We start from the raw sequence: 41422 nt of genomic DNA on the forward strand, positions 1-41422 counted from the left end.
CGCCCCGGATGCCGCTATGAACACGCAAGCTTTCAGGATTTCATCATGACAGACACATTCACCCTTGCCGGCAAGACCTACTCCTCCCGCCTGTTGGTGGGCACCGGCAAGTACAAGGACTTCGACGAGACCAAGGCCGCCATCGACGCCAGCGGCGCCAACATCGTCACCGTGGCCATCCGCCGCACCAACATCGGCCAGAACGCCGGCGAACCCAGCCTGCTGGACTACCTGCCGCCCAGCCAATACACCATCCTGCCCAATACCGCCGGCTGCTATACCGCCGACGACGCCGTGCGCACGCTGCGACTGGCGCGCGAACTGCTGGATGGACACGATCTGGTGAAGCTGGAAGTGCTGGGCGACTCGCACACCCTGTTCCCGAACATGCCCGAAACCCTGAAGGCCGCGGAAACACTGGTCAAGGACGGCTTCAAGGTCATGGTGTATTGCACCGACGACCCCATCCAGGCCCGCATGCTGGAAGAAATCGGCTGCGTCGCGGTGATGCCGCTGGCCTCGCTGATCGGCTCGGGCATGGGCATCCTGAACCCGTGGAACCTGCGGCTGATCATCGACCAGGCCAACGTGCCCATCATCGTGGACGCGGGCGTGGGCACGGCCTCGGATGCGGCGATCGCCATGGAGCTGGGCTGCGACGGCGTGCTGATGAACACCGCCATCGCCGCGGCCAAGGATCCGGTGCTGATGGCCAGCGCAATGAAGAAAGGCGTGGAAGCCGGACGCGAAGCCTTCCTGGCGGGCCGCATGCCGAAGAAGCTGTACAGCGGCTCGCCCAGCTCGCCGATGACCGGGCTGATCCAGTCTTAAGCGTAGTTACCCGGCCGATCCGGCTGCGGGCGCAGGAACAGGTCCCCGGGGCGGACGCGCCGGCCGCTCCCGTGCCGGGAGCGTAGCCGCTACCACCACCCGTGAAAGTGATGCACCGGCCCGTTGCCCGACCCGACGCCCAGCCGGTCGGCGTGGCGGATGGCCTCGGTCAGGTAGTGCTTGGCCCGGCGCGCCGCCTCGGGCACGTCCTGCGCCTGCGGCAGCAGCGCCGCCAGCGCGGCCGACAGGGTGCAGCCCGTGCCGTGGGTATTGCGGGTGTCGATGCGCGGCGCCGCCAGCTCGATCATGCGGTCGCCGTCGTGCAGCAGGTCGATCGCCATGTCGCCCGGCAGGTGCCCTCCCTTCAGGAACACCCAGCGCTGGCCGGTGTGGGCCAATTGTTCGCGCAGCCGCTCGGCCACGCGCCGCATTTCCTTGACCGTCTCCACCGGCCGCTGCTCCAGCAGCACGCCGGCCTCCGGCAGGTTGGGCGTGATCATCGTCACCTGCGGCATCAACGCTTCGCGCAGCGCGCCGATGGCGTCGCGCGCCAGCAGGGCGTCGCCGCTCTTGGCGATCATGACGGGATCGAGCACCACGTGCGGCGGCTTCCAGTGGGCAAGCCGCTCGCCCACGACCTCGATGACGGGCCGGCTGCCCAGCATGCCGATCTTGACCGCGTCGGCGGGCACGTCGGCGAACAGCGTGTCGATCTGCTGCGCGACGAAGGCGGGATCGACGGGCTGCACGCCCGTCACGCCCTGGGTGTTCTGCGCGGTCAGCGCCGCGATGACGCCGCAGGCGTACGCGCCCAGGGCGCTCATGGCCTTGACGTCGGCCAGCACCCCGGCGCCGCCCGAGGGGTCCACGCCCGCGATGGTCAGGGCCTTGGGAATGGGACGAACGGCAGACATGGCGATCCTCTGGAAACGAAACGCGCCGCCCCCCGGGCGACGCACGCCGCCAGTATAGTCCGCCTGCCGGCCCGCCCCGCGCCGGCATGTCCGGCCCGCGCGAACGCGGGTAACATGGCAGACCATTCTGTGGAAGGCCAACCATGATCTACGAACTCGCGCACATCGAAATCCAGCCCGGCACCCAGGAAAAATTCGAGGCCGGCGTCCAGGAAGCCGCTCCGCTGTTCCAGCGGGCGAAGGGCTGCCACGGCATGGAACTGCACCAGACGCTGGAAGACCCCAACGCCTACCTGCTCGTGGTCCAGTGGGAAACGCTGGAAGACCACACCGTGCACTTCCGGGGCTCGGAAGACTTCAAGGCCTGGCGCGCGCTGGTGGGCAACTACTTCGCCAAGCCACCCGAGGTCCGCCACGCAACGACGGTCGCCAAGCCGTTCTGAGCCGGTTAGAATGGTTTGTTTTGTTACGTTTTCCTGCCAAGTCCTGCCATGAATGCTGCTTCCCTTCCCGACGTCGAACACGCCCGCTTCAATATGGTGGAACAGCAGATCCGCCCCTGGGACGTCCTCGACCCCAAGGTGCTGGAACTGCTGTTCAAGGTGAAGCGGGAGGACTTCGTGCCGCCCGCGCTGCGTACCCTTGCCTTCGCCGACACCGAGATCCCGCTGCGGATCGACGACTACGACAGCGGCGAGTGCATGCTCGCCCCCAAGGTCGAAGCGCGCCTGCTGCAGGAACTCGCGCTCAAGCCCACCGACAGCGTGCTGGAAATCGGTACCGGCTCGGGCTACCAGACGGCGCTGCTGGCCAGCCAGGCCCAGACGGTCACCTCGGTCGAGATCCTACCCAAGCTGGCCGCCTTCGCCCAGGCCAACCTGAAGCGCGCCGGCATCGCCAACGCCACCGTGCAGGTGGGCGACGGCAGCAAGGGCTGGGGTTCGACCGAATACGACGCCATCCTCGTCACCGGCTCGGTGCCCGAAGTGCCCGACAGCCTGAAGTACCAGTTGCGCGTGGGCGGCCGGCTGGCCATCATCGTCGGCCAGGCGCCGGTCATGACCACCCTGCTCATCACCCGCACCACGGCCGCCAGCTTCGAGACCACCTCGCTGTTCGAAACCCTGGTCAAGCCCCTGCGCGGCGTCACCGTTTCCAAGTTCAAGTTCTAAGCGGAGCTTCGTGCCCATGCGCGCCAGGCCGTACTACGTCCAGACGCTGTGCGCGCTGTTGGGCGCCTGCGCTTTCGTTCCCGCGGTCGCGGCGCTGGACCTGGAGCAGGCCTACCAGGCGGCGCTGGCCAACGACGCGACCTTCGCGTCGGTGCGCTCGGCCTATACCGCCACGCTTGAAAAACTGCCCCAGGCGCGCGCCTCGCTGCTGCCCGCCATCTCGCTGGCCGGCAGCCGGGCCGAGGCCTCCACGACGCGCCTGCCGGGCGTGACCTACACGAACGAGAGCTATACGCTGCAACTGATCCAGCCGCTGTTCCGCTGGTCGGGCTGGCAGACCTACGAGCAGTCCAAGCTGCAACTGGCCGTCGGCGAAGCCCAGCTCGCCCAGGGGCGCCAGGACCTGATCCTGCGCGTGGCGCAGGCCTATTTCGACGTGCTGGCGGCGCAGGACAACCTGGCCTTCATCGGCGCCCAGAAAATCGCCATCTCGGAACAGCTGGAATCGGCCAAGCGCAACTTCGAGATCGGCACGGCCACCATCACCGACACCTACGAGGCCCAGGCGCGCTACGACCTGGCCCAGGCCCAGGAAATCCAGGCCGAGTCCGACCTGGCGGTCCGCATCGGTGCGCTGCAGCAGATCATCGGCACGCCCGCGGGCGACCTCGCCAAGCTGCCGCCCGCGGTCAACGTGCCGGCGCCGCAGCCGCCCCGGATCGATGCCTGGACCGAACAGGCCGCCGCCAACAACCTGGCCGTCGCCCAGGCCACGCTGAACAGCGAGATCGCCCAGCGCGGCATAGAAATCGCCAAGAGCGGCCACTACCCCTCGGTCGACCTGGCCGCCAACGTGGCGCGCACGCGCGGGCTGGTCGGGCAGACGGTGGTCAACGACTTCTACACCACGCGCTCGGTAGGCGTGCAGGTCTCGGTGCCCATCTTCGCCGGCTTCGGCACCACCTCCAGGGTGGACGAGGCCGTCGCGCTGTCCGAGAAGGCCCGCAACGACCTGGAGGTCGCCCGCCGGGCCGCCATCCAGAACACCCGCGTCGCCTTCCAGGGCGTGAACGCGGGGCTGGCCCAGGTCCGCGCGCTGGAGGCCGCGCAGGTCTCCAGCCGCAGCGCGCTGGATGCCAACAAGACCGGCTACGAAGTGGGCGTGCGCATCAACATCGACGTGCTGAACGCCCAGCAGCAGCTCTATTCCACCGAGCGCGACCTGGCCAAGGCACGCTACGACGCCCTGCTGTCGGGCCTGCGCCTGAAGGCCGCCTCCGGCATCCTGTCGGAAGACGACGTGCGGCAGGTCAACGCGCTGCTGCGCTAGGGCCGCGCCGCAGCCAGGGCACTACCCGCGTGTCTTCAGCCTTCCGTACACCCGGTAGGCATTGCCCGAATAAATCCTGGCCTTGTCGGCCTCGCCCAGGCCGGCGGCATCGATGTAGCGGCGCGTGTCGTCGAAATGATGGCCGGTCTCGGGGTCCACGCCGCGCACCGCGCCCACGGTCTCGGACGCGAACAGGATGTTCTCGGGCGGGATCACCTTCAGCAACAGGTCTATGCCCGGCTGATGGTAGACGCAAGTATCGAAGAACACGTTCTGCAGCAGCAGTTCCTTGAGCGGCGGCAGGCCCATGTCCTGCGCCAGCCCGCGATAGCGCCCCCAGTGATACGGCACCGCGCCGCCGCCATGCGGGATGATGAACTTGAGCGTCGGGAAATCCTTGAACAGCGAGGACGTCAGGAACTGCATGAAGGCCGTCGTATCGCCATTGATGTAGTGCGCGCCCGTCGCGTGGAAATGCGGGTTGCAGGAACCGCTGACGTGGATCATGGCCGGCACGTCCAGCTCGACCATCTTCTCGTACAGCGGATACCACCACTTGTCGTGCAGCGGCGGATCCTTCCAGTACCCGCCCGTCGGATCGGGGTTCAGGTTGCAGCCGATGAAGCCCAGTTCCTTCACGCAGCGCTCCAGCTCCGGTATGCACCTGGCCGGCTCCACGCCCGGGCTCTGCGGCAACTGGCAGACACCGGCGAAATTGTCCGGGTACAGCTGGCAGATGCGATGAATGAGGTCGTTGCAGACGATGGCCCACTCGCTGCTGGTCTGCTGGTCGCCGATGTGGTGACCCATGCCGACCGCGCGCGGCGAGAAGATCGTCAGGTCGGTGCCGCGCTCGCGCTGGATGCGCAATTGCTTGGTCTCCAGGCTTTCGCGCAGTTGGTCGTCCGAGATGACGGGGCGCGGGAAGATCTCGCACTTGCCGCATTCGCAGGCCGACACCTGCAGGCGCCGGTACTCGTTCAAGGCTTCGGGCGCAGTCGTGTAGTGCCCATGGCAATCGATGATCATGCGGACTCCTTGCTCCTGTCGTCGTGAGTCGTGGCCGGGCCGGCATCGGCCCGCGCAGGCATTCCCGCATTCTGCCGACAGCAAGGCGCGCGCATCCATTGAGTAATGCTTCCGGTGACTTGAGGAAACGCTCAACCCAGGCCGTTTCGCCAGACCGTCTTAACCATCCGCTCAACCCCGCGGAAGTTTTACTCAATAGACCCGGCGGGGCCTCGCATGCAACCATCCTCGCCAGTACGACATCCACATCGGCGCCCCCTGAACGCCGGGACAAGGAGACAAGCCGTGACACTCCCCGCATTGCGAATTCCGAAGTACGCCGCAGTCCTCTTCGCCGCCGCGTTGTCGGCCGGCGCCATCCCTCCCGCCGCCGCGGCCGACTATCCGGATCGGCCGATCCGGATGTACCTGCCCTACGGCCCCGGCGGCATCGGCGACCTGACGGCGCGCGTGGTCACGCAAAAGGTCAGCGAGATCCTGGGCCAGCAGATCGTGATCGACAACAAGCCCAGCGCGGGCGGCGTGCAGTCGTTCCAGGCCGGCCTGCAGGCCCCTGCCGACGGCTACACGCTCGTGCAGGGCGGCAACGGCACGGCCATCACCCAGACGCTGGTCAAGGACCTGCCCTACAGCATCGTGGACGACTTCACCCAGGTCGCCACCCTGTCCAGGTTCAACCTGATCCTGACGGTCAAGCCCGATTCACGTTTTCGCAATCTTACGGAGCTCATCGCCTACGCCAAGGCCAATCCCGGCAAGCTGAGCCTGGGCACCACCAACGTCGGCTCCAGCCAGCACCTGGGCGCCGAGCTGTTCAAGTCGGTGGCGGGCATCCAGGCCGAGACCATTCCCTACAAGACCAGTGCCGCGCTGCTGACCGGCGTGCGCTCCGGCGACATCGACGTGGGCTTCGACTTCGTGCCACCCATGCTGTCTTCGATCAAGAGCGGCGCGGTGCGCGCGCTGGCCATCGCGGCCGACGGCCGCAACCCCAACCTGCCCGACGTGCCCACCACCGCCGAAAGCGGCCTGGACGGCTACGTGGTGGCGTCGTGGAACGGCGTGTCGATCCGCCAGGGCACGCCGCGCGCCATCATCGACAAGCTGAACCGGGCCTTCGTGGCCGCCGTCAACTCGCCCGAGGTCGCGCAGAAGCTGCGCGAGATGAACTCCGAACCCTACGCCCTGGGCGTGGACGAGTCGCGCGCCCTGATGAAGGCCGACATCGCCAAATGGAAGGCGGTGATCGAGAAGGCGAACATCCCCATCAACTGACCGAGGGCAACATGAAGAACGTCGTCGTACGCAACATCCCGCGCGGCCCGCAGGACCTCATCGCCGAACTGGCCACGCACGGCGTGGCCACCGTGCACGAGGCCATGGGGCGCGCCGGCCTGATGGCGCCGTACCTGCGTCCCATCTACGCCGGCGCCAGCATCGCCGGAACCGCCGTGACCGCGCTGACCGCGCCGGGCGACAACTGGATGCTGCACGTGGCCATCGAACAATGCCGGCCCGGCGACATCCTGGTGGTCGGCGTCATGTGCGAGAACACCGACGGCATGATCGGCGACCTGATCTGCACCTCGCTCAAGACGCGCGGCGTCCAGGGCGTGGTCATCGACGCCGGCTGCCGCGACGTGCGCACGCTGACCGAGATGCGCTTTCCCGTCTGGTCGCGCGCCATCTCGGCGCGCGGCACGGTCAAGGCCACGCTGGGCCACGTCAACCTGCCGGTGGTGTGCGCCGGCATGAACGTGAACCCGGGCGACGCCATCGTGGCGGACGACGACGGCGTGGTGGTCGTGCCGCGCCTGGAGATCGCCCGCACGCTGGAGCTGGCGCGCCAGCGTACCGCCAAGGAAGAAAAGTCACGCAAGCGCTACCTGGCGGGCGAGCTGTCGCTGGACGTGGCCAACATGCGCCAGGGCCTGGAAGCCGCCGGTCTCCTTTACGTCTACAGCGCAGAGGACCTGGACAAGCTTGACGCCTGACCCTCTACACCATTCCCGCCTTCCCTCCGACCAAGCAGCCATGACATCCAAGCAACCCCTGCCCCTGAAGATCGCCATCGCCACCTACGGCCACACCGCGGCGCTCAAGCGCGGCGACGTGCCCATCGAAGGCGTCCAGCCGGACTTCGTCGAGATCAAGCCCATCATCGCGGCCTTCCGGCGCATGGTGCGCGACGTCGAGTTCGACGTCTGCGAAATGGCTCCCGCCACTTACATGATCGCCCGCGAGGCCGGCGCCCCATTCAAGGCGCTGCCCGTCTTCATCTTCCGTCGCTTCCACCATGCCGGCCTGGTCTACCGCGACGACGCCGGTATCCGCGAACCGCGCGACCTCGAAGGCAAGCGCGCGGGCGTGCGCGCCTACTCGGTCACCACCGGCATCTGGACGCGCGGCATCCTGACCAACGACTACGGCGTCGACAACGATCGCATCACCTGGGTGGTGGACGACGAGGAACACGTCTCCTCGCTGCAGTTGCCGCCCAACGTCGAACAGGCCAAGGACGGCAAGTCGCTGGTGGACCTGATGGCCAGCGGCTACCTGTCCGCGGCCTTCACCGACAACGCAGGCATCGGCCGCGCCGGCGCGCCGGCCGACGGCTGGCAAGCGGGCGGCCGCATCAAGCCGCCCGAATACCTCGAAATGTTCCCCGACGCCGAGCGGCTCGAAGCCGAGTGGTACCGCAAGACCGGCATCTACCCCGTGCACGGCCTGATCACCGTCAAGGACGAGGTGCTGGCCCGGCACCCGTGGGTGGGCAAGGCCCTGTACGACGCCTTCCTGGCCTCGAAGAACATCTACCTGCGCCAGCTCGCCGCCGGCGAATCGGTGTCGGACAAGGACGAGCACTACCGCGCCATGGGCCGCATCGTGGGCGACCCCCTGCCCTACGGCATCGAGGCCAACCGGCCGTCCATCGAAGCCATGATGCATTACTGCCACCAGCAAGGCCTGCTCAAGAAGCGCTACGCCGTCGACGACATGTTCATCGACGTCGGCGCCTGACCCGCCCCCTCCGATACCCATCATTTCCGCGACACCGCCATGACCACACGCCTGATCGACATCCACCCGCACATCATCTCGCCCGACACCGCCCGCTACCCGCTCAACCCGCTGGGCGGCGAACGCTCGGGCTGGTCCGCCACCCGGCCGGTCACCTTCGAACAATACGTCGCCGCCATGGATGCCGTCGGCATCGACAAGGCCGCCATCGTCCATTCCTCGACCACCTACGGCTTCGACAACTCTTACGTGGCCGACTCCATCGCCACGCAGCCCAAGCGATTCGCCGGCGTCTACTCGGTCGACATGCTGGCCCCCGACGCCACCCGGAAGATCCGCTACTGGACCGAACGCGGCCTGGCCGGCCTGCGCATCTTCACCACGGGCAGCACCATGCCGGGCCAGGCGCCGACTCTGGAAGACCCCGCCCTGCACCCCGCCTGGGGCCTGGCGGGCGACCTGGGCATTCCCGTGTGCGTGCAGATCACCAAGGCCGCCATCCCCGCCCTGGAGAAACTGCTGACCGCCTTCCCCCAGACCCTGGCCATCGTCGACCACATGATGAAGCCGGACATCAGCAGCGGCCCGCCCTATGCCGGCGCCCAGCACCTGTTCGACCTGGCCCGCTTCAAGAACCTCTACCTCAAGCTCAGCAGCCGCAACACCGAGTCCGCGTATTCCGGCCAGGCCACGCCCGAGACCTTCTTCGGCCGCGTGGTCCGGGAATTCGGCGCCGACCGCATCGCCTGGGGCTCCAACTTCCCCGCCGCCGAGGACAGCCTGGCCGACATCGTCAAGGCATTCAAGGACTACATCGCCTTCCTGCCCGCCGCCGACCAGCGCTGGATCATGGCCGGCACCGCGCAGAAGCTCTACCCCGTGCTGAAGGACTGACCCCATGACCACCGCTCACGCCGCGCCCGTCACGCTCAAGACCAACCTGGCCGACTCTCCCGTGGCCGCGGCCATGAAGGACGGCCGCGTCGCTTCGGACATCGTCCGGCTCGACTTCTGCGGCCCCAAGACCGCGCACGACGGCTTCAAGCCGATGATCCGCAACAACGCCTTCGACGCCGGCGAACTGGCCATCGTCACCTACCTGCAGGCCAGGGCCTACGGCAAGCCGTTCGTGATCCTGCCCGCCCCCATGGTCGGCCGCTTCCAGCACCACTGCATAGGCTTCAACAAAGAGTTCGGCCACCTCGCCCCCAAAGACATCGAGGGCAAGAAAGTGGGCGTGCGCACCTATGCGCAGACCACCGGCCTGTGGGTGCGCGGCATCCTGCAGCACGAATACGGCGTCGACCCCGACAAGGTCCAGTGGTACACCGTGGACGAATCCCACCTGGCCGAGTACCGCGACCCGCCCAACTGCCACATGCTGCCCAAGGGCGCCTCGATACCCGGGATGATGCTGAGCGGCGAGCTAGCCGCCGCCATCCTGGGCAACGACATGCCCAAGGATCCGCGCGTGCAGACGCTGGTCCCGGAACCCATCGCGGCCGCCAAGGCCTGGTACCAGCGCGAAGGCGTCGTGCCCATCAACCACATCTTCGCCGTCCACCAGGACGTCACGCGCCAGCACCCCGAAGCCGTGCGCGAGATCTACCGCATGATCGAGGAAAGCCGCGCGCTGGCCCCCGCCGCCGCGCTCGAGACCCTGCCGCCGCTGGGCCTGGAGGCCAACCGCAAGGGCCTGGAGATGGCCATCGAGTGGTCGTACGAACAGAAGATCATCCCCCGCCGGTTCGCGGTGGACGAATTGTTCGACGACGTCACCGGCGCGCTGGGTTGATGCGGCACACCGGAGCCGGTTGAGTAAAATCCCCCCGCTTGAACAACCGGCAACGGACCTTACCCGGGGGGCGGCATGACGCAGATCGACTGGTATCTCCAGATCAACTTGAAGGCACGCCACCTCCGACTCATCACCGCGCTGTACGACCACGGCAATCTCAAGCAGGTGGCCGAAAGCTCGCACGTCACCGTGCCCGCGGTCTCCAAGGCCCTGGCCGAACTGGAAAAAGGCCTGGGCCTGGAGCTGTTCACCCGCACCGCCCAGGGCCTGCGCCCCACCGCCTACGGCGAATGCCTGGTGCGGCATGCCCGCACCCTGCTGACCGAACTGCACCAGGCGCGCGACGAACTCAACTCGCTCAGCTCGGGCGCGGTGGGCAAGATCCACATCGGCGCCTTCCCCGCCGCCACCTCCATGCTGCTTCCGCAGGCCATCGCCATCCTCAAGCAGCGCTCGCCCCACACCAACGTGCTGGTCACCGAAGGCACCGCCCAGACGCTGCTGCCCGAACTCTGGCAGGGCCGTGTCGACCTCGTGGTGGGCAGACTTCCCCTGCGCAGCGCCGCCGACGGCTTCGAGGAAAAGGAGTTGCTGGACGACCCCGTGCAGCTCATGACGCGGCACCAGCACCCGCTGGCCCGCCGCAAGCGCCTGAAATGGTCCGACCTGCAACCCTACCCGTGGATCCTGCCGCCGGCGGGCAGCATCCTGCGCGCGCCGCTGGAGCGCACGCTGGAGGAACACGGCATGACACTGCCCAACAACTACGTCGAGACCCTGTCCACGCACCTGGCGCGCGCCTACCTGCACGTCACCGACGCGATCGCCGTCATGGCCGGCGCCGTCGCGGCCGACGCGTCGGAACCGCTGGCGGTGCTGCCGCTCAGCTTCCCGCACCTGATGCGGCCGCGCGGTGTGCTGTGGAATCGGAACCGGGGGCTGACGCCCGGAGCGGAGTTGATGATCGCTTGCCTGGAAGAGGCGGCGGCGGGGATGCAGCATAGAGGCGAGCCCTAAGCTCCGCTCATAGGCACTTCCACTATCGGACAAGAAGACGTTTTCCAGCCCCTGCCCTGATGGCCTGTCTATAACCTTTGCGCCCTGAAGACCGTGTTTGTACGACGGCACCTCTTCAGGATTTTCCTGTTTATATCCGAACAGATATAATTCATGACAGAGAAACGCAAAGTCTTGTATTGGGAAGGATCGTCCAGAAAGGACTTCAAGCAGTTTCCGCTGCCCATACAGAAAGACATGGGTATCGCGCTGTTTGTTGTCCAATCAGGGTTGACGCCCGCGTCATGCCGGCCGTGGAAAGGGCTGGGCCCGGGGATATACGAACTGAAGGAAAATCATCGTGCCGACACCTTCCGCGTCGTCTACTCCATCCGCCTTCGACACGCCGTTCATGTGCTGCATGCGTTTCAGAAAAAATCGGTGTCTGGCATTGCAACGCCTAGACCCGATGTGGCCGTGATCGTCCAGCGCTGGAAAATCGTGCTGGCACGCGAACAGGCGAGCCATTGACATGCGAGGAAATGATCATGGATGCAGGAACCCCATCAGGCGGCACCGACAATGTCTTGTTCGATCTTGGCTTCGCTGACGCCGGGGAACTTTCGGCCAAGGCGTCTTTGGCAATGAAGCTCAATCGACTGATCGATGACCTTCATATCACCCAGGCGCGAACGGCCGAGCTCACCGGCATGACGCAGCCCAAGATCTCGCAGGTCCGCAACTACAAGCTACGGAACATCTCTCTGGAGCGCCTGATGCAGGCGTTGGTAGCCCTGGACCAACACGTCGAAATCGTCGTTCGTCCGGCTCGACGTGCCCAACAGGCTGGAATCACCGTAGCGGCCTGACACAAGCCACGACGCGAAGCTCCATGGGCGTCACCCCAGCCAGGGCCCCACCGCCCGCATCACCCGCTGCGTCGCGCCGGTATGCGTGGCGCTGAACCGGCCCGCGGCGGCGCGCATGCCGGCGCGGCGGTCGCCGTCGTCGATCAGTTCCAGCGCGAGACGCCAGGCCGCCTGGGCGCTGTCCGCGCGCAGCGCGGCGCCGGCCTCGATCGCGTCTTCCGAGGCCTGCGCGAAATTGAAGGTATGCGGACCGACGATGACCGGCACGCCGCAGGCGGCGGCCTCGATCAGGTTCTGCCCGCCCAGCGGCGCGAAGCTGCCCGCCACGATGGCGACGTCGGCGGCGGTGTAATAGAAAGGCATCTCGCCCAGGCTATCGCCCAGCAGCACGGCAGTGTCCTGGTCGACCGAACCGAACGGCATGCCGGACATGGTCGAACGGCGCCGCATCGACAGGCCCGCAGCCAGCACCATGGCCGCCACCTCGTCGAACCGCTGGGGATGCCGGGGAATCAGCACGGCCAGCGGCGCCAGGCCACCCTGCGTACGGGGCATGTCGCGCATGGCCGCCAGGATGGCCTCTTCCTCGCCCTCGCGCGTGCTGGCCCAGGCGATGACCGGCCGCCCCAGGCGCTGGCGCCACGCGGCGCCGGCCTGCATCAGGTCGTAGGGCAGTTGCAGGTCGAACTTCAAGTTGCCCACCACCTGCGGATCGCGCGCGCCCACCTGCCGCAGCCGCTCGGCGTCGGCCCGGGTCTGGGCCAGCACGGCGTCCAGGCGTCCATAGGTGCGGCGCGCCAGGCTGGCCACCCGCATGGTCTTGCGCGCGGAGGAAGCCGACAACCGCGCGCTGACCAGGGCGATCGGCACCGCGTAGCGCCGCGCGCCCGCCACCAGGTTGGGCCAGACCTCGGTCTCGACCAGCAGGCCGCAGCGCGGCGCGAAATACCGGTAGAAGCGGTGCACGGCGCCCGGCATGTCGTAGGGCAGCCAGGCCTGGCGCAACCTGCCCTGCACGATGTCCTGCTCGAACAGGCGCGCGCCTTCGGTGCGGCCGGTGGCCGTCATGTGAGTCAGCAAGACCGGCAGGCCCCGGTCCAGCAGTGCCCGGACCAGCGGCTGCGCCGCGCGCGTCTCGCCCAGGCTGACCGCATGCACCCAGACCGGCGCGGCGCGGAAACCGCCGCGCGCCGGCGCATGCCGGCCACTGCCGTAGAAGCCGAAGCGCTGGGCCGGATGGACGCCGTACACCGGCTCGCGCCGTGCGCGGCGCCAGATGCGCCACAGCAGGAAGGGCGTGGCCAGCCGCCACAACGACGAATACAGGGCCTGCAGCACGGCGCCCCGCATCAACGCGCCGCTCCCGGTACGGCCGCTTCGGCCGGCAGGGCCTGGCCGATGGCCGCCAGTACCTGCTCGCACGAAGGCGGCGTTCCCCGCCCACCCAGGCTGGCCGTGAAGGCCGAACCCGTCACCGGTGCCAGCGCCGGATCGTAGTCCGCGTAGATGCCGATGGTGGGCCGCCCCAGCGCCCCGGCCAGGTGTGTCAGCCCGCTGTCCAGCCCCACCACCACCGATGCGCCCGCCAGCACGCCGGCCACCTCGGCCAGCCCCATGCGCGGCAGCGCCCGGGCTCCGGGAATGCCGGCGATCAGGCGCTGCGCCCGCGCCGCCTCGTCTTCGGTGCCCGCAAACACCAGCGGCGCATGCCCCGCCACCGCCAGCCGCTCCAGCACCATGCGCCACGACGTCTCGGCCCACAGCTTGGTCGGCCGGCTGGCCGACGGCATGATCGCGGCATAACGCGCGGGCAAGCCCGCGGGCGGCTCGGCGCGGATGCCGAAATCCGGAGGACCCGCCAGCTCGTATCCCAGCGCAAAGGCGGCCAGTTCCCGCATGCGCACCACTGCCGACTGCTCGAACACCACCCGGTAGCGATGCTGATAAAAAAAGGACGCGAAGGGATCGCGCGCCGAACGCAGGTCACAGCCATGCAGCGGCCCGTTCGCCATGCGCGCCACCATCGCCGATTTCCAGAGCCCCTGCATGTCGATCACGGCGTCATACCGATGCTCGAGCAGCCGCTTGCGAAAGGCCGCCCGCTCGGCCCTTACCGATGCCGACCACCAGGTCTTGCGCCAACGGCGCAGCGCCACCGGAATGACGGCGTTCAGCCGCGGATGCAGGGCGGGGATGGCGGCGAATGCCTCTTCGGCCACCCAATCGACCTGCGCATCCGGCATGTGGCGGACGATATCGGAGACGGCGGGCAGCGCATGGACGATGTCGCCCATGGACGAGGTCTTGACGAGGAGAATACGGGGCACGGACGAAAGCCGGCGGGAACCGGCTGCGTGGAAAGGGCGGATTTTAACCGGAGGGAAGGACCCGATCCACCTGGGCGGTCATGGCCCCATCCCTTCAATGCCCCGGCCAGGGATACTGGTCAAGGCCTCCCGAACTTGAGCGTCGCGCATCTGGTAGGCGAACGACAGAGGCAATTCCGGATGCGTCGCCGCAAATCGTTCGATGGCTTCTACGATATGCGTGAGATAGTCGACCAGCGTTGCTGGTCACGAGTCATACCGGGCGAGCCTCCGCGAGCACCTTGCCTACATCCCCCCATTGCCCCACTGCGCCACCCAATACGCCGTCGACGCGTCATGCCCGTCCGCCGTTCCCTTGCCGGCCAGTTCCCGGGCAATACCCGTGGCCAGGACCTTGCCGTACTCGACGCCCCACTGGTCGTAGGGGTTGATGCCCCACACCAGCCCCTGCACGAACACCTTGTGCTCGTACAGCGCCAGCAGCGCGCCCAGCGCATGCCCGCTCAGGCGCGGCAGCACGATCAGGGTGGAGGGCCGGCCACCGGGATGCGCCTTGTGGCGCGCCAGCCAGGCCGCGCGCGCGGGATCGCTTTCCTTGGACGCCAGCTCGGCCTCGAGTACGGGTGCGGACTTGCCGCGCAGCAGCGCCTCGCGCTGGGCCAGGCAATTGGCCACCAGCAACCGGTGGTGTTCCGGATAGGGGTGATCCGCCTCGCGGCAGATGATGAAATCCACCGGCGCGCCTTCCGGCCCCTGGTGCAGCCATTGGAAGAACGTATGCTGGCCGTCGGTGCCCGGCATGCCCCAAACCACCGGCCCGGTCGGCACGGTAACGGGCCTGCCCTCGAGGTCGACCGACTTGCCCAGCGACTCCATTTCCAGTTGTTGCAGATAGGGCACGAGATGAACCAGCCGCGCATCGTAGGGCGCGATGTTCAGCGAGGCATAGCCGAACACGTTGCGATTGGCCACTCCCGCCAGCGCCAGCTGCACCGGCGCATTGGCGGCCAGCGGCGCGTTCAGGAAATGCGCGTCCATGGCCGCCGCGCCCTGCAACAGCCCATCGAGCGCCTCGGCGCCCAGGGCCAGCGCGATCGGCAGCCCGATGGCCGACCAGACCGAATAGCGGCCGCCCGCCCAGTCCCAGAAAGTGAAGATGCGCTCGGGCGCCACGCCCATGTCCCGGGCCGCGTCGGGATTGGCCGTCACGGCCACCACCTGCGACCACGGATCGGCGATGCCGGACTCGCGTAGCCAGCGCAGCGCGCAATCGGCGTTGCGCAGCGTCTCGGTCGTATTGAACGATTTGGACGACACCACCACCAGCGTGCGCCGGGGGTCGAGCCCGATCAGGCCGGCCTCGATGGCGTGGCCGTCGATATTGGACACGAAGCGCATCTGCCGGCGGGTACCCGCATAGCCCAGCGCGGCCACCACCAGCTTGGGCCCCCAGTCGCTGCCGCCGATGCCGATGTGCACCACGCTGTCAAAGCGCCCTTCCGCGTCCACGTGGCGCACGAAGGCGCGCACGCGGTCGCGCTCGGCCAGCACCCGGCCCGCCACGCGCCCGGGCGGCTCTTCCGCCCGCAGCGCGGTGTGCCAGGCCGCGCGATTTTCCGTGCAATTGGCGATGCCGCCTTCCAGCAGCCGCGCGCGCGCAGCCTCGAAGTCGCGGGCGGCCAGCAGCGCTGCGCCGGCCGCCGCCAGTTCGTCGGACTGCGCCTGGGTGCTCAGGTCCACCGACAGACCGGCCGCCTCCACCACCCGCAGCGTGCCCGCCCGGCGATCCGCCCGATGGGCGGCCTCGACGAAGGCGCGCCATTCGGCCGTCTCGGCCAACGGCGCAACGGACGCCAGATCGGCGGGAGCCCCTTCCTGCATGGCCTCCCTCCTTAGAACGGCAGCTTGGCGTCGGGGGCGACGCGCAGCAACTGCGTACGGAAATCCTGCTGGATGCGGGCCAGCGCGGTATCGTCATCCGCCTCGAAACGCAGCACCACCACGGGCGTCGTGTTCGAAGGACGGGCCAGCCCGAAGCCATCCGCGTATTCCACCCGCACGCCGTCGATGGTGATGACCTCGCGCGCGCCGGTGAACTGCCCCTGCTGCTGCAGGCGCTTGACCACCTCGAACTGCTCGCCCTCGGCGGTCTCCATCTTCAGTTCGGGCGTGGACTTGGCCTGCGGCAAGGCTTCCAGCACGGCCGACGGATTGTCCGAGCGGGACACGATCTCCAACAACCGCGCGCCGGTATACAGGCCGTCATCGAAACCGTACCAGCGCTCCTTGAAGAAGATATGCCCGCTCATCTCGCCCGCCAGCGGCGCGCCGGTTTCCTTGAGCTTGGCCTTGACCAGCGAATGCCCGGTCTTCCACATCAGCGGCTTGCCGCCCGCGGCCTTCACTTCCTGCGCCACGTAGCGGCTGCACTTCACGTCATAGATGATCTCGGCGCCGGGATTGCGCGACAGCACGTCGCGCGCGAACAGGATCAACTGCCGGTCGGGCCAGATGATCTGCCCCGACTTCGTCACCACGCCCAGGCGGTCGCCATCGCCGTCGAAGGCCAGGCCGATCTCGCAATCGGTCTCGGCCAGGCAGCGGACCAGGTCTTCCAGGTTGTGCGGATCGGCCGGGTCCGGGTGGTGATTGGGGAAGGTACCGTCCACGTCGCAGTACAGCTCCACCACCTCGCAACCTAGCGCCTTGAACAACTGCACCGCCACCGGACCGGCCACGCCGTTGCCCGCGTCCACCGCGATCTTCATCTTGCGGGCCAGCTTCACGTCGCCCACGATGCGCTGCAGGTATTCCGGCACCGCGTCCCATTCCTTGCGGGAACCCGGCGTAGCGGCGTCGCCGCCGGCATTCTGCACCATGGGCTCGCGCAGCGCGGTAATGGCATCGCCGTACAGCGTCGTGCCGCCCAGCATCATCTTGAACCCGTTGTACTGCGGCGGGTTGTGGCTGCCGGTAATCGCCACGCCCGACCCGGTGCCGCTGACGTTGGCCGCGTAATAGACCAGCGGCGTCGGCACCATGCCCACGTCCAGCACGTCGATGCCGCCGGCCATCAGCCCGGCCTGCAAGGCCCGCGACAGATCCGGTCCGCTCAGGCGCCCGTCGCGGCCGACCACCACCTGCCGCACGCCGGCCCGCTGCGCTTCCAGCGCCAGCGCCGCGCCCAGGCGACGCGCGAACTCCGGACTGAGCGGGGACGGGACCACGCCGCGGATGTCATAGGCCTTGAAGGCGGAAGCGGCGATGTCGGCGGGTGAAGATGAGACGTTGGTCCCCACGGGATGCTCCTGGTTCAGATTCGTTCGATGAGTCGCAGCGGTGCGATGCGCCCGCCAACCATGGGCAAAACGCGCAATCAGCACTCACTAACCAATTTAGGTGTCCATGCACCGCCTTTCCAGGCGATATAGTCCGGTGCAAACCCCGGAAAGTTCACCGGGACTATAGATGAAGTTAAGGTACGAAAACCCTGTTTTCTTGTATGACGTAACCCTGCGTAACGGCGCGACAATTATGCGATACCGCATGACACCTGGAATTGCGTGACACGACCCGGTCGCCGGATATACAAATAACAGGCTAAACAATCCTTTGCGCCGGCAACGGACCGGCGCCTACCTGCGGCAAGCGTGCATGCTCAATCTGACGATCAGTTTCATTGTTTCCCTACTCGTGACCATGTTCATCGTGCGCTTCGCCAACCGCGACAGCGCCGCGGCGGACCATGACCTGGACGGCGTCCAGAAATTCCACGTCCGGCCGGTACCGCGTATAGGCGGCCTGGGCATCGTGACCGGCTGTACGGTGGCGGTCGCCGCCCTGACCTCGCGTGACTTCCCCCTGGCCATCGACCTCGCCCTGCTGTTGCTGTGCTCGGCCGTGGTCTTCGGGATCGGGCTGGCGGAAGACTTCACCAAGCGCATCAGCCCGACGCTCCGCCTGCTGTGCGCGTTCGCCGGGGCCGCGCTGGCGGCCGTCTTGCTGCAGGCCACCATCACCCGCATCGACATCCCCCTGGCCGACGCCTGGCTGGCCATCCCGGCGGTGGGCGGCCTGGCCGCCATCGTCTGCGTGGGCGCGATGGTGAATGCCGTCAACATCATCGACGGCTTCAACGGACTGGCCGCCGCCGCGGCGCTCGCCATGTTCGCCTCGCTGGGATACGTGGCCTTCAAGGTCAACGATCCCCTCATCCTGGCCGGCTCGCTGCTCATGATCGGCGCCATCCTGGGGTTCCTGGTCTGGAATTATCCCTACGGCCTGATTTTCCTGGGCGACGGAGGCGCCTATTTCCTGGGTTTCATGCTGGCCGAACTGGGCATCCTGCTGGTGGTCCGCAATCCCGCGGTCTCGGCCTGGTATCCCGCGCTGCTGTTCATCTACCCCATCTTCGAGACGCTATTTTCCATATATCGAAAGAAATATCTGCGCGGCATGTCGCCCAGCCTGCCGGACGGGGTGCACCTGCACATGCTGATCTACAAACGGGTCATCCGCTGGGCCATCGGCACCCGCAACGCGCAGTTGCTGACCCAGCGCAACGCCGTCACGTCCCCTTATTTGTGGGCGCTCAGCCTGGTCGCCATCGTCCCGGCCACCGTGTTCTGGGACCGGGGACTCGCGTTAATGCTATTTCTCGTTGTGTTCATCGCTGTCTATACTTGGCTGTATACAGCCATCGTGCGCTTTCGCACGCCCAGGTGGCTCGTCCTGCACCGGTCCAGGGAATGACGCCAGCGCGGGGACTTTCCCAGATGGGCAAAGACCGCAAATCTCCGAACATTAGTTAAACAGCGTAACAAATTGTAAGCGCTGTCATCCCAGGGGGCCCGGTGCGCGGCCCCCCGGGCATTACCCCATTCTAGGGACCATCTCCCGTATTTTGTTACATAGCGGAAGTAGAGTGTCATACTTCCCCGCCTATGCTGTCGTCCGTGTGGCTTGCGTTGGCTAAACGGCAGATTTCCATAAAAGCCGTAGTGGGGAATCATGGCGGCCTGTCTCTACCGGTGCTCCGATAAAAAGGAACGCCAGGCGTCGCTTTCCTCGTCAGACAAGCAAAGAAGCATGAGGCAATAAGAACGCACGGAAGAAATCATGGCTGCAACACAGGTTAAATATTTCGGCACCGACGGCATCCGGGGCAAAGTGGGCGGAGCGGTCATCAACCCCGCCCTCGCCCTGCGCCTGGGCCATGCCGCCGGCCAGGTCCTCCTGGCCCAAGCCCCGCGCGGGCACCGCCCGTCCGTCCTGATCGGCAAGGACACCCGCATTTCCGGATACATGCTCGAATCCGCGCTGGAAGCCGGGCTTTCCGCCGCCGGCGTGGACGTCGTCCTGGCCGGCCCCATCCCCACCCCGGCGGTCGCCTACCTGACCCGCGCCCTGCGCCTGTCCGCCGGCATCGTCATCAGCGCCTCGCACAACCCCTTCGACGACAACGGCATCAAGTTCTTCTCGGCCCAGGGCAGCAAATTCCCCGACCGGACCGAAGAAGCCATCGAAGCGGCGCTGAACCAGCCCATGGGCTGCACGCCCTCCGAAGGACTGGGCCGGGTCAAGCGCCTGGACGACGCCGCCGGCCGCTACATCGAATTCTGCAAGGCCAGCTTCCCCCCGGACATGGACCTGAACGGCCTGCGGATCGTGGTCGACGCGGCCCACGGCGCCGCCTACCACATCGCGCCCAACGTCTTCCGGGAACTGGGCGCCACCGTCATCCCCATCGGTTGCGAGCCCAACGGCTTCAACATCAATGAAAAAGTGGGCGCCACCCATCCGGAAACCCTGGCCGAGAAGGTCAAGGAACACCGCGCCGACCTGGGCGTGGCCCTGGACGGCGACGCCGACCGGCTGCAAATGGTCGATGCCAGCGGCCGCATGTACAACGGCGACGAGCTGCTGTACGTGATCGTGCGCGACCGCATGACCCAGGGCCCGGTGGCCGGCGTGGCGGGCACCGTCATGACCAACTACGCCTTCGAGCGCCGCATGGCCGAACTGGACGTCCCGTTCGTGCGCACCCCCGTTGGCGACAAGAACGTGATGCAAGCCCTGCAGGACAAGGGCTGGCTGTTCGGCGGCGAAAGCTCCGGCCACATCCTGTGCCTGGACCGCCACTCCACCGGCGACGGCGTCATCGCCGCGCTCCAGGTCATGGCCGCCATGCGCCGTAGCGGCAAGGGCCTGCCGGCCCTGACCTCGGAACTGCACCTGCTGCCGCAGAAGCTGGTGAACGTGAAGCTGCAACCCGACCTGGAGTGGGAATCCCACCCCGGCCTGGCCGCGGCCTACCGGGAAGTTTCCGCCACGCTGCAAGGCCGCGGCCGGGTCCTGATCCGTCCCTCGGGCACCGAGCCCAAGCTCCGCCTGATGGTGGAAGCCGATGAGGAAATGCTGGCGGTCCGGTGCGTGGACCGGCTGGCCACCAGCCTGGCCTAAATCCTCCACCTCACGATGTCGTCTTGTGCACCTCTGATAGTCCGTTATTCACCGATAGTTGAGTAGCCCCACTCCACGAGTCACTAGAGCAGACGTCTCAACTTTAGAATAAGAACTCACTCGAAGATATATACAAGCTTCTTACAATGGTCGCTTTTTTTTGTATTTCCCACGCTTCGGGCTAACATGTCGTCCAGGTACAAACAGATGCAACGGATTACCTCGCGGCGAGCAATAAAGAGGCACGACATGCTAACCTTCCAGACTCTCCGTGGCCTCCCCAAAAGCGAGATCCTGACCTCTCGCAATCCCGTGTTCGAGGGATTGACGCAATTCGGCCTGTTTAGCATAGACTGCCGATGCTCTACCGGGTGCCAACCGCTTTGCCAATCACAAGTCGATGGACAATGAGCTCAGCTAGGCAAGTTGCCTCTTACGTAGTAGCTCGTTACCGCAACTAGATTGGTACAAGGTACTTTATGTTGACCAAGCTCCGCAATATCTTACTTTCTTTTTCCAGACCGCAAAAAATCGCGGTTATGGTCATCGCTGACGCTATCGCGCTCCCAGCCAGCTTAATTGCAGCTTTTTATCTCCGCCTAGGCGATGCAATAATCCTTCAAAAGTACGGAATTAGCGCACCCGTAATTATGGCGCTAGCCGCCATTCCGGTTTTTTATTTTTGCGGCCTTTATCGAACAGTCGTTCGATACATGGATATATCCATGCTCCGATCTACAGGAATCGGGCTTGCTATCATAGCAATCGGGACGTATGCGGGCTGCCTACTATTTGACCTTCCCACACCGCCGCGCAGTTCCTTGTTAATCTATTGGTTTATTGCCTTTTCTTACGTCGTCATTTCTAGGTTTGGGGCACGCAACCTCCTGCGTACGCCCTTGCGCAAACACCTCAAAGCGCCGAGAGTCGCTGTCTATGGAGCGGGCGAGGCTGGTTTTCAACTGGTTAACGCCATGCGTACCAGCCACGCGTACGCGCCGATTTGTTTCTTCGACGATGATACCCGTCTGGCTAACAAACATGTAGCCGGCCTCCGCGTGTATCCGCTTAGTCGTTTAGACGAAGTCCTACATAAGCACGAGATTCAGCAGATTGTTCTAGCAATCCCGTCCGCTTCTCCACAGCGACGGCGAACCATTGTCAATCGACTCTCTCATCTCAGCATTCCTGTGCGTACTCTGCCCACTATGGCGGAGATGGTCGAAGGCAAGATACTAGAAAGCGCAATTCGAGAGGTTCAAGTCGAAGATCTTTTGGGCCGTAAGCCAGTCCCCCCAAGAAGCGACCTATTTTCTAAGTGCGTTACGGGAAAATCTGTACTTGTTACAGGAGCGGGAGGCTCAATAGGTAGTGAGCTGTGCAGACAAATCGAATCGCAACAACCCAGCCAGCTTATTCTACTTGATCATTCAGAATACGCTCTTTATGCAATCGAACATGAATTAAAAGAGCGATTTCCCGACATCGAACTCTATGCGTATATGGGTAGCGTATGCGACATTTCACAACTAAGTCAGATCGTCCGTGAACATCAGGTCAATACAATATACCATGCAGCAGCCTATAAGCACGTACCGCTCGTAGAAAACAATATGGCAGCGGGCATACGCAATAACGTTCTGGGGACTTGGGCAGTTGCCCTCACTGCCGCTCAAAATAATATTGAAACGTGCGTGCTGATTTCTACGGACAAGGCTGTTCGCCCTCCCAATGTAATGGGCGCGACCAAACGCTGCGCTGAACTAATTTTTCAAGCCTTTTCTCTACGCCCCAATAATCGAACCACTTTTAGCATGGTTCGCTTTGGTAATGTACTAGGCTCTTCCGGCTCGGTTGTCCCATTATTTCGCAATCAAATCCAGCGCGGCGGCCCAATTACAGTTACCCACGAGGATGTTACACGCTATTTCATGCTTATTCCGGAAGCGGCCCAGCTTGTGATTCAGGCTGGGGCCATGGCCCAAGGTGGTGAAGTCTTTGTACTTGACATGGGCGATCCAGTAAGAATTATTGATCTAGCACGGACCATGGTTGAAATGTCGGGTTTAGCTGTGAAAGACACAGACAATCCGAATGGCGACATCGAGATTCAGGTCGTGGGATTACGTCCTGGGGAAAAACTTTACGAAGAGCTACTAATCGGCGGCGACACCATTCCAAGCGAACATCCGCGCATTCTTTGCTCACGCGAGCATTATTTGACTCTAGATCAACTTGAGCCAATGCTAGAACAACTTCGTATTGCGTGCACGAATGGGTCCAGCTTGGACATTCGCATAGCTCTGCAGCGACTCGTCCCAGAATATACTCCGTACTCTCTCCTTTCCGCCCGCTCGCTCCCCAAGACGGTGGAATCCCCAATCCTGGCGAAAGGAGAAGGATTAGTATCTACCGCTCAAAACTGGAAGACTGAACGCGAAACAGCTGTGGGACACGCCGCCTAATCTCGCGAACCACACATGCGACCTGGGCATAAGCATGCGTCTCAAGACAGATCGGCCTAGCTCCCCTCTTCGTTCTGATCTTCCTCGCGATTGCAAGTATGTAGCTTGCCCGCTCCGTTTTCGGCCAAAAATACTTAATCTACAGCAATTAAGTATTTCTCAATACCCTCGGACTCTGCATCTAACCCCAACCGGCCCAATTACGCCCCAATGGCCTAACATCAAAGTCGCCTTTTCACGAAGCCAAATGCTGCACCTTGTACGACGATTTTTTGACGGCCCTAGATGAAACGATTTTTTAAATTGACCTATTTTCTACTATTAATCACAATAGTTTCGAAAATAGCGGGGCTAATCAGAGAAATTGCGCTTCTAGAGCACGTCGGGATATCTTCCTCTCTTGACACATTTGTTGTTATTTACGGCATTTGCAGTTTGCTTGCAAGCGCCGTCGGGATATGCGTTGTCACCAATTTAACTCCGTTATCAAGAAAAATAGAACAAAGCGAATTTTCCACATATGCAATGCTCGACGGCATTAAAACAGGGTTTATCTTTACCACCGTTGCGTGGGTAATAAGTTTTGTATATGTAATTGCCGTTCCCGATGAAGCGAAGAGTGGCGAACAACTCGCAATTGCCGCAATCGTCCCGGCAACCGTATTCTTCTCAATAATCGCAGAATACCAAGTTGCAATATTCTTGAGTCGCAATCAGCAAACGCCCGTCATTTCGGGAAATATCATAATAACACTACCGCTTATTGCGTCGCTTCTGCTATTCAACTTAGACATCACGTCCTATGCTGTTGGGCTCGTTATTTCATTTGCTCTTCGAACGATAATTTTTGCGCGCATCGCAGTTCCAATATGGCCGAATAAAGACATCGTGCGGCTGGCGAAAAGTAGGCGGTCAATCTTCTCTACTGACCTAAGAAATACTCTAGCCGGAGGTGCGGCAATGCTCTCAATGAATCTTTGCCTATTAGCGGCGGTGCTCGCCGCTAATCAATTGGATGAGGGAGAAGCCTCATTGGTCAGTTACGGGCTTAAAATTCCACTCCTAGTCCTCACGTCTGTTTGGTTTGTTTTTGGGTCACGTTTCTTTTCCCAAATCATCTCAGCAGAAGGAAGGGGAGCAGTTCAAAAAATAGCAAAGCTAAGCCGCAACAATGCGGCTTTAGCTATTTCAATTGCCGCACTTTTATTATTCAACAAGGGCTTCCCTGAATTTAGCTCGAAAATTCTGAATGGCCAAAAATTTGAAATCCTTAAAGTGCTACCCTATAGCATCCCGCTCCTTCCTGTGGTTGTATTTATTCCTATCATAGAGATGACACAACGTACATTCGCGACGATAGGCCAACAGCGAAAAATTGAGGCTATAGCATTTAGCATTCTCATAGCCACAACTGGTGGGCTCGCCATCAGCTTGTATTTCCGAAGCGCGCTTCTTATCCTAGCAACGATCAGCGTCAGCGCAGTGGTGGGCGCACTTACATCTTTGGTAGCGCTACGTAAATATTCGTACACCAAACAAATATGAAAAGAAAAATACTCTTTGTTCGCTCTGACCTTAAGCTTGCAGGTCCAGCACGTCTAATGCTCTCCAGTGCTCATTCTCTTCGCTCTCGAGGGATTGATGTTGTCTTTGCCTCAAGCGGAGGTGAATTGATCTCAATGCTAGATCAGCAAGGGTTTAAACATGTACATATTCCAGAATTGTCGATAGAACACCGTTCTGCATTTTCAACAGCCATCGTTGCATTCAAACTCGCGTTGCTCTGTAGTCGAGAAAAATTCTCTATCATCCACACATTTAACGCTCACGCCGGAGTCGCGGCATATCCTGCTGCAAAAATCACCAGGGCGAAGATATTCAACACCGTCCTAGGAAATGGCAAAGAATTCTTCTTAAAACACGTACCATTTGAACTAGTTGCAGTCTCGCAATCAGTAAAAACCAAGCTCATTTCCTACGGAGTAGATGCATCAAAAATACGTGTCGTCTACAATTCTACTCTCGACGCAAATTTTCTTCTAAAGTCAAAGACGGATTTTGATAGGCTGACAGGACAACGCGATCAAATTACACCAATAACTTTTGTAAGTGTAGCCATGTTTACCGGCCAAAAAGGACACAAGGAAGTTGTGGACGCAGTGCGCGCGTACTACGAACTCGATCAAGCTCCACCAATTAGAGTGATCTTCGTGGGAGATGGCCCAAAGAAAAATGATATATCTGCGTACATTGCCTCCCTCGGATTAGAATCATCTTTCCAGCTAACTGGTGCGACAAGCGAAGTGTTTCGTCAACTGGACGCAGCGCATGTTTTTATCCACTTACCAGAAATGGAAACCTTCGGCATTGTCCTCGCAGAAGCTGCGGGAAGAGGCCTTCCTATCATAGCGGCAGATGTCGGGGGAATACCCGAAGTAGTAGATGATCAACAAACCGGCTATCTCGTCAATAGACTAGATAGCCAAGCCGTAGCAAGAAAAATGAGGGAACTGGCAATTGACCGAGATATGCGATTAAAGATGGGCTGGAAAGGCGCAACAAAATCCTTGGCTTGCTTCACCCAAGAAAAGATGGCTGATGACCTAATTAATCTTTATGGTTTTCTCAATTAAAAACGAAAACTATCACTGCAACAACTGAGTCCGCGGAGCTTGGATACAAATGAATCATAGACTAGGGTACAAGCGGAAAACTAGACTTTGGCTCCGGCACTATGTCGTCCCCTTCTTGATGCTATTTGCTCCGCCGCCGATAGCGGCGGCCGTATCTGCTACGTCACCAGTAATTTTCGGGTTAAGAGCGTCGGTATATCGTGAAATAGCCCCGCCTTTTATCCTCCTTACTCTGACGTCGTTATTCTCTGCAATAGCTGCATATTTATCCTCAACCCAGGGCGAAGTCATTGAGAGTACAAAATTCTTTTTAATGGGTTGCTGCTTACTAGCTGGGACCAGAATTAGAACAGACTTTCAAAATATACAACGCTTGGCGCTTCTTTTGATGTTGCTTGTAGCAAGCTGGTACCTCTTGGCGGGAGGGGAGGATTCAGAAGCAAGCAGAGGGCTTCTCTATCCACCAGATAATAACGGATCAGCGATCATTCTTTACTTCTTATCTCTGATAGTGGTCGAGAACAAGAAGCTTTTTTTCCGATTTTTAATGATGGGCCTGTTGTTTGCATTTTCTATGGCGGTTGATTCTCGAACACTGCTACTGCTTCTCCCCCTTTTGCTCCTTAGCCAGCCAATATCTCTCTCTGCCTCCAAAATACTTGCATTATTGGCCATTTCCATCATTGCATACTTTTGGGCTACAAGCGTAGAGCTTTTCGGTAACTGGTCTGATCAAGTACGTCTTGCGCTCTACTCGACCGTACTTAATTATTTCGCCTCCCACGGAATAGATTTCATAGCGGCGGGACAAACTCAGTTTATCAACACGCTTAATCACTCCCTTCCCTCTTTTGTCGCCGCTCGTCTCGAAGTCGATCATGCACATAATGCTTTTTTCCACATCCTCGGAAGTTATGGATTACTCGCATTGCTCTGCTTTATCGGAGCAATATATTCGCTTTTTAGGCAGAGCACCATTCTAAGAGATCAAGGACTGAAATTCCAAATCGTTCTTCTCTTTGCATTGATGCAGATCGAAACAGTAATCACAGACAGCCGAATTACATACGTTATTTTCCTTTTCTTCGGTCTGCAATTAGGAATGGCCATTCGCAATAAGGCGCCACGGCCCATTTTGACACACAGCAGAGAAGTTCGAGCGATTCTCTCTGAAAATGCGCCTGCTAATAGGATGTAAAAAATGACGCTAGAAAAGCAAATTATTGGCCCTAATGCAACTATTCGGGACGCACTTTCTACCCTGAATGCCGCGGCGATCAAACTATGTCTTGCTGTTGATGCGAGCGGAAAACTCACCAGAACAGTTTCCGACGGCGACATACGAAGAGCGCTCTTGAGCCAAGGCACAATGGCGACGCTCATAAGTTCACTCCCAAAGCGCCCTCCGCTAACGATTCGCCAGCCCGCAACGGATGCAGCGCTCCAGGATCTATTTAATGCACATCCTGACGTCAATGCGATTGTTATGATTGACGATAACTGTCGACCGATAGATCTGGTAAGCAGAGAGAAATATCAGCCTAATCTGCTCTTATCTCCACCACATATTGGCCTAGCAGAAATTGGGTATGTACAACAGGCGTTCGACGACAATTGGATCGCCCCCGCGGGTCCCAACTTAGAAGCATTTGAACGCGCCTTAGCTCAAGTCTCTGGCCGTAATGCGGCCCTCGCGCTGTCCTCAGGAACCGCTGCACTTCATTTAGCTCTGCGAGTTATCGGCATTAGCCCTAATGATCGCGTCTATGTCTCAGATCTGACATTTGCGGCATCCTTGCAGCCGATCCTCTACGAACGGGCGGTGCCCGTTTTGATAGATAGTGAACCGACAACCTGGAATATGTCTCCCGTGGCGTTGGCAAGGCGTTTGGAAAAAGACTCGAGGGACGGAACTTTGCCCAAAGCCATAATTGTTGTTCACCTTTATGGACAATCTGCCGACATGGCCAGTCTATTGGCTATCTCAAACCAATACAAAATTCCTCTTATAGAGGACGCAGCAGAAAGTCTCGGCGCCACATGTCAAGGCGCACCGAGCGGTTCACACGGCTTGCTAGCAGCGTACTCGTTCAATGGCAACAAGATAATAACCACGTCTGGTGGTGGGGCCTTAGTATCCGATAGCGTAGATCTCATTCAATACGCGAGAAAATTATCCACACAAGGAAGAGAGACGGCAGAGCACTATCAGCATTCGGAAGTTGCCTACAACTACCGAATGTCAAACGTTCTGGCTGGAATAGGCCTCGGACAATTAGAGCTGCTGGCAGATCGCGTAAATAAGCGTCGATTAATCTTCCAACGATATAGAGATGCGCTGTCCAATACATCTGGCATAAGTTTTCAAGCGGATCCTACAAACTCAGTAGGGAACCGTTGGCTTACAGTTATCACATTAGACCCTAATATAGTCCATAAGCACGTGTATCAATTGATGCGCTACTTGCGCGCGCATGGCATCGAAAGCAGACCTGCGTGGAAGCCAATGCATATGCAACCCCTATGTAGCGACTATGCATTAGAAACTCATTCAGAAACTGACATCGTATCTTCGCGTCTTTTTCTTCAATCGCTCTGCCTCCCATCGGGTAGCAATATGACCTGGGACGATCAAAAAAGAGTGATTACAGCCATCCAAAATTTTGCGAAGGAAACTGAATAATGTGCGGTATTTTTGGAGCCTTCACTTTCGGAACGGGCGAAGTATCCATTTCCAAATTGGATGCAATGGCACATTCCATAAGCCACCGAGGTCCTGATGCAAAAGGCCATTTTAGCGACTCAACCTGCGCCCTTGGCAACTGCAGGCTATCCATTGTTGACCTTTCTTCTGCTAGTAACCAGCCTATTTTTTCTAACGATAAAAGCATCGTAGTAGTACAAAACGGCGAAATCTATAATTACATAGAGTTAAGAGAGGAACTTCGTCGTCACGGCGCCCGTTTTGCGACGGCTGGCGATACCGAAGTGATTTTGAGGGCGTACGAAACCTGGGGGCCCCGCTTTGTTGAAAAATTGAATGGTATGTTTGCCATTGCAATCTATGATGCAACCTCCAGAACCCTCCGCCTATATAGAGACCGGTTAGGGGTTAAGCCACTCTACATTACTCAGCCGACTGCTCAGCAACCCTTATGGTTCGCGTCTGAATTGAAGGCCATCCTGGCAACGGGGTATCCAGTTCAAGTCGATCATGACGCAATAGCGCAATATTTTGCATTAAACTATATCCCGCAGCCTTATACTGCCTTTCAAGGCATTCATCATCTCCCCCCTGGCCATGTAGCTGAAATTAATGCGTCAGGCAGTATCACTCTCACCCGGTACTGGGATCTAGCGGATATATCACCTGACCTCCAAATGACAGAGGCTGAAGCCAAGGCCGGCATTATAAGTTACTTGGACGACGCAACAAGAATCAGACTTCGCTCCGACGCTCCCTTCGGCGCATTTCTTTCTGGGGGATTAGATAGCAGTTCTGTAGTTGCATTCATGAGCCTATACCAAACAGAGGCTGTCCGGAGCTTCTCGATTGGGTTTGATGATCCAGCTTACGATGAGACCCGATTTGCTCATATGGCATCTCGTCGATTTGGCACCTTGCATCAGGCAAAATCGATGGTGCCCGACACGACTCATCTTTGGCCCAGATTTATCTGGCATTGCGATCAACCTCACGGCGACGTTTCGTTTATTCCTACCGATCAAGTTTCTGCCATGGCGTCGAAAGATGTGAAAATGGTACTGACTGGAGACGGAGGAGATGAGCTCTTTGCCGGCTATGAAAAATATCTGAATTTCTTTCAAGACAAGTCACTTGACAGCTTGGAGCAAAACTGGGTTTCGCAGTACGCCAGATTTTCTGGCCTTCTGATGGAGAATCAAGCCGCTACATTGCTAGCAGGGGAACTAAAGGACGCGTTTCACGATTCAAATCCGTATCGTGCTCTAACACACGAGATGAATCGTGTTTCACATCAAGACCCGATAAATAAAGTATTATTTGGTGATACCGCAGCATTGCTCCCAGGAAACAATTTGGTGAAGCCAGATCGTATGGCTATGGCAAACTCCTTGGAAGTCAGGTCTCCTTTCCTAGATTATCGACTTGCAGAGTTCGCCTTCCGAATTCCTGGGCATATGAAGCTGGCCTCGGGAGAGACAAAGGCAATTTATAAAGCTGCGGTTGCGCCACTCCTCGGCAATGAATTGACTTATAGAAAGAAACAGATGTTTACAGTGCCGATTGGAAATTGGTTTCGAAACGAATTGGCAGACTATTGTCGGAGCATACTTCTGGACGGACGTCTTGAAGCGCGAAAATTATTTAATATTCAGGCGGTACGTGCAATGGTCGAAGCCCATCTCGCTGGCAAAGAGAACCATACACGTCAACTGCGCGCTCTAATTTCTCTTGAAATTTGGTCTCGACTATTTATTGACTCTGATCACGAAATGATCTCTAGAGCAATTGAACCGGTGCAGGGTGCATGACATGTCAGCTCGCACTCCAGAGGGGAATCAACGCGTTCGATCTTCGTCTCAGATTGGCTCGGCAGCAGCAGAAATGCAATTCTTCATGATTGTTAGCGATAGTGAAATCGCTAAATTTGTGAGTGCGAACGGAGTTCATAGACTTTTTGTTGACTTGGAATATCTCGGCAAAGACCTTCGACAAAAGAATCTTGATACATGGAAGAGCAAACAAACGCTCGATGACGTGTCGCGTATTCGCGCAGCAGTCCCCGATGCTCACCTATTAGTCCGGATTAACCCTTTGCATGAGCATACCGCTACTGAAGTCCGAGAGGTCTTAGCTCGAGGAGCTAATAGTGTCATGCTCCCGATGTTTCGTACAGCTGACGATATCGCCTATTTTCTTGATCTATTGGCAGGTCGAGCTGAGGCCGTTCCGTTGGTAGAAACACGAGATGCCTTGCAGAATTTACCAAGAATTGTTGAGACTCTTCCATTACAGAGACTTCACATCGGACTAAATGATTTACATTTAGATCTAAAGATGACGTTCATGTTTCAGCCCTTGGCGGAAGGACTGTTAGAAGAATCTGCTGCTGCTATGAGGCAATATTCAGTGAAATTTGGCATTGGAGGTCTGGCCCGAGCGGGAGAAGGGATGATCTCCCCAGAATATCTGCTCGGGGAGCATGTTCGGTTAGGTTCGGACGCAGCGATTTTGTCTCGAACTTTTCATCGAAAATCGCAGACCATTACTGAGCTTCATCGCAACATTGACTTTCCACGCGAAATAACCTTACTTCAGGAAATCTATCAAAATTACCGAAGGAAGCCATATGTGGAGCTTCAGAATAATCGAAACGAGCTTATTCAAAGAATTCAGAAAATCTGCATAGAGAGCATGCAAAGAAAGGAAAAAGGCCATGAACTCTGAACCAATGATCAAGCTCGGAGGACGACAAGTTGGGGCGAATCAACCAACTTATATCATTGCAGAAATAGGAGTGAATCATAATGGCAGTGTCGACCTGGCACATCGCTTGATTGACGCCGCAAAGGAGGCTGGGGCAGATGCCGTCAAATTCCAGACGTTTCGGACAGAAGATTTAATACTACAAGGCACCGGCAAGGCTGCCTATCAAACCGAAACCACAGGTGCCGGTAGTCAGTACGAAATGCTCAAAGGTCTCGAATTACCGTTCGAGGCCTTTAAAGAACTGAAGGAACATTGCATCACGGTTGACATTGATTTCATGTCTACCGCATTCGATCCGCTGAGTCTTGATTTTGTAGCCTCTCTCTCTCCAACGTGCTTGAAATGGCCTTCGGGAGAAATTACTAACTTGCCCCTTCTCCGACAAGCGGCAAAAACCAAGCTACCAGTTCTCCTTTCTACAGGAATGGGAAGCATTAAAGAAATCGCTACAGCCGTAGAACAGTTGCCAAACAATGATATTGTGATTCTGCAATGCGTATCCAATTATCCAGCACGTCTTGAGGACCAGAACCTGCGGGTGTTACCAGCACTGCAAGCCGCATTCGGTTGTCCTGTTGGGTTTTCTGATCATACAATCGGTCCATATGCCGCATTAGCCGCACGCTCACTAGGAATGTCTGTTCTCGAAAAACACTTTACTCTAGATCAGGGATTGCCCGGCCCCGATCATCGCGCGTCCATAGAACCAAAAGATTTTCGCCACATGGTTGATATTTTGCGAAAACTCGAATTAGGCCTAGGAGATGGAATAAAGCGCGCGGTCGTCGACGAGCAGCAAATTAAATCTGTAGCTCGAAAGAGTCTAGTCTACCGACACGATCTAGCTCCAGGGCATATCCTGACCGAAGAAGACCTATGCGCGAAACGGCCTGGTACAGGCGTAAGCCCTGACAAGATTGATCTAATAGTCGGCCTTCCTCTCACCAGGGCGGTACGGTCAAATACATTGTTGGAGTTGGCAGATGTCCGATAAGGAGACGATTTGCCTATTCGGCGCCGGGGGGCATGGAAAAGTAGTAGCCTCTCAGCTAAGCAGAAAAAAAGATTGCCAATTACTATTTGGAGACGCAGGGATTCCCATTGGCAGTTCGGTAATTGGGATTCCCGTGGTTTATTCGACCATCGACACGAGTATCGCTGCGAGCGTCCTAATTACCATAGGAGCCAACGACATTCGAGAACGACTTCAAACTGAAGCACAGGCAATCGGTTTGAATTTATCTTATTTTATTGCGGAACCCGAGCGGTATTTTTCTGATACTCCTGGGGCAGGAAGCATGATCCTTGCAGGAGCTTTGATAAACCGTGACAGTCGGATCGGAAAAGGTGTGATAGTCAATAGCGGCGCTATTGTTGAACACGATTGCGAAGTAGGAGATTTTTCCCATCTTGCCCCTGGTAGCGTAATTGCCGGAGGCGTGCGTTTAGGTCGAGCCGTTCTGCTTGGTGCAAACGCCACAATTCTACCATCCGTTGTTGTGGCGGATAAAACAGTTATTGGTGCAGGCGCTGTTGTTACAGAGGATATCCTCGTACCAGGAGTATATATAGGAGCTCCTGCACGTCGCGTTCCTTCTAACTGCCGGCCCTAGAAAGACGAACGAAAGCCATGTTAATTCATTACCTCAGTGGCAGTAGAGCTGATTTTGGTCTTATGTCTGCTTGTCTTCACACAATAAATAAAAGCAAGCGACATAACATCCAAATAGTTGCGACCGGGCAACACATGCTTTCAAAATACGGCTCAACAATTGACGAAATACGTGCGGAAAAGTTTGAAATTGCTGCTGAAATCCCGGTACATTTAACCGGGGCTAGTGGCGCCGAAATGGCTTTGGCCTTAGCTACAGAGTTGAAAGGGCTTATCCATTGCTGGGAAAAAAACCGACCGGACATGATCTTGCTTCTGGGAGATCGAGGTGAAATGCTTGCTGGAGCACTTGCGGCTGTCCATCTCGGAATACATATTGGCCATATTCACGGAGGCGAGCGGTCCGGTACCCTAGATGAAAGTTTTCGCCATGCAATATCCAAGTTAAGCCATTTTCACTTTCCAGCGACCATCGAGTCTGCTGAACGTTTGGTACGGATGGGAGAAAATTCCGACCATATATATGTTATTGGCGCACCGGGGCTTGTGGGTATCACCTCTCTGGCCGGAGACTGTGATCGAAAGACTGTGGCAAGACAGTTCAACCTTCCTGAGGATAGGCCAATTGCCCTTGTGATTTACCACCCGGTAGTTCAAGAAGCGGAGCATTCAGCGGAGCATATCAAGGCAATACTCGAGGCATCCACGATGAACGGGCTTTCGCAGATCATCTTGAGGCCCAACTCCGATGCTGGCGGTCAAGCAATAGACAAATTCCTTGACAGCATAAACTCTCAACCTAATGTTCGAGTATTGGCTCATTTGCCACGGACTGATTACTGTAAGACACTGGCAGGAGTAGACTTACTTATAGGCAATACCTCTTCCGGAATCATCGAATCGGGCACTTTTGGGACACCTTTTGTAAATGTGGGCAATAGGCAAAACAATCGGCAGCGGAACTTGGCTAATACTTTTGACTGTTCTGACGTCAACGTGAGTGCTATTAACGCCGCGATAGTTCATGCTCTTCACTCCTCGCCGGAACAGAAGAACGTGTACGGGGATGGGACCGCCGACGCCCGCCTTCTCGCTGCCCTAGATCATATATCATTGCAACCCGAGATTTTGCTCAAATGCAACGCATACTAATGGTAGCGGAACTGTATGCACACTGCGGGAATTAAGAAACCATTTAAACCACTATTGGCATCGTACGGTGGGGGGCATGCGCAAATTATAGCTGCGCTTACTCATGCTTTAATTGCCCGCGGGGCTGAGCCGTATCTTGTGGGTTTCACTACAGCACGAGATTTCTTTACCAAGAATGGCTTGAGCCCAAATTCGATTCTTTGCATGGAAAATCCCGATACCGAGGTTTACTCCGGCATAATTCCATATTTGAGTTCATTTTTACAAGATCAGCAACACCCAAATATTCTTCCACGAGAAACCGAAGCATATTTTAAAATTGGTTTTTTTGATCTCGTCCGCGAGCACGGATTTCTAGAAGCAAGAAAACTTTTGGACAGCCTTGGCAGGAAGGCCTTCAAGCCGGTACGTGCGATGGAGGAATTCCTTACTCGGACCGCTCCGGATTGCGTAGTTACTACTACTAGCCCTCGTTTCGAACATGCACTCTTAAAGGCCGCTAGGAGATTAGGCATTCCTTCAATTGCGGTTTCTGATCTTTTTTTGCTAAACGAGCGAGAATGGATTCTTGAGGGGGGTTATGCTGAACACCTGACTGTACTAAATAGGCAGGTCGCAGACGATCTTTACAATGCCGGATTGCGTGGAACAGAAATCCATATTACAGGGAATCCAGCATTCGACTCCTTGAGCCCGCTCCCCGAGGATCAGAAAAGGCGTGCGGAACTTCGTACACAGCTGAAGATTGGCAAAAACAGCAAACTTATTCTTTGGCCATCCCCAGCGGTAACGTCAACCCCCCTTTATTCGAAACAGCTTCTATCTCCATCTCAAGTCTCGGCTGCATTCGAGGAACTGTGTGCTGACCAGCCGAGCTTCTCATATATGCTTCGCCCCCATCCTAATGCTCCCTACAGCTTGCCAGCTGGAGCCGAGAAAGGTTTTCTTGACCCCGGGTTTTCTCCTCGCGACGCTCTTGTGATCTCCGATATTGTATGTGTCGAACTGAGCACAATGGGACTACAGGCGGCTCTTTATGGATTACCTGTAATATGTGTGGGCTTTGCCAAAGAAGCCGTCTATCCTCAATATGGCTTAGCGAAGGCCGCGTCGTCCATAAAAGAAGCCATAGCAATACTAAAAGCGAAGGCCTATAGCTCCCCTCTTCGGAGTGAGGATATGCCAGAACCGGGAACCGCTACGCAAGCCATTGTAGATCTCATTTATGAGATTGGTACGAGATAGAGTTTACGGGCCTTGTATAAACCATGGAACATGTCTTAGTTTGGGGCTACGGCTCCATCGGCCAGCGACATTCTCGCATATTGAATAGCCTGTCCTGCAGTGTCGGAGTAGTTTCTACGCGAAACATTGAGGTTCCGCGAGCATATAAAAATATTCAACAAGCGCTTGACGAGCATGCACCCTCTTATGTGATCATTTCAAACGCCACAGCATCTCACATTGAATCAATAGAGACTTTAGCCAGTCTCAATTTCAAGGGAAAGGTACTCGTAGAAAAACCTCTGTCGACTCATCCGACAATAATTCCCCAAAATGAATTTTCCGCCTTTGCAGTAGCCTACAATCTTCGCTTTCATCCGCTGTTGGCAGCAATGCGCGAAAAACTCCTTGCGGACCGGCTAGTCAGTCTCTCGATAGCCTGCGGTCAACTGCTATCGACGTGGCGCGCGGATCGAGATTATCGATCCACTTACTCAGCGAGCGTCGAGAACGGAGGCGGAGTATTGCGAGATTTGAGCCATGAGCTAGATTATTTGAGTTGGATTGCTGGCCCTTGGAAGCGCTTAACTGCGCTTGGGGGAAACTACGGGGTGCTTAATATCACAGCAGATGAGTCTTGGTCTATTCTAATAGAACTTGAGTCCGGGGCAGAGGTAGTTGTACGCCTAAATTACTTAGATCAACCTCCTCGCCGGGAGATTGTAGCGACCACAGAGCGCTCCACGCTAAAGGCTGATTTTATTTCTTGCGAACTAATGGATTCATTCGACGTTCATTCCATGCAAGTCGACAGAGACTACACATATGAGCAAATGCACCGAGCAATGCTTGCGAATGACATGAGTACCATCTGTAGTGTTGAAGAGGCAGTCAGCGTAAATAGGTTGATCGCAGCTATCGAACAGGCAGCGACACAAGGAGTCTGGGTAAAAAATGACCACTAGAATATGTACTATTTGTGCCCGCGGAGGCTCAAAAGGCGTCCCGGGCAAGAATATTCGAAGTATTTGCGGAAAACCCTTAATTGCATGGACAATTGAGCAAGCAAGGAAATCACAACTTTTTGATCTTATCGCGGTGAGCAGTGATTCTCCTCTCGTTTTGGACGTCGCACGGCAGAACGGGGCAGATTACTGTGTCCAACGACCAGTTGAGTTAGCTAGCGACACTGCGGGCAAGTTGCCAGCCATTCGGCATTGCGTAGAGCAAAGCGAGGGTTTTCTAGGCAAAACCGCTGACTTAATTATTGATTTAGACGTTACTTCACCACTGCGCCTCACTACAGATATTATTGAAGCTGTTCAGCTTTTGGAGAAAAGTAGGGTCACAAACGTGATCACCGGGGCTAGAGCTAGACGTTCGCCATATTTTAATCTTGTCGAAAAATCTCCTTCCGGCCACGTCATACTATCAAAGCGACTTGCTCAACCTATCCTACGTAGGCAGGATGCACCAGCATGTTTTGATATGAATGCTTCCATATATGTTTGGAAACGTGATGCTTTCATGATGAAGCCTCAAGTTTTCTACGAAGATACAACCATTTATGAGATGCCGGAGCATCGCTCCATAGATATAGATTCGGAGCTTGATTTCGAGATTGTCGAAATGCTGATGAAGAAGCAATTACCGAAGGAATAAGAATGATTCCCTCCATACAAGCGAATTGGAGCCGAAACTCCTTTATTCTTCGCAACAAAGTCGCCGTAGTTACTGGAGCGACAGGGATATTGGGACGTTGGTTTTGCGCAGCGCTGGCAGATCATGGAGCTGATATAGCTCTGGTTGACCAAAGCAAAGATGTTATTGAGATGGCTGCCTGGCTTAGCTCTCAGTTTTCAGTCAATGTGCGTGGTTACGAGCGTGATATTTCAAGTATTGAAGGCCTTTCTATTCTCGCAGACGAAATTGAGGCTGAACTCGGCCCTGTAGATATTCTTCACAACAACGCTGCTACGAAGGGTAGCAATTTAGATGAATTCTTTAGTCCAGTGGCTCAATTCTCCCTAGAGACATGGAGAGAGATTATGAGTGTAAATTTGGACGCAGCGTTCTTCGTAGCACGTGAGTTCGGAACGAGAATGGCAGCTCGGGGCTCAGGCTCCATCATTCAAACAGCATCGATCTATGGAATTATGGGTCCCGATCAGAGGATTTACGAAGGATCTCGCTACAACGGCCGCCCTATTAACACCCCGCCGGTTTATAGTGCATCGAAGGCAGGAATTGTTGGATTAACAAAATATCTTGCCACGTATTGGGGAAAAGAGGGTGTGAGAGTTAATACACTTACACCGGGCGGTGTTTCTAGCGGACAGAACAAAATTTTCGAGGATCGGTATAGCGCTCGAGTTCCATTAGGTAGAATGGCGCAGCCCGCAGAAATGGTCGGAGCACTGATTTTTTTAGCGTCGGATGCCTCCCGTTACGTTACTGGTCAGAATATTGTTATTGATGGCGGCCTCAGCGCTTGGTAGTTTTTTTAAAAAATGATGTAATATCATGACCTTCGAGAAACGTATATGTTTTTCTTTGACATAATTTTTTCTTTCACCAAGAGACTGAGATATTGGCATTCTTGCGATCGCATCGGCCCTGATGTCCCTTTGACTCATTGGAAGCTTTATTTTCCTACTCTTGGGAGAAAATTAGCACAAGCAAAGTTAAAGGCATTTGGGAGTGGCAGCGAAATTCGCCCATATGCTTATCTAGTCAACACTAACTATATTAGCATCGGTAAAAACGTTACAATAAGACCGAATACAATGTTAATGGCCGCATCTTTCGCACCTATAGACATTGGTGATGACGTCCTAATTGGCAGTGGAGTTCATCTGATAAGCTCAAATCATAACTTTGATAAAGTAGGTACCCTTATCTCAGAACAAGGTCATGATCAAGATAGGGCCGGCATCTCCATTGCTAGCAATGTTTGGATAGGTGCTAACGCTATCGTTTTGGCTGGCACAAAAATAGGACACCATGCAGTTATTGCAGCGGCAAGTGTAGTTACTAAGGATGTGCCTCCATATTCTGTAGTTGGAGGCATTCCTGCGCGCATTCTACGGAATATCGAGCATTCGAGTGCGCAACTTAGTTAGCCTCTTCTTTTTTAGACCATGATGATAGACAAAATTTTAATTCGCTTCGCCGATATTTTATTATCCTTACTCGGCTTAGTTGTTCTTTTTATCCCGATGTTGGTCATCGGCCTATTTATTTGGCTTGAAGATCGCGGCCCTATTTTTTTTCGCCAAGCCAGAGTTGGACAGAACTCCAAAATATTTAAGATTTATAAATTTCGCTCGATGCGTATAGAGCCCCAAACTTATCAAGGCACAGTCACGACGCTTACAAGAGAAGAAATGCTAGCAGCTCGGGCACGCTTCAAGACAACTCGTGACAACGATCCCAGAATTACGAGGATGGGAAAGCTTCTACGGGCATCTCATCTCGATGAAATGCCTCAATTGTTGAATGTTTTGCAAGGCAACATGTCATTGGTCGGAGTCAGGCCAGATACACCTGTGCAAGAAGTCGATTATTCTCCAGAGTATTGGCAGCGACGGCACCAACTCAGACCAGGCATCACAGGGCTTGCACAGCTCAAATCAGACACAGCAACTCTTGATAAACGTACTGAGTTAGAATTGCTTTGGCTTGACAGGCCGAGCTTTGTTATCTATATCAAAACACTCACCCTTACCTTTTTAAAGGTACTTAAGCGGACGGGGAACTAGGTATAGCCTTCATACCGCAATGAACCCAATCGCAGTTTAATTTTTTGGCCCCAGACCAATCAGCATCCATCGAGAAGCCAATGCAGAGTAAACTAGAGTCGCCCCAGCATACTCTCCTTCTTGCCCTCCGATTTTTACTGATCCACTAGGGATAATTGCCGTTTCGCCGTTAACAAGCTCAATACCGGCGACTCCAACAGCCAGAGGCATTAAATACAAAATAGCACCTTCTGGAGGCTGTATTTCTCGGGCTAGATTCTGAACTTTACCAAGAGTACATTTTGTTACTCCATCAGTTTTGGCGCCTGACACCCCCACCGCTAACACAGTAGTTCGTCCCTGCAGAAAAAGAGGGATACTGTAACCATCGCTATCAGCAACAATGCGCTGCACTCCGTAATCTATTCCTTTCGCAAGCCCTTCGTTATTCCTTAGTTGCAATGTAGTCTCATATATCAATTCCGCTCCATTGCGTAAAACTAGTGGGCGACTAACTTCAGAGCGGTTTGCTGATGCGAGATAAGATTTCGCACCATCGAGCCTAATTACACCACCGAACATGGTTATCGTTTTTGACCAAGCGCTAGCGGACAAACGAATCTCTCCACCACGGCTAATGACATTTCCAGCTATATCCACATAAGCGCCATTAACCGTACCCCCGGGGTCGACTAGCAAGTCGCCTAAAACAGTGGTTCGTTTAGTTTCTCTACCCGTTAGATTTAGTTTTCCAGTGGATGCAACCAAGGTTGTGCCTGTGAATTTCGCTCCGGTAACTAGATCACAGTTGCCTGCGACGAGGGCCTTCCCAATATTGCTTTCACCCTGTACAGCTGCGATTGAAACTCCGCTACCTGCATATACGATAAGATCATAGCTTGTCGCGCCGGTAAAGCTACAGTCGATCGCTTCAACAAATCCACCAGCTTCACAAACAACCCCCATTGGTAACGAACTCGACTCTATGGCTACTCGCCTAATATGAACATATGCATTGCGATGTGATGTAAGAAGAGCTCCCACGTTATTTTTTTCTGTTGATCTCACTGTAAGGTCTTCCAACGCGATTTCCGTGCCGGCGGAGATATATGGCCCGTATACATATCCGGCCGAAGGGTTTGGCTCAATAAACGTTTTTGCTACCCCCTGCCCTCTTATTACAACCATACCTATCAAGAAATCTCCTTTCTGAGCTGTTCGAGCACTGGTCACCTTTCCCTGAGGATAAAAAATAGAGGGACGGGGCATAGAATCCACGGGGCGGCTCGATTTGTTATAGACACCCTCAGCAAGAACTATGGTTTGCTGGTGCCGAATTATCGCTGGTAGACTATCAAAAGCACGTTGTAGCGTAGCAAAAGGGTAGCGCGCGGAAAGGCCGTGATTTTTAATATCATCGCCGATAGATGCGTCAACATATATGGTTGCAGGGCCGTGGGTTTCTGCGGTATCCACGTAGACTACCTGCCCGTCCACGCTCCACGCCCCAGGCCCGCTATGCGGAATATTGAGTCGCGGAAAATTACCCTTCACTCGGTAGAATTTTCCTGGATAATAAACTGCCGTTGGATTTGCTGCATATAATTCATTTAATGCAGCTGTATTATCGATTTCATCTACATCTCCCCCTGAATAATCCTCTGGAGTAGCAGGAAGATCCAAAAGCCTACTTTGTACACTCCGGGTTATTGCCCCAACACCGTTTCGCTTCAGGGTCCCCAAACTTTGTGGGCTTAAACCCTCTTGAAGAGTCGACCTGTCTTGCGCAGAGCTCTGGGACGCAATTCCACCAGCCGCAGAGATCGCAGCGGTGAATCGGGAAAGAAAACTGCGTCGTTTCATGTTTTTCGTATCCATAGATTCACCGTAATGAATTCACCGGCAAAAGGGACCCGAACTATTACTTATTCTGCCGGCATTACATAGACTTGAATGCGGTTTAAAAGTTTCCAACCATCATAAGCAGGACAGACTTTAAGTCGTACCAAGCTTTTCATCCATATTACTAACCTTAAGGTAGTAAAAGGGAACTCGAGTAAAGGAATGGCAAATATGAGGGTAACTAAGACGGACCATCGAGCTCTTAAAACGGGTCGAGACCCCCATCAGGAAGGCCGGGGGTTGACGCTAACGCAACCTATCGGCCCGGCGGTCTAGTACAAACGGGGCACCAAAGCCGACAGATGGAGCGGTCGGAAGCTCGACGGCTACGCAGCTTAGAAAGGAAAAGTAGCTAGCACAGACAGATGTCGGCGGAAAAGCACGTCTGATACATTTCCCACTACTCTAGTGCAGTGCAATGCCACGAAATCAAGGATTGTCCAGGCAAATTTAACCCATTACCTATGACTGC

At 57.1% G+C, this 41422-nt stretch carries 37 protein-coding genes; 30 read left to right on the forward strand and 7 right to left on the reverse strand.

Annotated elements, in window-relative coordinates:
* The first annotated feature begins 45 nt into the window (after window positions 1-45).
* Window positions 46-831, forward strand: a complete 786-nt coding sequence (locus N5K27_RS26320; protein ID WP_087840937.1) for a thiazole synthase — start codon at window positions 46-48, stop codon at window positions 829-831.
* A gap of 89 nt (window positions 832-920) precedes the next feature.
* Here N5K27_RS26320 and thiD read toward each other — a convergent pair whose 3' ends face one another.
* A complete protein-coding gene (gene thiD, locus N5K27_RS26325) occupies window positions 921-1745 on the reverse strand; it encodes a bifunctional hydroxymethylpyrimidine kinase/phosphomethylpyrimidine kinase (RefSeq protein WP_279820383.1) in 825 nt (274 codons plus the stop codon).
* A gap of 143 nt (window positions 1746-1888) precedes the next feature.
* Between thiD and N5K27_RS26330 the strand changes: the two genes are divergently transcribed.
* From N5K27_RS26330 to N5K27_RS26340, 3 genes are read left to right on the forward strand one after another with little or no spacing between them, the layout of a single operon-like run.
* Window positions 1889-2188 (forward strand): antibiotic biosynthesis monooxygenase family protein, encoded by a 300-nt coding sequence (locus N5K27_RS26330; protein WP_279820385.1) that lies wholly within the window; start codon window positions 1889-1891, stop codon window positions 2186-2188.
* Window positions 2189-2236: 48 nt separating this feature from the next.
* Window positions 2237-2917 (forward strand): protein-L-isoaspartate O-methyltransferase, encoded by a 681-nt coding sequence (locus N5K27_RS26335; protein ID WP_087840876.1) that lies wholly within the window; start codon window positions 2237-2239, stop codon window positions 2915-2917.
* 16 nt (window positions 2918-2933) lie between these two features.
* The gene (locus N5K27_RS26340) at window positions 2934-4247 is read left to right on the forward strand and encodes a TolC family outer membrane protein (protein ID WP_279820389.1); all 1314 of its coding nucleotides are present in this window, start codon (window positions 2934-2936) and stop codon (window positions 4245-4247) included.
* A 21-nt stretch (window positions 4248-4268) separates the two neighbouring features.
* Here the strand turns inward: N5K27_RS26340 and N5K27_RS26345 are convergent, their stop codons facing one another.
* Window positions 4269-5276, reverse strand: coding sequence for an amidohydrolase family protein (locus N5K27_RS26345; protein WP_279820391.1), 1008 nt, complete (start codon window positions 5274-5276; stop codon window positions 4269-4271).
* Between the two features lie 285 nt (window positions 5277-5561).
* Here N5K27_RS26345 and N5K27_RS26350 point away from each other — a divergent pair, with 285 nt between their 5' ends.
* The 8 genes from N5K27_RS26350 to N5K27_RS26385 all read left to right on the forward strand — a co-directional run bounded on the left by N5K27_RS26350 (window position 5562) and on the right by N5K27_RS26385 (window position 11960).
* Entirely contained in the window at window positions 5562-6551 is a 990-nt protein-coding gene (locus tag N5K27_RS26350; protein ID WP_165963010.1) for a tripartite tricarboxylate transporter substrate binding protein, read from the forward strand.
* Between the two features lie 11 nt (window positions 6552-6562).
* The gene (locus N5K27_RS26355) at window positions 6563-7270 is read left to right on the forward strand and encodes a 4-carboxy-4-hydroxy-2-oxoadipate aldolase/oxaloacetate decarboxylase (RefSeq protein ID WP_132978974.1); all 708 of its coding nucleotides are present in this window, start codon (window positions 6563-6565) and stop codon (window positions 7268-7270) included.
* Window positions 7271-7310: 40 nt separating this feature from the next.
* Window positions 7311-8297, forward strand: a complete 987-nt coding sequence (locus N5K27_RS26360; RefSeq protein ID WP_087840881.1) for an ABC transporter substrate-binding protein — start codon at window positions 7311-7313, stop codon at window positions 8295-8297.
* A gap of 39 nt (window positions 8298-8336) precedes the next feature.
* Window positions 8337-9191 carry an amidohydrolase family protein gene (locus N5K27_RS26365; protein ID WP_279820395.1) on the forward strand — a complete coding sequence of 285 codons (855 nt, stop codon included), beginning with the start codon at window positions 8337-8339 and terminating at the stop codon, window positions 9189-9191.
* 4 nt (window positions 9192-9195) lie between these two features.
* Window positions 9196-10092 carry a phosphate ABC transporter substrate-binding protein gene (locus N5K27_RS26370; protein ID WP_279820397.1) on the forward strand — a complete coding sequence of 299 codons (897 nt, stop codon included), beginning with the start codon at window positions 9196-9198 and terminating at the stop codon, window positions 10090-10092.
* 75 nt (window positions 10093-10167) lie between these two features.
* The gene (locus N5K27_RS26375; protein ID WP_087840884.1) at window positions 10168-11112 is read left to right on the forward strand and encodes a LysR substrate-binding domain-containing protein; all 945 of its coding nucleotides are present in this window, start codon (window positions 10168-10170) and stop codon (window positions 11110-11112) included.
* 153 nt (window positions 11113-11265) lie between these two features.
* The gene (locus N5K27_RS26380; RefSeq protein ID WP_087840885.1) at window positions 11266-11622 is read left to right on the forward strand and encodes a type II toxin-antitoxin system RelE/ParE family toxin; all 357 of its coding nucleotides are present in this window, start codon (window positions 11266-11268) and stop codon (window positions 11620-11622) included.
* A 17-nt stretch (window positions 11623-11639) separates the two neighbouring features.
* Window positions 11640-11960, forward strand: a complete 321-nt coding sequence (locus tag N5K27_RS26385; protein WP_087840886.1) for a helix-turn-helix transcriptional regulator — start codon at window positions 11640-11642, stop codon at window positions 11958-11960.
* Window positions 11961-11990: 30 nt separating this feature from the next.
* Here N5K27_RS26385 and N5K27_RS26390 read toward each other — a convergent pair whose 3' ends face one another.
* The 4 genes from N5K27_RS26390 to N5K27_RS26405 form a co-directional block, all read right to left on the reverse strand.
* The gene (locus N5K27_RS26390) at window positions 11991-13310 is read right to left on the reverse strand and encodes a 3-deoxy-D-manno-octulosonic acid transferase (protein ID WP_087840887.1); all 1320 of its coding nucleotides are present in this window, start codon (window positions 13308-13310) and stop codon (window positions 11991-11993) included.
* Window positions 13310-14287 carry a lipopolysaccharide heptosyltransferase I gene (gene waaC / locus N5K27_RS26395; RefSeq protein WP_279820405.1) on the reverse strand — a complete coding sequence of 326 codons (978 nt, stop codon included), beginning with the start codon at window positions 14285-14287 and terminating at the stop codon, window positions 13310-13312. Before waaC ends, N5K27_RS26390 begins: the two co-directional genes overlap by 1 nt.
* A 285-nt stretch (window positions 14288-14572) precedes the next feature.
* The gene (pgi, locus tag N5K27_RS26400; RefSeq protein ID WP_279820407.1) at window positions 14573-16168 is read right to left on the reverse strand and encodes a glucose-6-phosphate isomerase; all 1596 of its coding nucleotides are present in this window, start codon (window positions 16166-16168) and stop codon (window positions 14573-14575) included.
* 11 nt (window positions 16169-16179) lie between these two features.
* Window positions 16180-17586 (reverse strand): phosphomannomutase/phosphoglucomutase, encoded by a 1407-nt coding sequence (locus N5K27_RS26405; protein WP_279820410.1) that lies wholly within the window; start codon window positions 17584-17586, stop codon window positions 16180-16182.
* Window positions 17587-17941: 355 nt separating this feature from the next.
* Between N5K27_RS26405 and N5K27_RS26410 the strand changes: the two genes are divergently transcribed.
* The 18 genes from N5K27_RS26410 (at window position 17942) to N5K27_RS26495 (ending at window position 39069) form a co-directional block, all read left to right on the forward strand.
* Window positions 17942-19039, forward strand: a complete 1098-nt coding sequence (locus N5K27_RS26410; RefSeq protein WP_132978980.1) for a glycosyltransferase — start codon at window positions 17942-17944, stop codon at window positions 19037-19039.
* Between the two features lie 366 nt (window positions 19040-19405).
* Window positions 19406-20749, forward strand: coding sequence for a phosphoglucosamine mutase (glmM, locus tag N5K27_RS26415; protein WP_279820414.1), 1344 nt, complete (start codon window positions 19406-19408; stop codon window positions 20747-20749).
* A 479-nt stretch (window positions 20750-21228) separates the two neighbouring features.
* The gene (locus N5K27_RS26420; RefSeq protein ID WP_279820417.1) at window positions 21229-23214 is read left to right on the forward strand and encodes a nucleoside-diphosphate sugar epimerase/dehydratase; all 1986 of its coding nucleotides are present in this window, start codon (window positions 21229-21231) and stop codon (window positions 23212-23214) included.
* 285 nt (window positions 23215-23499) lie between these two features.
* Window positions 23500-24759: a hypothetical protein gene (locus N5K27_RS26425; RefSeq protein WP_279820420.1), complete on the forward strand. Its 1260-nt coding sequence runs from the start codon at window positions 23500-23502 to the stop codon at window positions 24757-24759.
* Window positions 24756-25847, forward strand: coding sequence for a glycosyltransferase (locus N5K27_RS26430; protein ID WP_279820422.1), 1092 nt, complete (start codon window positions 24756-24758; stop codon window positions 25845-25847). Before N5K27_RS26425 ends, N5K27_RS26430 begins: the two co-directional genes overlap by 4 nt.
* Window positions 25848-26235: 388 nt before the next feature.
* The gene (locus N5K27_RS26435; RefSeq protein ID WP_279820425.1) at window positions 26236-27045 is read left to right on the forward strand and encodes a hypothetical protein; all 810 of its coding nucleotides are present in this window, start codon (window positions 26236-26238) and stop codon (window positions 27043-27045) included.
* 3 nt (window positions 27046-27048) lie between these two features.
* Window positions 27049-28530, forward strand: a complete 1482-nt coding sequence (locus N5K27_RS26440) for an aminotransferase class I/II-fold pyridoxal phosphate-dependent enzyme (RefSeq protein WP_279820428.1) — start codon at window positions 27049-27051, stop codon at window positions 28528-28530.
* Window positions 28530-30362, forward strand: a complete 1833-nt coding sequence (gene asnB / locus N5K27_RS26445) for an asparagine synthase (glutamine-hydrolyzing) (RefSeq protein WP_279820430.1) — start codon at window positions 28530-28532, stop codon at window positions 30360-30362. The genes N5K27_RS26440 and asnB overlap by 1 nt, the downstream gene beginning before the upstream one ends.
* 1 nt (window position 30363) lies before the next feature.
* Window positions 30364-31278 (forward strand): aldolase/citrate lyase family protein, encoded by a 915-nt coding sequence (locus tag N5K27_RS26450; RefSeq protein WP_279820432.1) that lies wholly within the window; start codon window positions 30364-30366, stop codon window positions 31276-31278.
* Complete coding sequence (locus tag N5K27_RS26455; protein ID WP_279820435.1) at window positions 31268-32314, forward strand: N-acetylneuraminate synthase family protein; 1047 nt, start codon at window positions 31268-31270, stop codon at window positions 32312-32314. Before N5K27_RS26450 ends, N5K27_RS26455 begins: the two co-directional genes overlap by 11 nt.
* Complete coding sequence (locus tag N5K27_RS26460; RefSeq protein WP_279820438.1) at window positions 32304-32933, forward strand: NeuD/PglB/VioB family sugar acetyltransferase; 630 nt, start codon at window positions 32304-32306, stop codon at window positions 32931-32933. The genes N5K27_RS26455 and N5K27_RS26460 overlap by 11 nt, the downstream gene beginning before the upstream one ends.
* Window positions 32934-32950: 17 nt before the next feature.
* The gene (gene neuC, locus N5K27_RS26465) at window positions 32951-34084 is read left to right on the forward strand and encodes a UDP-N-acetylglucosamine 2-epimerase (RefSeq protein ID WP_279820441.1); all 1134 of its coding nucleotides are present in this window, start codon (window positions 32951-32953) and stop codon (window positions 34082-34084) included.
* 204 nt (window positions 34085-34288) lie between these two features.
* Window positions 34289-35329, forward strand: a complete 1041-nt coding sequence (locus N5K27_RS26470; RefSeq protein WP_279820444.1) for a hypothetical protein — start codon at window positions 34289-34291, stop codon at window positions 35327-35329.
* Window positions 35330-35352: 23 nt separating this feature from the next.
* On the forward strand, window positions 35353-36273 hold the full coding sequence (locus N5K27_RS26475; protein WP_279820447.1) for a Gfo/Idh/MocA family oxidoreductase: 921 nt from the start codon (window positions 35353-35355) through the stop codon (window positions 36271-36273).
* Window positions 36263-36970: an acylneuraminate cytidylyltransferase family protein gene (locus tag N5K27_RS26480; protein ID WP_279820450.1), complete on the forward strand. Its 708-nt coding sequence runs from the start codon at window positions 36263-36265 to the stop codon at window positions 36968-36970. Before N5K27_RS26475 ends, N5K27_RS26480 begins: the two co-directional genes overlap by 11 nt.
* A gap of 2 nt (window positions 36971-36972) precedes the next feature.
* Window positions 36973-37806, forward strand: coding sequence for an SDR family oxidoreductase (locus N5K27_RS26485; protein WP_279820453.1), 834 nt, complete (start codon window positions 36973-36975; stop codon window positions 37804-37806).
* Window positions 37807-37851: 45 nt separating this feature from the next.
* On the forward strand, window positions 37852-38430 hold the full coding sequence (locus tag N5K27_RS26490; RefSeq protein WP_279820456.1) for an acyltransferase: 579 nt from the start codon (window positions 37852-37854) through the stop codon (window positions 38428-38430).
* An 18-nt stretch (window positions 38431-38448) separates the two neighbouring features.
* On the forward strand, window positions 38449-39069 hold the full coding sequence (locus tag N5K27_RS26495; protein WP_279820458.1) for a sugar transferase: 621 nt from the start codon (window positions 38449-38451) through the stop codon (window positions 39067-39069).
* Window positions 39070-39105: 36 nt separating this feature from the next.
* Here N5K27_RS26495 and N5K27_RS26500 read toward each other — a convergent pair whose 3' ends face one another.
* Complete coding sequence (locus tag N5K27_RS26500; RefSeq protein WP_279820460.1) at window positions 39106-40911, reverse strand: hypothetical protein; 1806 nt, start codon at window positions 40909-40911, stop codon at window positions 39106-39108.
* Window positions 40912-41422 lie beyond the last annotated feature (511 nt).

The sequence above is a fragment of the Pigmentiphaga sp. GD03639 genome (assembly GCF_029845405.1).
Lineage (GTDB): Bacteria > Pseudomonadota > Gammaproteobacteria > Burkholderiales > Burkholderiaceae_B > Pigmentiphaga > Pigmentiphaga daeguensis.

Coding starts and splice junctions, on each gene's coding strand:
- N5K27_RS26320 (WP_087840937.1), top strand. CDS start 46: ATGACAGACACATTCACCCTTGCCGGCAAGACCTACTCCTCCCGCCTG.
- thiD (WP_279820383.1), bottom strand. CDS start 1,745: ATGTCTGCCGTTCGTCCCATTCCCAAGGCCCTGACCATCGCGGGCGTG.
- N5K27_RS26330 (WP_279820385.1), top strand. CDS start 1,889: ATGATCTACGAACTCGCGCACATCGAAATCCAGCCCGGCACCCAGGAA.
- N5K27_RS26335 (WP_087840876.1), top strand. CDS start 2,237: ATGAATGCTGCTTCCCTTCCCGACGTCGAACACGCCCGCTTCAATATG.
- N5K27_RS26340 (WP_279820389.1), top strand. CDS start 2,934: ATGCGCGCCAGGCCGTACTACGTCCAGACGCTGTGCGCGCTGTTGGGC.
- N5K27_RS26345 (WP_279820391.1), bottom strand. CDS start 5,276: ATGATCATCGATTGCCATGGGCACTACACGACTGCGCCCGAAGCCTTG.
- N5K27_RS26355 (WP_132978974.1), top strand. CDS start 6,563: ATGAAGAACGTCGTCGTACGCAACATCCCGCGCGGCCCGCAGGACCTC.
- N5K27_RS26360 (WP_087840881.1), top strand. CDS start 7,311: ATGACATCCAAGCAACCCCTGCCCCTGAAGATCGCCATCGCCACCTAC.
- N5K27_RS26365 (WP_279820395.1), top strand. CDS start 8,337: ATGACCACACGCCTGATCGACATCCACCCGCACATCATCTCGCCCGAC.
- N5K27_RS26370 (WP_279820397.1), top strand. CDS start 9,196: ATGACCACCGCTCACGCCGCGCCCGTCACGCTCAAGACCAACCTGGCC.
- N5K27_RS26375 (WP_087840884.1), top strand. CDS start 10,168: ATGACGCAGATCGACTGGTATCTCCAGATCAACTTGAAGGCACGCCAC.
- N5K27_RS26380 (WP_087840885.1), top strand. CDS start 11,266: ATGACAGAGAAACGCAAAGTCTTGTATTGGGAAGGATCGTCCAGAAAG.
- N5K27_RS26385 (WP_087840886.1), top strand. CDS start 11,640: ATGGATGCAGGAACCCCATCAGGCGGCACCGACAATGTCTTGTTCGAT.
- N5K27_RS26390 (WP_087840887.1), bottom strand. CDS start 13,310: ATGCGGGGCGCCGTGCTGCAGGCCCTGTATTCGTCGTTGTGGCGGCTG.
- pgi (WP_279820407.1), bottom strand. CDS start 16,168: ATGCAGGAAGGGGCTCCCGCCGATCTGGCGTCCGTTGCGCCGTTGGCC.
- N5K27_RS26410 (WP_132978980.1), top strand. CDS start 17,942: ATGCTCAATCTGACGATCAGTTTCATTGTTTCCCTACTCGTGACCATG.
- glmM (WP_279820414.1), top strand. CDS start 19,406: ATGGCTGCAACACAGGTTAAATATTTCGGCACCGACGGCATCCGGGGC.
- N5K27_RS26420 (WP_279820417.1), top strand. CDS start 21,229: ATGTTGACCAAGCTCCGCAATATCTTACTTTCTTTTTCCAGACCGCAA.
- N5K27_RS26425 (WP_279820420.1), top strand. CDS start 23,500: ATGAAACGATTTTTTAAATTGACCTATTTTCTACTATTAATCACAATA.
- N5K27_RS26430 (WP_279820422.1), top strand. CDS start 24,756: ATGAAAAGAAAAATACTCTTTGTTCGCTCTGACCTTAAGCTTGCAGGT.
- N5K27_RS26435 (WP_279820425.1), top strand. CDS start 26,236: ATGTTGCTTGTAGCAAGCTGGTACCTCTTGGCGGGAGGGGAGGATTCA.
- N5K27_RS26440 (WP_279820428.1), top strand. CDS start 27,049: ATGACGCTAGAAAAGCAAATTATTGGCCCTAATGCAACTATTCGGGAC.
- asnB (WP_279820430.1), top strand. CDS start 28,530: ATGTGCGGTATTTTTGGAGCCTTCACTTTCGGAACGGGCGAAGTATCC.
- N5K27_RS26450 (WP_279820432.1), top strand. CDS start 30,364: ATGTCAGCTCGCACTCCAGAGGGGAATCAACGCGTTCGATCTTCGTCT.
- N5K27_RS26455 (WP_279820435.1), top strand. CDS start 31,268: ATGAACTCTGAACCAATGATCAAGCTCGGAGGACGACAAGTTGGGGCG.
- N5K27_RS26460 (WP_279820438.1), top strand. CDS start 32,304: ATGTCCGATAAGGAGACGATTTGCCTATTCGGCGCCGGGGGGCATGGA.
- neuC (WP_279820441.1), top strand. CDS start 32,951: ATGTTAATTCATTACCTCAGTGGCAGTAGAGCTGATTTTGGTCTTATG.
- N5K27_RS26470 (WP_279820444.1), top strand. CDS start 34,289: ATGGAAAATCCCGATACCGAGGTTTACTCCGGCATAATTCCATATTTG.
- N5K27_RS26475 (WP_279820447.1), top strand. CDS start 35,353: ATGGAACATGTCTTAGTTTGGGGCTACGGCTCCATCGGCCAGCGACAT.
- N5K27_RS26480 (WP_279820450.1), top strand. CDS start 36,263: ATGACCACTAGAATATGTACTATTTGTGCCCGCGGAGGCTCAAAAGGC.
- N5K27_RS26485 (WP_279820453.1), top strand. CDS start 36,973: ATGATTCCCTCCATACAAGCGAATTGGAGCCGAAACTCCTTTATTCTT.
- N5K27_RS26490 (WP_279820456.1), top strand. CDS start 37,852: ATGTTTTTCTTTGACATAATTTTTTCTTTCACCAAGAGACTGAGATAT.
- N5K27_RS26495 (WP_279820458.1), top strand. CDS start 38,449: ATGATGATAGACAAAATTTTAATTCGCTTCGCCGATATTTTATTATCC.
- N5K27_RS26500 (WP_279820460.1), bottom strand. CDS start 40,911: ATGAAACGACGCAGTTTTCTTTCCCGATTCACCGCTGCGATCTCTGCG.